General features: G+C 43.9%; 49 protein-coding genes (1 of these 49 running past the window's edge). 4 read left to right on the forward strand and 45 right to left on the reverse strand.

Going from position 1 to position 57,671, the window contains the following annotated elements:
- The 15 genes from ABWY16_RS05830 to ABWY16_RS05900 all read right to left on the reverse strand — a co-directional run.
- The coding region (locus tag ABWY16_RS05830; protein ID WP_502930985.1) for an LbetaH domain-containing protein at window positions 1-274 on the reverse strand (274 nt) is incomplete at its 3' end.
- The gene (locus tag ABWY16_RS05835; protein ID WP_353903708.1) at window positions 274-1,065 is read right to left on the reverse strand and encodes a glycosyltransferase family 2 protein; all 792 of its coding nucleotides are present in this window, start codon (window positions 1,063-1,065) and stop codon (window positions 274-276) included. The genes ABWY16_RS05830 and ABWY16_RS05835, both read right to left, overlap by 1 nt.
- A 3-nt stretch (window positions 1,066-1,068) precedes the next feature.
- Window positions 1,069-2,211, reverse strand: a complete 1,143-nt coding sequence (locus ABWY16_RS05840) for an XrtY-associated glycosyltransferase XYAG1 (protein WP_353903709.1) — start codon at window positions 2,209-2,211, stop codon at window positions 1,069-1,071.
- Window positions 2,212-2,214: 3 nt separating this feature from the next.
- Window positions 2,215-3,384: a glycosyltransferase gene (locus ABWY16_RS05845; RefSeq protein ID WP_353903710.1), complete on the reverse strand. Its 1,170-nt coding sequence runs from the start codon at window positions 3,382-3,384 to the stop codon at window positions 2,215-2,217.
- Window positions 3,381-4,790, reverse strand: a complete 1,410-nt coding sequence (locus tag ABWY16_RS05850) for a hypothetical protein (RefSeq protein ID WP_353903711.1) — start codon at window positions 4,788-4,790, stop codon at window positions 3,381-3,383. Before ABWY16_RS05850 ends, ABWY16_RS05845 begins: the two co-directional genes overlap by 4 nt.
- Window positions 4,739-5,977 carry a glycosyltransferase family 4 protein gene (locus ABWY16_RS05855; protein ID WP_353903712.1) on the reverse strand — a complete coding sequence of 413 codons (1,239 nt, stop codon included), beginning with the start codon at window positions 5,975-5,977 and terminating at the stop codon, window positions 4,739-4,741. The genes ABWY16_RS05850 and ABWY16_RS05855 overlap by 52 nt, the downstream gene beginning before the upstream one ends.
- 22 nt (window positions 5,978-5,999) lie before the next feature.
- Window positions 6,000-6,593 (reverse strand): acyltransferase, encoded by a 594-nt coding sequence (locus tag ABWY16_RS05860; protein ID WP_353903713.1) that lies wholly within the window; start codon window positions 6,591-6,593, stop codon window positions 6,000-6,002.
- A gap of 1 nt (window position 6,594) precedes the next feature.
- A complete protein-coding gene (locus tag ABWY16_RS05865; protein ID WP_353903714.1) occupies window positions 6,595-7,722 on the reverse strand; it encodes a glycosyltransferase family protein in 1,128 nt (375 codons plus the stop codon).
- A gap of 16 nt (window positions 7,723-7,738) precedes the next feature.
- Complete coding sequence (locus ABWY16_RS05870) at window positions 7,739-8,311, reverse strand: acyltransferase (RefSeq protein WP_353903715.1); 573 nt, start codon at window positions 8,309-8,311, stop codon at window positions 7,739-7,741.
- Window positions 8,308-8,844, reverse strand: a complete 537-nt coding sequence (locus ABWY16_RS05875) for an acyltransferase (protein WP_353903716.1) — start codon at window positions 8,842-8,844, stop codon at window positions 8,308-8,310. The genes ABWY16_RS05870 and ABWY16_RS05875 overlap by 4 nt, the downstream gene beginning before the upstream one ends.
- Window positions 8,845-8,847: 3 nt before the next feature.
- Window positions 8,848-9,963 (reverse strand): glycosyltransferase family protein, encoded by a 1,116-nt coding sequence (locus ABWY16_RS05880; RefSeq protein ID WP_353903717.1) that lies wholly within the window; start codon window positions 9,961-9,963, stop codon window positions 8,848-8,850.
- A gap of 5 nt (window positions 9,964-9,968) precedes the next feature.
- Complete coding sequence (locus ABWY16_RS05885) at window positions 9,969-10,706, reverse strand: CatB-related O-acetyltransferase (RefSeq protein ID WP_353903718.1); 738 nt, start codon at window positions 10,704-10,706, stop codon at window positions 9,969-9,971.
- On the reverse strand, window positions 10,699-12,003 hold the full coding sequence (locus tag ABWY16_RS05890; protein WP_353903719.1) for an MATE family efflux transporter: 1,305 nt from the start codon (window positions 12,001-12,003) through the stop codon (window positions 10,699-10,701). Before ABWY16_RS05890 ends, ABWY16_RS05885 begins: the two co-directional genes overlap by 8 nt.
- A gap of 9 nt (window positions 12,004-12,012) precedes the next feature.
- Window positions 12,013-14,340, reverse strand: a complete 2,328-nt coding sequence (locus ABWY16_RS05895) for a GumC family protein (RefSeq protein WP_353903720.1) — start codon at window positions 14,338-14,340, stop codon at window positions 12,013-12,015.
- A 26-nt stretch (window positions 14,341-14,366) separates the two neighbouring features.
- Window positions 14,367-15,179, reverse strand: coding sequence for a polysaccharide biosynthesis/export family protein (locus ABWY16_RS05900; RefSeq protein ID WP_353903721.1), 813 nt, complete (start codon window positions 15,177-15,179; stop codon window positions 14,367-14,369).
- Between the two features lie 1,102 nt (window positions 15,180-16,281).
- Here ABWY16_RS05900 and ABWY16_RS05905 point away from each other — a divergent pair.
- Window positions 16,282-17,349, forward strand: a complete 1,068-nt coding sequence (locus ABWY16_RS05905; RefSeq protein WP_353903722.1) for an acyltransferase family protein — start codon at window positions 16,282-16,284, stop codon at window positions 17,347-17,349.
- A 259-nt stretch (window positions 17,350-17,608) separates the two neighbouring features.
- Here ABWY16_RS05905 and gmd read toward each other — a convergent pair whose 3' ends face one another.
- The 3 genes from gmd to ABWY16_RS05920 all read right to left on the reverse strand — a co-directional run bounded on the left by gmd (window position 17,609) and on the right by ABWY16_RS05920 (window position 21,008).
- On the reverse strand, window positions 17,609-18,745 hold the full coding sequence (gmd, locus tag ABWY16_RS05910) for a GDP-mannose 4,6-dehydratase (RefSeq protein ID WP_353903723.1): 1,137 nt from the start codon (window positions 18,743-18,745) through the stop codon (window positions 17,609-17,611).
- A 47-nt stretch (window positions 18,746-18,792) separates the two neighbouring features.
- Entirely contained in the window at window positions 18,793-19,884 is a 1,092-nt protein-coding gene (locus ABWY16_RS05915) for a mannose-1-phosphate guanylyltransferase (protein WP_353903724.1), read from the reverse strand.
- Between the two features lie 824 nt (window positions 19,885-20,708).
- Complete coding sequence (locus ABWY16_RS05920) at window positions 20,709-21,008, reverse strand: hypothetical protein (RefSeq protein WP_353903725.1); 300 nt, start codon at window positions 21,006-21,008, stop codon at window positions 20,709-20,711.
- A gap of 454 nt (window positions 21,009-21,462) precedes the next feature.
- On the opposite strand from ABWY16_RS05920, the gene ABWY16_RS05925 reads away from it, so the two are divergent.
- The gene (locus ABWY16_RS05925) at window positions 21,463-22,254 is read left to right on the forward strand and encodes a WecB/TagA/CpsF family glycosyltransferase (RefSeq protein ID WP_353903726.1); all 792 of its coding nucleotides are present in this window, start codon (window positions 21,463-21,465) and stop codon (window positions 22,252-22,254) included.
- Window positions 22,251-23,642, forward strand: coding sequence for an exopolysaccharide biosynthesis polyprenyl glycosylphosphotransferase (locus ABWY16_RS05930; protein WP_353903727.1), 1,392 nt, complete (start codon window positions 22,251-22,253; stop codon window positions 23,640-23,642). Before ABWY16_RS05925 ends, ABWY16_RS05930 begins: the two co-directional genes overlap by 4 nt.
- On the opposite strand, the gene ABWY16_RS05935 is transcribed toward ABWY16_RS05930, so the two are convergent.
- The 10 genes from ABWY16_RS05935 to ABWY16_RS05980 all read right to left on the reverse strand — a co-directional run bounded on the left by ABWY16_RS05935 (window position 23,636) and on the right by ABWY16_RS05980 (window position 36,106).
- Window positions 23,636-24,886: a glycosyltransferase family 4 protein gene (locus ABWY16_RS05935; protein ID WP_353903728.1), complete on the reverse strand. Its 1,251-nt coding sequence runs from the start codon at window positions 24,884-24,886 to the stop codon at window positions 23,636-23,638. The two genes, ABWY16_RS05930 and ABWY16_RS05935, sit on opposite strands and share 7 nt — an antisense overlap.
- Entirely contained in the window at window positions 24,887-25,816 is a 930-nt protein-coding gene (locus ABWY16_RS05940) for a glycosyltransferase (protein WP_353903729.1), read from the reverse strand.
- A 17-nt stretch (window positions 25,817-25,833) separates the two neighbouring features.
- The gene (locus ABWY16_RS05945; RefSeq protein WP_353903730.1) at window positions 25,834-26,676 is read right to left on the reverse strand and encodes a glycosyltransferase family 2 protein; all 843 of its coding nucleotides are present in this window, start codon (window positions 26,674-26,676) and stop codon (window positions 25,834-25,836) included.
- Entirely contained in the window at window positions 26,673-27,734 is a 1,062-nt protein-coding gene (locus ABWY16_RS05950; protein WP_353903731.1) for a hypothetical protein, read from the reverse strand. Before ABWY16_RS05950 ends, ABWY16_RS05945 begins: the two co-directional genes overlap by 4 nt.
- A gap of 14 nt (window positions 27,735-27,748) precedes the next feature.
- Window positions 27,749-29,110: an O-antigen ligase family protein gene (locus ABWY16_RS05955; protein ID WP_353903732.1), complete on the reverse strand. Its 1,362-nt coding sequence runs from the start codon at window positions 29,108-29,110 to the stop codon at window positions 27,749-27,751.
- Window positions 29,110-29,871: a glycosyltransferase gene (locus ABWY16_RS05960; RefSeq protein WP_353903733.1), complete on the reverse strand. Its 762-nt coding sequence runs from the start codon at window positions 29,869-29,871 to the stop codon at window positions 29,110-29,112. Before ABWY16_RS05960 ends, ABWY16_RS05955 begins: the two co-directional genes overlap by 1 nt.
- 7 nt (window positions 29,872-29,878) lie before the next feature.
- A complete protein-coding gene (locus ABWY16_RS05965; protein WP_353903734.1) occupies window positions 29,879-31,423 on the reverse strand; it encodes a lipopolysaccharide biosynthesis protein in 1,545 nt (514 codons plus the stop codon).
- On the reverse strand, window positions 31,423-33,759 hold the full coding sequence (locus tag ABWY16_RS05970) for a GumC family protein (RefSeq protein ID WP_353903735.1): 2,337 nt from the start codon (window positions 33,757-33,759) through the stop codon (window positions 31,423-31,425). The genes ABWY16_RS05965 and ABWY16_RS05970 overlap by 1 nt, the downstream gene beginning before the upstream one ends.
- Before the next feature lie 5 nt (window positions 33,760-33,764).
- On the reverse strand, window positions 33,765-34,574 hold the full coding sequence (locus tag ABWY16_RS05975) for a polysaccharide biosynthesis/export family protein (RefSeq protein WP_353903736.1): 810 nt from the start codon (window positions 34,572-34,574) through the stop codon (window positions 33,765-33,767).
- A 389-nt stretch (window positions 34,575-34,963) separates the two neighbouring features.
- Entirely contained in the window at window positions 34,964-36,106 is a 1,143-nt protein-coding gene (locus ABWY16_RS05980) for an acyltransferase family protein (protein WP_353903737.1), read from the reverse strand.
- A gap of 127 nt (window positions 36,107-36,233) precedes the next feature.
- Between ABWY16_RS05980 and ABWY16_RS05985 the strand changes: the two genes are divergently transcribed.
- On the forward strand, window positions 36,234-37,127 hold the full coding sequence (locus tag ABWY16_RS05985; RefSeq protein WP_353903738.1) for a beta-1,6-N-acetylglucosaminyltransferase: 894 nt from the start codon (window positions 36,234-36,236) through the stop codon (window positions 37,125-37,127).
- Between the two features lie 50 nt (window positions 37,128-37,177).
- Here the strand turns inward: ABWY16_RS05985 and ABWY16_RS05990 are convergent, their stop codons facing one another.
- The 17 genes from ABWY16_RS05990 to ABWY16_RS06070 form a co-directional block, all read right to left on the reverse strand.
- Window positions 37,178-38,704 (reverse strand): right-handed parallel beta-helix repeat-containing protein, encoded by a 1,527-nt coding sequence (locus ABWY16_RS05990; RefSeq protein ID WP_353903739.1) that lies wholly within the window; start codon window positions 38,702-38,704, stop codon window positions 37,178-37,180.
- A 295-nt stretch (window positions 38,705-38,999) separates the two neighbouring features.
- The gene (locus tag ABWY16_RS05995; protein ID WP_353903740.1) at window positions 39,000-39,392 is read right to left on the reverse strand and encodes a helix-turn-helix domain-containing protein; all 393 of its coding nucleotides are present in this window, start codon (window positions 39,390-39,392) and stop codon (window positions 39,000-39,002) included.
- A 46-nt stretch (window positions 39,393-39,438) separates the two neighbouring features.
- Window positions 39,439-41,349 (reverse strand): polysaccharide biosynthesis protein, encoded by a 1,911-nt coding sequence (locus ABWY16_RS06000; RefSeq protein WP_353903741.1) that lies wholly within the window; start codon window positions 41,347-41,349, stop codon window positions 39,439-39,441.
- 12 nt (window positions 41,350-41,361) lie between these two features.
- On the reverse strand, window positions 41,362-42,438 hold the full coding sequence (locus ABWY16_RS06005; protein ID WP_353903742.1) for a GNAT family N-acetyltransferase: 1,077 nt from the start codon (window positions 42,436-42,438) through the stop codon (window positions 41,362-41,364).
- A complete protein-coding gene (locus ABWY16_RS06010; RefSeq protein WP_353903743.1) occupies window positions 42,435-43,385 on the reverse strand; it encodes a hypothetical protein in 951 nt (316 codons plus the stop codon). The genes ABWY16_RS06005 and ABWY16_RS06010 overlap by 4 nt, the downstream gene beginning before the upstream one ends.
- Window positions 43,386-43,392: 7 nt before the next feature.
- Entirely contained in the window at window positions 43,393-44,535 is a 1,143-nt protein-coding gene (locus ABWY16_RS06015; protein ID WP_353903744.1) for a glycosyltransferase family 4 protein, read from the reverse strand.
- A gap of 134 nt (window positions 44,536-44,669) precedes the next feature.
- Window positions 44,670-46,040, reverse strand: a complete 1,371-nt coding sequence (locus ABWY16_RS06020) for a pectate lyase family protein (RefSeq protein ID WP_353903745.1) — start codon at window positions 46,038-46,040, stop codon at window positions 44,670-44,672.
- 415 nt (window positions 46,041-46,455) lie between these two features.
- Window positions 46,456-47,574: an NAD-dependent epimerase gene (locus ABWY16_RS06025; RefSeq protein ID WP_353903746.1), complete on the reverse strand. Its 1,119-nt coding sequence runs from the start codon at window positions 47,572-47,574 to the stop codon at window positions 46,456-46,458.
- Window positions 47,575-47,598: 24 nt separating this feature from the next.
- The gene (asnB, locus tag ABWY16_RS06030; RefSeq protein WP_353903747.1) at window positions 47,599-49,440 is read right to left on the reverse strand and encodes an asparagine synthase (glutamine-hydrolyzing); all 1,842 of its coding nucleotides are present in this window, start codon (window positions 49,438-49,440) and stop codon (window positions 47,599-47,601) included.
- Window positions 49,441-49,462: 22 nt separating this feature from the next.
- The gene (locus ABWY16_RS06035) at window positions 49,463-50,527 is read right to left on the reverse strand and encodes a glycosyltransferase (RefSeq protein ID WP_353903748.1); all 1,065 of its coding nucleotides are present in this window, start codon (window positions 50,525-50,527) and stop codon (window positions 49,463-49,465) included.
- A 3-nt stretch (window positions 50,528-50,530) separates the two neighbouring features.
- On the reverse strand, window positions 50,531-51,655 hold the full coding sequence (locus ABWY16_RS06040; protein ID WP_353903749.1) for a glycosyltransferase: 1,125 nt from the start codon (window positions 51,653-51,655) through the stop codon (window positions 50,531-50,533).
- Window positions 51,648-52,865, reverse strand: coding sequence for an O-antigen ligase family protein (locus tag ABWY16_RS06045; RefSeq protein ID WP_353903750.1), 1,218 nt, complete (start codon window positions 52,863-52,865; stop codon window positions 51,648-51,650). Before ABWY16_RS06045 ends, ABWY16_RS06040 begins: the two co-directional genes overlap by 8 nt.
- Window positions 52,862-53,956: a glycosyltransferase gene (locus ABWY16_RS06050; RefSeq protein ID WP_353903751.1), complete on the reverse strand. Its 1,095-nt coding sequence runs from the start codon at window positions 53,954-53,956 to the stop codon at window positions 52,862-52,864. Before ABWY16_RS06050 ends, ABWY16_RS06045 begins: the two co-directional genes overlap by 4 nt.
- On the reverse strand, window positions 53,953-54,546 hold the full coding sequence (locus tag ABWY16_RS06055; protein WP_353903752.1) for a sugar transferase: 594 nt from the start codon (window positions 54,544-54,546) through the stop codon (window positions 53,953-53,955). The genes ABWY16_RS06050 and ABWY16_RS06055 overlap by 4 nt, the downstream gene beginning before the upstream one ends.
- A 12-nt stretch (window positions 54,547-54,558) precedes the next feature.
- Window positions 54,559-55,800 (reverse strand): DegT/DnrJ/EryC1/StrS family aminotransferase, encoded by a 1,242-nt coding sequence (locus tag ABWY16_RS06060; RefSeq protein WP_353903753.1) that lies wholly within the window; start codon window positions 55,798-55,800, stop codon window positions 54,559-54,561.
- Window positions 55,801-55,815: 15 nt separating this feature from the next.
- Window positions 55,816-56,913: a glycosyltransferase gene (locus tag ABWY16_RS06065; RefSeq protein ID WP_353903754.1), complete on the reverse strand. Its 1,098-nt coding sequence runs from the start codon at window positions 56,911-56,913 to the stop codon at window positions 55,816-55,818.
- Window positions 56,914-56,922: 9 nt separating this feature from the next.
- Window positions 56,923-57,671: the 3' portion of a glycosyltransferase family 2 protein gene (locus tag ABWY16_RS06070; RefSeq protein ID WP_353903755.1), read on the reverse strand. The gene runs 115 nt beyond the window's last position; 749 of the gene's 864 nt are visible here — the last part of the coding sequence; its start codon lies beyond the right edge, outside the window — the gene reads right to left on this strand; it ends in the stop codon at window positions 56,923-56,925.

The following is a 57,671-nucleotide window of genomic DNA, read 5'->3' on the forward strand; positions in this document are numbered from 1 at the left end:
CTTCGCCTATCCATACATCATTACCTACCACCAGCTTCCAGGGGAAATGGATATTCACCCTTGGCTTGATGTTTACCCCAGAACCCACCTTCGCTCCAAAGAATCGCAGCAGGGAACACTTTATACTACTTGGCCAGGGAAATGCGGATAAAAAGAAGATCATTTTGGTAAAATACCAGCAGATCTCTTTTATTTTGCCTGCCCCCCTGTCCAACCCAACGGTCGAGTCAAAGTTTCCCAGCTTTACTTTTGAGCGGTTCAGTTCTTCTTTCATTACAGCTCTATATCTTTTTTTAATTTTTCTTCTTCAATCAGGCGCAGCGCGATCACTATTTCTACCATTGTCCGCTGCAGCACATAATGCCATCCCCTCCAGCCATTAAATATCAATCCCTTGATGAATAGTGAATAAAAGAACACCATAAAGGGGGCAAGTATTTTTGTTTTGCGGATCTTACCGCTCAATGGCAGCGGTCCATTGGTATGGTGGGTCAGTTTCTCACATTCCTTTACTGAGTAACCATCCTGATTACTCAACCATCTGCTCAAAGACTTACGGTCGTCATGTAAAATAAAAGAACTATAGTTTCCCTGTTCACCCTTTAGCAATAAACGGTGGGCATGGCCATCATTAAAATAACTTCCGGCTTCCTTTCTGAACAGTACCGGGCGCGGCGTTGTATTATCTTTCAGTAAGGGTTTGCCAAAAACCATAAATTTAAAGCTGGTGGCATACGCTGCTTTGTTACCTGTAGTTACATATTTTTTGGTTTCCGCAATAAAGTCGTCTGTAAGCACATAATCAGCATCAAGACTGAGTACCCATTCACAATCCAGCAATCCCAACCCGTAATTACACTGGCTGGCAAAGGAATCAAAAGGACGCTGCACTACCACCGTATTACTGAAAGAAGCAGCTATATCAAGAGTAGCATCAGTGCTGTAACTATCTACAATCACCACCTTTTCCAGCCAGCTAAGTTTCTCCAGCACCCTTTTTAAATTAGGTTCTTCATTCTTTGTCAGAATTAAAGCCTGCAGTACAGTTGATTTGATGAGTTCCATGCTCTATATATTAGTATCGTTTATAACCTCCTGATAGTGTTCCATGTACTGGGCTATCAGGACCTTCTCAGAAAAGTTTTCTTCAATAATCCTTCTGCCAGAATCTTCAATCCATTTCCTTTTCTCCACATCATTTTTAGCCATGTCAATCTTCGCTGTTACATCTTTAGTACTCAGGGAAGATACCCAGCCAAGCTGGTGGTCAGCAACAAAGGCAGAAAGAGCTACTTCCTGTGACAATAATACCGGGGTGCCCATGTGCAGCGATTCAACTACCACATTCGCAAAATTTTCATTCATTGAAGTCAGCACAAAAAGATCAGCATTCATCAGGATATCAAATTTTGTCTCGCGGTTCACCCATCCCAACCATTCCACCTTGTTTTCAATCTTCAGATCTCTCACCAGTCGTTTCAGTTTTTTTACATAATCTTTATCACCAGAGCCTGCTATTTGCAGCAATACTGGAAAATTCACATCTCTCAGTGCGTGCAGGAGGATCTCAATTCCTTTTTTATGGTGTAAGCGCGACATGAAGATCATGGTGAAAACATCATTTTCCTTTTTAATGACCGGCACATCAGGCAATGTCACATTATTTGCGATCATGAATCCTCTCCAACCCGGGATCACCTTTTTGCATTCTATCACCTCGGCTTCAGCAGTTGCATGGAACCAGGATTTCCTCAGTGCCCATCTTCCCACAAAATCGTGGATCAGCTTCTTTTTCTTTACATGGCCGGAGTTAAAGATGTATGGACTAAGCATTCCCCTGGGCGATACTATAACTTTAGCCCCCCTCACATGACAAATACAAGCAGCCACAATCACCAGGAAACTCCACCAGGATTGAATGTTGACAATATCATATGACTTTACGTTCTTCCATAGGTGTACCCATAATCCGAGTGATATATGCGTATGGTCTTTTGTTTCCCTTTTGAAATAAGTCACATTTACCCCATCCACATCGATTACTTTACCAGGTTCAACTTCCAGTTCTACCTTGCCGTTTGCAGTGGTAGTGTATACATCTACCGTATTCCCTGCTTTAGCCAGGCCCTGGCATAACTTTGAAACTGATTCAATCGGTCCGCCATAAATATATGCCGGTTTATAAGAGGGTACAATGTGCAGTATCTTCATATTCTAATTAGCTTTATCTTTAAATACATCTATGTAGATGCGTTCAATCGCATCAAGAGCGTCTGCGGCTTTAAATTTTTGTATATTCTCTATTCCTTTTGTCACAGCTTCCTGCCTTTCAATGTCAGTCAGGCTTACAGCCTTGTTTACTACGGCCGCAGCATCAGCGGCCCATTGTTTAATTTTCTCTTTCTCAAAGGGCTTCCTTGCAATCAGGAAAGCCGCGTCACCAGCTACTTCCAGCATGGGGTTTTCCCCTGTAGTCACTACCAGTGTCCCCGATGCCATAGCCTCAGCTATCGGCCATCCGAATCCTTCAGCGATAGATGGGAAAATAAATACTGTTGCGCCTGAGTAAGCCTGCCTTACAGTATCATCCTGCACTCCAGTTAAAAAGTGGATTTCATTTTTGTACGGTGAGCGTTCATATCTTTCTTTAAGCGCAGCTGAAGGTGCTTCCCCTATCAGTAATAGTGGGAGCGATAAACCATAACGTTCCCTCCACTGGTCGTAAATTTCTATGATCCCAATCCTGTTTTTGTACCACTGGTTACCTCCTACATGCAGCAGATAACCTGCTTCAAGGTTTATTCCCAATTTTGCTGTCAATGCTGATCTCGACTCTGCCGGGGAGGCCAGCTGATACGAAGGATTTAATCCATTATAGACCATTTCAGAGCGCAGCGGCGGATTGAGAAGAAACTCTGCCAGATCAGTCCTTGTTTTCTCTGATACGGATATAAAGTTCTTTCCCTTTCTGTAACCCCGGCGGATAAATTCCTGGTATTTCTGACCACTTGCAGAGGTCACATTTTCAGGAATTTCTCCCAATGCAGAGCGCTGGGCCAAAAAATCATGGCAATGGATTACATGTGGCTGATCAGCGATCAATGGCACATAAGGGCCAAGTGCGTTATCCGCTACAACATACAAGACTTTTTCCTGCTGTTTTTTCACTCTTTGCTTCACCTGCCGCGGAAAAACAAGATACTGATCCATGTATCCCAGCCACTTTTTAACTTTGGTTACAGGTATATTCGAGAAATATGCCTCAGGGCTCCAAACCTCTACCTTATGCCCGCGGGCTTCCATTCCCTGCGCAAGCATATTGACGAAGCGGGGCATGCTCTGCGAGCCTAAGAAAGACGGATGGGCAAAAAACACTATCTTCATCGTATATATTTATATTTTGTTAAACCTACAGCAGCAGCTGCAACAGTTGTATCATTGGTATCTTCGGTGTTTTTTTCTGATGATTTTGCCTTGCTGAACGAAGCAAACAGTAACCCTCCTATTAGCGTACTGAATCCCAGAGAAGTAGGCTGTGCCCATTGTCCCTGTGGGATAACAAGCAATGCGAAGCTTAGCAACATCCATGGAAGAAGGTCACCCCTGAGCATTTGACGGTAACCAAATATGAAAAGCTTCAGGGACAGTCCGAGCCTGACTAAAATAACCCCTATTCCCATGATTGCGCCCATTTCTCCAATAACCCGGCCCCATTCCTCTTCTGAGATCAGAAATTTTGTTCCACCTGTCAGCAAATTACTTCCCACATTGGTGCCCATTCCGATTCCAAAGCCAAAAAACGGCTGTTCAGTCGAATTGGACAGGGCAGAGCCTAATCCCCCGAAATACCTGTCACCCAATACACCTTTAACTCCGCCTTCAGATTCGTTCGCGCCTGTCAGCCTTTCTGTAAAAGCTTCAGTTGCAGTTTGAAAAAATGTTATTTGGCTGAGTATAGCTAGTGCAACGACAAGGATAAATCCAGTAGTAATAACCTTACCTGTATTCTTCCCGTTGAGCAGCGTAGCAGAAACCGCAAACATAAGCGCTACACCAATACTAAAAAACAGAGTCCTGCTAATGGATAGTGGGATTGCAGCAATAATTGCCAGTGTAGCGACAATCAGTACAGTTCTGTTAATTCCCTGGTTCAACCAGAAGTAGACTACCATACTTGCGGCAAGCGAGAAAAAGGACACCAGACCATTTGTAAATGAAAATGTTCCCGGAGGACGAAAGAAACCCATTGCGCCAGAAAATCCCCCTCCTTCTAAATTTCCCCCAACACCCCTGTTCACGAATGAGCTTTGCGGACTATAAAACTGCATTGCAATGAGCACTGCCATGGGGATGGCAATCCAGACTATTGTCCTTGCTATCTGCAGCACATCATCCCTGTCAAATGCTCTACCTATAGCAAACATCAGCGGGAAATGGATCAGTAGTATCCTGGCACCATAAATTGCAACGGCGATATTTCCATGACCAAACAGCAGGGCCGTAAATATGCCCAATGTGCCAAGAATCACCATAACCTTGAGGTAAATAGAATCGGGCATTTTACCCTGTTCCCATACTTTAAAAATAATCCATAAAGCCAAAGGATCACGGATCAGCAAAATAGGCGTAGCTAATCCTGGAAGTACCCATTTCCTCAATGCGCCTTCAAAAATCAGTAGTAAGAAATAAGCCCAGATGGCTTTCTTGAGCTGACTTTTGCCTTCCTTTGTTTTCATCATTATATAGCTCTCCTTATAGCGGCCGTCAACTGCTGTCCATATTTCTCCCATGGCCGTTGTTTAGCGCGTTCCATGGCTGCTTTACCGGCAGCAATAATTGTTTCCGGCTTTGTAATCAGTTCTTCAATTTGCTTTTGTAATGCCTCTGTAGATCCGGCTTCAATGATCCAACCATCTTTACCATGTGTAATCAGGTCAGGCCCCGCTGTTCGGTCTGTAGTAATTACTGGTGTGCCCTGTGACATCGCTTCTGTAATAACCAATCCAAACCCTTCAAACAGTGATGGAAAAACAAATACATCATGACTTCTCATCAACTCAAGAATTTCATGATGAGAGCGGCTTGGGATCCAGTGATGTTCTTTCAGCGCAACATCCAATGCCGGGCATTCTACACTCATCTTCATGCCTACTACAGTCAATTCAACACTATCACCTATATTTTTTACCGCAGCAAACAGATCGGCAATACCCTTTCTCTGCGAAAGGCCACCTACGAAAAGTAGTTTCAAAGGCCTGTTATGCGCAAGAGAATATTCCCTGTCTTCAACTACAGGAGGAAAGCCGTACGGGATCACTTCTACAGGCGCCAGTTTTCCAGGATAATCGTTTAGTGTTTTTGCAGTAAAACTGCTTGCAACAAATATCCTTTCCGCCAGTCTGAGTTCCTCGTCTTTACGGTCCAGCTTTCTTTGAGAGTCCCTGAACCCCACTAATGTTGATGCATATTCCGGCCAGCGTTCTTTTTCTGCGGTTAGCAGGTTTCTTGCAGACCTCCAGTATCCGATGGGCAAGTCATAAAGACACTCCATGCCAAGTTTCTTTGCTGCAATGAAAGTCTCTACAGCACCGTCTTCGTAACAATATACCGCATCGATCTTATGTTTCCTGTTTTCTGAATTTAAAATCGCGGCAGTAGCTTTATCAAGATCTTCATAGATTTTGTCTACACTGGCAAATCCGGTTTCATGTGCCACTGCGTTTTTAAATCCCAGCTTGGGCAGCACATTCCGTAATACCTCCAGCATCGGCCTGCTACGGATTAGTCCGTAACTCAGAGGGTAAGATCTTCTGATCAGCTCCTTACTTACTCTTTCCGGCAAAAGCTTTAGCAGGTAATGATCCGGGTTTATAGCCAGTGTGGTACTGAAAAAAGCCAAAACACCAGCATCTTGGAAAGAAGACATGACGGCTCTTACATTACGGTTACCTGTTGGATGTGTTACGGCAATTTTCATTTTTTCTCAGCATTTATTTGATCTATCCTATCAACCAGGCGCGGTTAGCGGCAAGGAACTCACAGGGATCATAAGTCAGGTTTTCAGTTCTTTTTTTTGAAATCGGCACAGCGGGTACCCCTACTACGATAGCACTGGGGGCAACATCTCTGCTTACTACAGCTCTTGCACCTACCACAGCACCTCTTCCAATAGTTACTCCTGGCAATATCATTGCGCCCGTACCAATCCAGGCATAATCTTCAATTGTTATTTTTCCCTTTACATGTTTCCATTCCGGGTCCATCACATCATGAGAGGCCGTCAAAATCTCCACACCATCATTGACGCAGACTTTGTTTCCGATAACTACTTCATCATGTAAGGCGATGGTAACTCGCCCTAAAAAGGACTGACTTCCAATTGTCAGGTTACTCTTGCGGCCGTCCACCTTTATTTTCCCCAGTTCAGCTCTGCCATCTATCCTAGCTCCTTTACTCACCAGCAGCTGCCGCTTCAAATTCATTACTATCAGCGAGGGCAGCAACAATATCCTTTTTGCCCAACTTTTGAAGAAAGGCCTGGAGCCAAAAGGAAACTTAGCCCGGTGTGTAAATAAATAGTGTAAACTCGCCATATCAACTGCTTATCAATAAATTATTAACAAATTGTTCTGCAACAATGCTTAACGTGGGCATGTAGCTAAAGTCAGGCTTCTGCTCAAAAAACGCAGCCAAGCCTCCCACTTCATATTCACTAATCCCATAAGGATTATCTGCTGTCTTTATCCCTTCGGCATTCCATTCGCGGGATACACATAATAAGTGAATCCCATGCGCACGCATTGCAGCTACAGATCCACTTTTCTCTACTAATGCTACAGGCGTTGTGAAAAACCCAAAATCATATGTGCTCAGAATTTCTGATACGCGTTCTGCGCTTTGTTCGCCCATCTGTGTGATAGTCAAACCAGCGCTCTGCCATTCCTTCACCCATCGTTCCTGTTCTTTACCATTTCTGCCTACTATCACAAGTTCAATCTCAAGCGCATGGTTATCTGCATATTTCTTGGCTTCCTTCGCCAGCTGGCTAATTGGCCCGCCCACGTGAATACCGCCGAAAACTACAATACTGATCTTATTTTCAATCTTAATCCCTCTGCTGATCTTGGCTTTGATCTGTTCAGGGTCAACTACCTGAATATTAGAGAACAGCGGTAGCAGCTCTGCGCTACTGCCAATTCTTTCCAGCTGTTTTTTATACAGATCAGACTGGGTATGGATCACTTTTGGTTGTATTTTCCTGATCATTGATTTGATCAGCAGCAGCTGCACTTTTCCCCAGACGGTTTCTTTTCTGCTGGCTTCAGCAGACATGCCCACCCAGAGTTCATGAAACATGATCTGCCATTTTCTGCCGTTTCCGGCAGCCTTTAATTTACTGGCGAGACCAAATGTGAGGCCTTTCGGATGAAACGAAAACGCAACAAACTGAAGGCTTATCCATTCGGGATTAAAAGAATCTATGAAAACCCTTAATAAGGCCATCCTGTCTTCCTCTGCCAGATTTGATGGCAGCCTCAGTACAGAAAGCGCTTCCGGCCCCTGCAACCCACTGTTCTGCATTTCAGAAATATGACCGTCATTGATTCCCGCAGCGGCAATATGATGCCCCTGACGAATAAGTTCAGCACTTAAACATCTTACGTAATCTCCAACACCATCTCGTCCCGGCTCTAATGAGCCGCAAAGGAAAATAATCTTCATTTTTGATCTACAGTTATCACTTTCTTTCTCCAATTTTTCTGGCAGGTATCCCTGCCCATATTTCTCTGGGTAGTATTGATTTAGTTACCACCGCGCCGGCAGCCACTATTGCTCCTTCACCTATATCTACCCCTTTTAGCACTACAGCGTTACAACCAATCCAAACATCCTTCCCGATCGTGATCGGTTTGCCGTTTCCTGGCTGCCTGTTCATCGGGATGCCCAGTTCATAGCCATGGTCATGGTCTATAAATCTGCTGCCCGATGCAATCAGGGCATCATCTCCAATGGTAATCCCGTGGTTGATATTAAACTCACAACCTGTTCCCAGGAAGATTTTATCCCCCAAAACAATAGAGGGGCCTTTCTTCCAGATGCCATCGTATTTAAAGTATACCTGGTGTTCCAGCAGGCAGTTGGCGCCAATCAGCACCTGGTGCGGCCAGGTCACGTAAATCTTTGGCAGTACCGTTCCTGCTCCAACCTTCATTCCCTGAAACTGGTACCAGATTTTCCGCAGCAGTCCCATTGCTTTCGCTTTGTAGCGAAACCGCAGGATAAAGGCACTTTGTTGTATCAGGTAACTCATTGGAACTTTCTAAAATATTCAGCACTATAATTTAAATCCTGTCTTCGTTCTTTGATCACCTTTGCAGGCATCCCGGCTACTACTGCGTACGGAGGAACGTCCTTCGTTACAGTTGCACCTGCAGCAACGATTGCCCCTTTACCAATGGTCAGGCCCGGCAGGATCATCGCCCTGGTACCCACAAAAGCATAATCTTCAATCACTACTTCCCTGTTCCGGCCGCCAAAATCAGCGAGGCTCATGTCATGATCCGCAGTGAGGATAATTACCCCCTGAGAGATCCCTACGTTATCACCTATTTTGATTCCGCCCCTTGTATCCAGCCTGCATCCGGCATTTACTACCGAGTGGTTTCCTATAGAAAAGCTGCGTGTACAATCGAATGTACAGTGTAAAAACACCGTGCTGCCATTTCCAATATGAAAGCCCATAACCTTCCTGTAGAACCATCCCCTTAGCCTGTGACTTGGGAAGCGGGAGATAAGTTCATTACAGATATAGATCCTGAAGTCTGATAATAGTGGGTTCGCCATAGCTTATACCTTTTCTTCCGACCAAAAGCGGTCCTTTATTGTTTTTAAATCAAACTGACCGGAGGCCAGTTTCTTTGCATTTGCGGAGAATGTATTTTCTCCTTTTATGATTTCAAGTATTTTTTCTTTCAATTCTGTTTTATCAAGTGATGTGGCAGTAGCTCCTGCATTGTATTCCCTGATCAAATTGCAGGCTGCTGCATCCCCTGGCCCATGATAAAGTATAGTCCCGGCCCCACCCAGGTAACTGATCAGCTTAGTAGATAAGCTGTATAGATAAAAATCAGGCACATTAAACTTGATCGGCAAATAAAGAATATCAGCTGCATCCAGTTCGGCCTTCACCTGTGCGTCTGTCACAAAATCCTGGCGGTAATCTACTTCAAAAGACCTATTGTTCAGAAAGTCGAGCTTCTGAGTACCCCGAAGTACCAACTTGACAGCTGTGCCATCTGCTGAAAGCGATTCCAGTGCATCAGCCAAAGTTGCAAACAGAGGAATATATTCCAGGTGAAGCAGTCCTGCAAAATAAACTGTTAAAGGAGATCCTGCAGTTGTTTTCGGCGCAGAGATTTCATCGGTTGCCACACCATCGGTAATCAGTTCAAAAGGTTTGTCACCAAACAGGCGTTGGTATTCAATGCCCATTTCCCTGGATATCATCAATCGTCTTACCGAGCGGTTCCACAACTTACTGGTATCTTCAAACGTGCTGCAGGTAGAGAAATGGTCATGGAATGAGACCCACAGAGGTGTAGCAGAGAATGCTTCGTCACAAAAAATCGTGCAGTATGGCCCATGGTTAACTGTATGGATCACCTCAAAATCTAATGAAGAAGCTGCTTTACGTACATCCCTGACGATACGCTCCAAAAAAAACACCTCTCTCAGCCAAATGGCAAGGTTTCTTAGGCGCCATCTCATCCATGGACGCTGTAATGGAAATACAGGAACAGCTACTTCCTTGATCAGGCCAGTTCTGTCGGTGCCCGGATGTGTTTTAAGAAACATAGAAGTAACCTGATGCTCACGCCCCTCAAAGAGTCTCCTTAACACCCGGCCTGCGCCGCCGTGCTGATAAACAGAATTATATTGGAAGGATAAAATTTTCGTCATCATCTTATTTAATCTGTTATACCTTTAATGTCATTTAGTCCGGATATCTCCTTTTGAAAGTACTGTCTGTTGGCTTTTAACCATTCAATATCTTTATTCCACCAGGCCAATCCTTTCAATGATTTTATGGTATCGGCATCGTGCCTGTACCTTATCACTTTCGCAGGTATCCCGCCTGCAATTGCATAATCTTCCACATCATGCAACACCACGGCACCTGCAGCAATGATAGCTCCGTCACCTACAGTTACCCCGTCTTTAATAAAGACGTTAGCGCCAATCCACACATCATTTCCAAGCTTTATTTCATCATACTCCTCGTAGATCGCTTTTCCACTTTCATTCAGTTCCGTATAAAAAAAGGGACTGGAGCTGATAAAGTTGTGCGGATGTGATCCCAGCCCACATTTAAACCCTGGGCCTATGGAACAGAATTTTCCGATGCTGATATTATTGACCATTGAAAAGTCTGCTACATAACTGTGTATTCCTATGCTGCAGTTGCCTACAACACAATTTTTTCCAATCTTATTCCCCTTCAGGGAAGAGTTGGTCACTATTGAAAAATCGTATATTTTGCTATGCTCATCTATGGTCGAATTGTGGATACTTACATTCCCATATATTTCAACTCCATGATGTGACACATTGCTGTTTTTAATCACTATCCCGCTACCTCTTAACACACTTGCATGTTTAAGATAAGTAGCCATCTCCCAGAAGATCTTTTTCAGTTTTCTAATCATGGGCTTTCACTGGGGTTTTAGACATTTTGAAGAGTGCATAAACCAGATGCATCAGCAACTGCAGCGTTCCTACAAAAATGTTAAATACAATAACCGATCTCAGCGAGTTAAAGTCAGTTACACTGATACCGATCACAAGAAAAATGATATTTAAACTTATAGATATTACCGGGTTCATTACCCATCCGCGGCTGGAGTACACCTGGAATAACACTCCCGATATCATTGCCAGACAGGTACTTACTATATTCAATACAAGTTCAACCTTAAGCCCCGAATACTTTTTACCCAGCAGCCATAAGATCTGGTCAGAAAACAACCAGGCGCCTGCTGTAATGAACAGCGACAGCAGCATTGAACAAAAGAAGATGATAAACAGGTTTTTGATCAGACTTGCACGCTCTTCCTTAAGTTTGGCAAACCTGGGGATTACCAGTGTAGTGAATATCGAAGAAAACAGATTTATCAGCAAGGATATCCGGCTGATAGCGCCGATTTCAGCAATGGACTGCACAGAACTATAGAGTGAAATCAGCCAGATTGTAATTTGCCCTGACAAACAATAGTATATAATTTCGGGCATGCTCCTTTTCACAATCCTGAACATTCCGTCCTGCACCTTTTGATCATGCGGCTGTCCTGCATCCGCGTACTGGTTGGAAATTTTTCTCAGTTTGAAATTTGCCCATATCCGCGGAATACCATTTGCCAGCAAAATAATGGTTACCCATGGAAGCGTAAACAAAGAAATCACGATAAATCCAAACCTCGAAAGATTGTACATTATTTGATTTTTTTGCAAAGCCACGATATTCTGGTTCAGTTTTAACGGTATTTCCAACAGACTGTCAGTTAATCCGGCCAGGATGGCGGGCAATATAGAAACAGCGATTAAAACTGCTGTGAGCACACTTGCCCCATTGTGCAGGAGCAGGTAAATCACTATAGGTATTCCTATACCTATACTTCCTATTGCCAACCTGTTTCGCAATCTGATAGCAGTCGATATAACAGTTCCCAGTTCCTTCCTGTCATTCCACACCTTACCCCCAAATGCTAAAGTACCAGTTCCGATTCCGCCATCAGACAACAGAACAATAGTAGAAAGCATCGTATTTGCTATTGTATAGTAGGCAAATTGATCTGTAGGCAGCATTCTTATGATCATGATGCCGCTCAGCAATCCAGTAAGTTGTACAACGATTTGTCCGCCGCCTGTAACCGCTACAAGTTTACTCCACTCAAAAACCCTGGTGAACTTTTTATCTGTATATAAGCGCTGGATATTTGCAAACATAAATTAGGATTAACGCTTTGTAAACTTTGAAAAGAACCCTTTCTTTTCCTCTTCCAATCCGTAACCGTAGCCATAGCCGTAGCCATAAGCGCCTTCCTGTTTTACATCATTCAGCAGGATAGCAGTATTGTTCATCTTACGGTTGGTATAAATCTCCTGCGGAATAGACATCTGGTCTCTCATTGTATAACCCTGACGTACTATATATAGGGTAAGGTCTGCGTATTTACCCAGCAACTGCGCATCAGTAACCATTCCTATCGGTGGCGCATCAATGATTACATAATCGAATTTATTTTTCAGTACTGCCATCAGGTCATCCATACGGGAGTTCAAAATGATTTCAGTTGGATTAGGCGGAATGTTTCCGGAACTGATAATGAACAGATTTTCATGTGTTCCTGAACTTTTAATAATACTGTCTGCAGTAAGCTCGGTTGTCACAATATAATTCGTAAAACCGAAATCATTTTTGAGGTTTAGTTTATTTGATAAATTTGGCTTTCTTAAATCCATTTCCATCACTACTACCTTCTTACCTGATATCGCAAGAACTGTTGCGAGATTAAGTGATATAAATGATTTTCCCTCTCCAGACATGCTGGAAGTCAGGAGCACCGTTTTGTCAGTGTCCTTCATAAAGAATCCAAGGTTCGTTCGCAGCGCCCTGAACTGTTCAGAAATTGGCGTCCTTGATCCCTGTTCAACAACAATAGTTTCCAGTGCCACAGGGCTCTTGCCAATTTCACCGATAATAGGTACGTTGGTATTTGACGTGACATCCTCTTTGGAATTGATCTTGTTGTTCAACCTGTCGCCGATAAAAATGATCCCGATCGGAATCAGGATACCCATAAATATACCGTAACCGAGAATATTGGCCCTTACAGGACTCACCGCCCCCATAGTCAGAGGAGGTTCGATTACTGAACAGTTAGAGATATTTGAAGTTTTCGATATAGCTGTTTCTTCCTTTTTGGTAAGCAGATAAACGTATAACTCCTGTTTGATCTGCTGTTGTCTTGCCAGATCAAGATAGGTGCGCTCAACTGCGGGAACCTTTTTTACCTGTCCTGCCAGCTCACCGGAGCGCGACTGAATCTTATTTTTAGATATCTCCAGTGATTTCCTCAATCCCTTTAGGCTCGTCAGCATGTCTGATTTTGCACCTGCAATCTGGTTGTTCAGGTTTTGCATGTAAGGGTTATCTTCAGTTTTGCTGATGCTGCTTCTTTCTTTTTCCAATACGATAAGGTTATACCTTTCCACGAGGGAAGCAAAACCCGGATCTTCAAGCAGTGCACCACTTGGAATAATCCTTTCATTTACACCCGAGCTTGTGAGGTAATTTTCTACCGAATTCAGAATACTCAACTGCGTTTGTATTTTCGATTCCTGCTCAATATTATCACCTGTTGAGGTGACCAGCAAACCGGATTGTGCAGTAATGTCAGCAATCTTATTTCTTTGTTTAAATGACTGGACATTACCTTCAATACTTCCCAGTTCCTGGCTTACATAGATTAACCTGTTATCAATAAATGCGATGGTACTGTCTGCAACTTTGTTTTTATCCAGTATATTTCCATCAATATAACTTTGAATCAGTTTATTCAGTACGTCCTCAGAATACTCAGGAACCTGATCGGTTAAACTTAAAGAGATAATTTCGGCCTGTTTAATTGGAATAGCCACATCCAGTTTTTTGATCAGACCAGCAACAGTTTGTCTGACAGTGTTTACTTTCACTTCATAAACCACATCTTTTTCCGGTTCAGTTAACCCTTTCTCTATCTGTACTCTTCCCAACCCAGGAATGATAAAGGGCTGGAAGTAATTTACCTGTTTATTATAATTGTCATTCGATAAGGTGATTTTGGTCCCATTTAGCCTTACCTCCAGTGTAATTGGCTGTATACTATCCGGAGAGCCCAGGATAGTCAATTTAAATGGCGCAAACTTGTAAAGGTTAACTGATCTTATCTGGCCCTTATGAAAATAGCTGACGTAAGATTTCAGGTCCTTTACTACTTTACTCATCAGGTGAGTTGTTTTCAGGATCTCGGCCTCTCCTTCAAGAGAACTGCTGGCCCCCAGCTGTCCGCCAAGTGCTTTAGCTATTGCATCATCGCCAACAGAAGCTTTATCATCACTTTTGATTAAAATTCTGGAAGTAGTGAAATACAGAGGTGTTGCATATCTTAAATAAGCAAGGGATAACGCTGTACAAACAACCAGGGATAAAACCAACCAATACCAGTTGCGGAGCATCTTAGCTGCAAGCTGTTTAAAGTTGATTTTATTTTTTTCTACAAAGACATCTTCTTGTGGAGGCATATACTATACTTTATTTGATGGACGACTTAAAATCTTAGCAAAATGGTAGTTATCAGGGTTGCCACACTTATAGCAATTGTAATCAACTGAACCCGGGGAGCATTGTTGGCAGCGCTTTTGGCCTTTGAAGGCTGCACATAAATAATATCATTTTGTTTCAAATAATAATATTGGGATGCCATCAGGCTGGATGAATTGAGATCAAGCCTCACCACATCTTTATGATCACCATTTTCTCTCATTAACAGTATGTTTTCCCTTTTACCGTAAATTGTCAGGTCTCCTGCCATAGAAATCGCGTCCAGTACTGTCACTTTTTTATAGGGCACGGTATAGGTAGAAGGACGGGTAACCTCTCCAAGAATCGTGATCTTATAATTGGCAAACCTGACCTGTACGGTTGGGTCTTTATAATATTTTGCAGCACTTTTCCGTACCAGTTCCCTGGCCTGATTAGTTGTCAGTCCGGCAAGCTTCAGTGGCCCGATCATAGGGATTTCAACATTTCCATCCTCATCTACAAGAAATCCTGTGGCAACTGCCCCCTGCTGAGATGATGATTTGTCTTCAGTAGAACTGCTGCTTGAACTTGTTGAAGATGTCGACTGGTTAAGTCCCGGAGGAGCATCAATATCCAAAGTTTGAATATTGATACTGAGTATATCATCAGTCTGTATCAGCGGCTCTTTAAATTTGGCCACCGGAATACTGTTCACTTTAGTGGAATCAAGATCCGAAAAGTAGATAACGTTCTGAGGGGTTCCGCATGAAGAGATCAATACGATAAAGGAAAAGGCCAATAGATAGAATAAGCCACTTTTTTTGTACAAGTTATTCATAAATGAATATCGGATTATAGATTAGGGAAATGGACTGTTGGAGAAAATAAGCTATAAAGAGTCTACCCATTTGCGAGAGCAGAATGTTAGATGAGACACATCTATGAATGTCAGATATTGAGCAGTGAAGCTTTGTTATTATATTTCTTTGTCTTAATAATGAGAACATTAATAATTTGTTAAGTAAATCAAAAAACAGCACATCAGGTCACGATAAACTATAAAAAAATATTTAAGCAAGATAATATTTTTTCTAAAAAACAAAGAAAAGAAACGAATAATTAGCTGTTATCTTTCAATTATCTTTATGTTAAAATCAGGGAGCATATCCCACTCCTGACAAATATTATTCAAAATGCATTGTAATACGCCTAAAGTGGCGTTCTTGCTTATAAAACGCGTTTATTTGTCTAATATTATATCAAATTCGTTACAATATAAGCTTATTAATGAAAAAATTCATACGTAGAGATGCTTTACTTCCAAAAATATTCCAAATACGTGTTAAAAATTAAAAAAATCTCACTTCAGTTCAGGCAACTAAAATTCTAAATAACAGCTCAATTTAATTAAGCATAATAAATAAGAATCTGCACAAATTATCTAATTAAGCTTAAATATTAAATAATACGACAGGCCAATTATTGGTCAATGTATCAATTATAATACCAATTTTATTCCGGCAAGTGCTAAACAATCGTTTTAGCACAACTAAAGATAACTATAAATCACTGTTTTTCAAATGGCTGCTGCAGTGTTAGTGTTATTTTTACAATATGTAATTTTAACCGTCAGACTTCAGCGTTAATACATTGAAAAAAATGAGTAGCAGTCGATGTTCATATTCCTGTACTATTTCCAAAACAATTCCGTTTTTTAAACAGTATCCAAAAAAAACAAGCCAAAACTTAAATTTAAGGGCTAAAATTGAGCTTTGATCGCTAATTCAATGGTATTATTCCTATTCATCAGCGCGAAAGGGTAATCTAAAAATATGTTCAGAATCTCAATAAATCGAATGTAGGCAACATTAATAATTTATCCCTTTAAATATTTATCTTTACCTACAACTATTTTACAATTAGCACTTAACCCAGTTTTTATGCCTGAGATAAATTTAGCCGCAGAACCTCATCCTACAGTTGTCAAAATACCTAACACCAATCTACGTCAGGCCATGCCTGATATTTTAAAAGTGCTTGCAATACTATCTGTTGTTTACATCCATGGCTCCTCACTTATTACCTATTCGGAATCAGGATTCGATCTAAACGCTCCTGTTATGCAGCTTGCAGAACGGGCGCTAAGATTCTGTGTTCCTATATTCATATTTCTTTGGGCTTACTTTATGGAGAAGTCTGTTATCAAACGCGGCAGAGAGAGCGTAATGCCAAAGTTCTACAGCTTATTTGTTCCTTATCTGTTCTGGTCAGTTGTTTATTTCCTGCTTCTGGCAGATTTCAGACACTTAGGTATCGCCGCAATTGTTACCAAACATTTCTCAGGCTATGGATGGTCCGGGCAGTACTATTTCATCATCCTTTTCCAATTGGTACTATTATTTCCATTGATTACCACCGTTAGTCAAAAGCTAATAAAATACGTACCCTGGATATTTATCTGTGGTATACTATTTTATGCCGGTCTTTCTTATTCTGGCTGGTTTCATGTGAGTGCCATCAGTAAAATAAATGACAGGGTATTTATCTACTGGCTGCCCTATGCAATCCTTGGCATTATCTATGCGCACAGAAACATTTTCAGCTTTCAGCTGCCATTATATGCAGGCATCATCTTACTGGCAATAATTCCAGCAGAGATCTACTGGCTGCATCCTCAGCAGGTGTCGCTATACCTCATACCCGGAGTATTCATCTCTACCATGCTACTGGCAGGCACACTCGAGAATAAAATCGACTATGAATCTCTTCCGGCAGCCCTTGCAAAAACTGTTAGCATGATTGCCAGAAACACACTTGGCATCTTCTGCTTAAATCCATTAGTATACATCACACTTCTTCCGGTATTGAATACCATGAATATCCATCTGCAATTCCCGGGCGCTTCGGTTGTCATTCCTGTTTTTTCAACGCTTTTGATAACCTCAATCTGCTTACTTATCATTAACCTGCTTAAAGCATTAAAGCTGGGATTCCTGGTTGCTAATTAGGGCTGCTGAACATAGCTGCCCAAGCAGAAGCGGTTGTCTTTCGTGCTTCGTATATTTAATAGCTTATGAACGAAATTGGTTTTAATTCTTCAGGCTTTCAATTGCCTGGCTGCATCTGCATGGTTACGGGAAATTAGTCAACAAACTTATTGATTTACAGAATTCTTCCAAATCCATTGTTAAATCTGTAATATCAAAATAGCAAATCCCTTGTATACAAAAAATCCTGACCAGCTGTACCGGTCAGGATTTCTATTTCTTATTCGAAGTTGTTGAGGGTCTTGAAACCTCCAAGTCTTAAATATTCGTCTTTTTTCATCAGTTGCAAGTCAGACTTAACCATGTCCTGCACCAATAAAGGCAAGTCGTATTTAGGTTCCCAGCCCAGCTGAGTTTTAGATTTTGTAGGATCTCCCAACAATAAATCTACCTCTGTAGGACGGAAATATGCCGGGTCAACTTTAACTACTGTAGCACCTATTGCAAGGTCAGCTACATTCAGTCCCAGTTCAGCAACAACATTCTGATCAATCGCAGCAACAACACCACTTTCTTCAGCGCCTTCTCCTTTGAATTCTACAGTAATACCAAGTTCCGCAAAACTCATTTTCACAAAGTCTCTAACTGTAGTTGTAATACCAGTAGCAATAACATAGTCTTCTGCTTTATCCTGTTGCAGGATCAACCACATGGCTTCGATATAATCTTTTGCATGTCCCCAGTCGCGTTTTGCCGAAAGGTTACCCAGGTAAAGACATTTTTGCAGACCAAGAGAGATCTTAGCTGCAGCACGTGTGATTTTACGTGTTACAAAAGTCTCTCCCCTTAAAGGACTTTCGTGGTTAAAAAGGATTCCGTTGCAGGCAAACATATTGTATGCCTCTCTGTAGTTTACTGTGATCCAGTAACCGTAAATTTTAGCTACCGCATATGGTGAACGTGGGTAGAATGGGGTAGTTTCACTTTGAGGTACAGCTTGTACCAAACCATATAACTCAGAAGTTGAAGCCTGATAGATACGTGTTTTTTTCTCCAGACCTAAGATTCTCACTGCTTCCAGTAATCTCAGGGTACCGATACCATCCGCATTAGCAGTGTATTCAGGCGTATCAAAACTCACTTTAACGTGGCTCATCGCAGCAAGGTTATAGATTTCGTCCGGCTGTGTTTCCTGGATGATACGGATCAGGTTTGTAGAATCCGTAAGGTCACCAAAATGAAGTTTAAAATTCACTCCGTTTTCATGCTGATCCTGATAAAGGTGATCTATACGGTCTGTGTTGAACATCGAAGATCTTCTTTTTACACCATGTACAAAATATCCTTTTTTTAATAAGAACTCTGCTAAATAGGCTCCATCCTGGCCTGTAACTCCTGTAATTAGGGCAACTTTCATTGATTAATGTTTATGAGTTTATAATTAGATTATTATAATAATATGTTTTAAGCGAAACTCTCTCCGCAATCAATTACGATCGCTTTTGAAACTTCCTTGATTTCCTGTTCGTTTGCTTTAGGATAAATCAGCAGAACTTTACCGTCATCCACTACAATGAAGTTATCCAGTCCTTTAATTACCGCTACCTTATCCTTAGGGATCTGGATCATACAGTTGGTTGTTTCCGAAAAGTTAAGGGTATGGCCGGAAAACGCATTGTTGTGTTCGTCCTTCTCTACCACGTCATACAATGATGCCCAGGTTCCCAGATCAGACCATCCAAAGTCTCCCGGAATTGTATACACATTTTCTGCTTTTTCCATAATTGCATAATCAATGGAAATATTTTCAGATAAAGGATAATTGTCCTGAATAAAGGATCCTTCCTCCGGTGTATTGTACACGTCCTCTCCTTTTTCAAACAGATTGTATATAGACGGAGAATGGATGGCAAGGGCAGACAAAATGGCCTTTGCACTCCAGATAAAAATTCCTGCATTCCAAAGGTAGTCACCGCTGGCTACAAATTCCTGAGCTTTCTCCAGGTTAGGTTTTTCCAGAAAGCGGATCACTTTATGCAAACCTTCCACTTCGGCTTTTTCATAATTGATATAGCCATACCCCGTATCGGGGCGTGTTGGGGTAATTCCCAGTGTTACCAATGCATCCTGTTCCCCTATAAATGAAAGAGCCTGATTAATCTTTTCCAGAAAAACAGGCTCGTTTAAGATCAGATGGTCAGAAGGTGCTACCACTATCCTGGCATCAGGATTTAACTGGCGGATCTTGAAAGAGGCGTAGGCAATACATGGCGCAGTATTGTTGCGGCTCGGCTCAGCTATGATATTGGCTAAAGGAAGATCCGGTAGCTGCGTGGATACCAGGTCCGAATACTGCTCGTTGGAAAGGATATATATATTATCCTTTGAGCAAACATGAAGAAAGCGTTCATAAGTCAATTGTAACAGGGATTTTCCCATCCCCATGATGTCAATAAACTGTTTAGGAAAGCTATTCCTGCTTTTAGGCCAAAATCTGCTGCCTACACCACCCGCCATAATCAGGACATAGGTGTTTTCTAATGAGGTGTCATTCATTCGCTTATATTCTTTTATAATAATTAAAAAGCACAGGTCCCTTTTCAAGGGCTAAATTTTCAATATGTCAGAACAACACCAATCTCGGTCATAGTGTACATAATACACTGCCAATCAAATAACGCACCAATGTAACAATTTCGTATATATTTTCCAAAAAATAAATGTTCTATAGCAGAAACGAATGAAATTAATGCATTACAGCGGTTTTAAGAACATCAATCTGCTTTACACAAAAATGGAGTGCGCTATTTACACAAAGCTATAATTTTTATTGTATAAAAGAAAGCTTTTAGCAATGTTCAAACCTGACCTGATTTCGCGAATATTATCCTGAGTGCATTTTATTACCCTTAAACAATCTATATTTTATAATTACAATCACGAACTGTCTCCATAAGAACATAAGATAAACTAAGTGAAAGTAGACAACTTTTAGCTCTTTTATTAATCACGGTATTGTATATTTGTCTAAAGAAACAAATTAAACCGTAAACAAACAACAGCATGAGCCGCATCTCGATAATGTTACAAAATTAACCCTGATCATGAACCCTTAAATACCATCAAATTGATAAACGCTACTCAAAATTCGATGTCTGACGATTCACAGCCACTGTGGGTCAAAGCTGAAAAGGTATATTTGAGATGTCCTAAATGTAAAGTCGGGCATCTGGACCGCAGGGTCCCCCGGGACTTCTTTGTAAAACATCTGCTTTTCTGGATGGATATAAAGAGGTACAGATGCAATAACTGCTGGGCTAAAGTCTATATTAGAAAAAAGGCGGGAACACAAAAAAAAATCGAACCGACACAATAGCTATCTAATCCGCTTTAATCCATACAGAATTGCCGTGAACTTCAAAATTCATTGAAGTAACCTGATCAAGCTCCAAACCCCACTCCTCAAGCGTCGCAATCACAAGTTCAGCTTCATGAAATGATTTTCCCTGATCCAGCAAATAATGCAGTGCGTTCTCTTTTGTAAAACCAGCGTCCCGTGCTTCGGCCATGGCAAATCCCTGATGTGATGAAGTACCTGAATTCAGCAAACCATTGAATTTAGCAGAGATCAGATCTTTGAAACGGAGGATGTATCCCGAAGTAGTCATGATAATATTCATAGAAGCAGGAATTAGCGAAGATTTATAAAAATTATTTTTTTTTTAAAATAAAACGTACAACTGGTATGACTACAGGTAAAGATACAAAAGTGTAGACTTATTTCCTCGTTATTTTTCACATTCTTTTGGTACACAAATAAGTGATTTTTTTTCAGAAACGCTATCAAATCTATATCAATAATAAGGCCGCTAATCCAAAGTACAAAATTCATGACAATTTCCATGGGTCAAATGACACATGAAATAATTTGAAAGAAATTTGGTTAACAAACCAGACAACCCCAATTTGTAGCGTGTGGGGAATTGAGTACACTAGTTATCCTAAATAACATAAAATACTGTCGTGCCAAACTTTAATTTTAGCTAAAACACTAATTTTCAAGGGTTTTAGGTAGCATCACGGTAAATTATTGGTGTCTTTTTTGCATAACAGTTTTCATCAAACCTACTCATCATGAATAACATCAAACCCACAGGATTCGATTATAACCTGTATACAGGGATCTTGAATGATCTGTCATATACAAAAAAGACTGTGATAAATACTATTAATCAGTATTCCTACTGTATTGCCGAAAATGATCCTACTTTCAAAAAGGCATTACAGGATTCGGAAGTACTGCTTCCGGATGGAGATGGTATTGTGATCGCAGAACGAATCCTGACAGGGAAAAAAATAAAGAAGATATCCGGAGCCCAGCTTCACGACCATTTCCTCAGCATGCTGGCCAAGAAAAAAGGGCGGTGTTTTTATCTTGGATCATCACCTTCAACTTTGGCTAAGATCAAAGCTAATTTGGATAAACAGTATCCGGAAATTCAGGCTGGATTTTACTCACCACCCTTCAAAACTGAATTTACCGAGCAGGACAATCAGGATATGATCAACGCCATCAACGACTTTGCTCCTGAAGTTTTGTTTATAGGACTTACTGCACCAAAGCAGGAGAAATGGTCGCACGACCATAAGGAAGCCATCAATGCTAAAGTAATTTGTGCAATAGGTGCGGTGTTCGACTTCTATGCCGGTACTGTTAAACGACCAAGCACAATGATGATCAATATGAAAATGGAGTGGCTGGGAAGATTAGTGAGCGAGCCAAAAAGAATGTGGCGCAGGTATCTCTACTTTGGGCCAATCTATTTATACCACATCCTTAAACGTAAACTCGATAGCGGTGATCCCATCCCATTACTGGAAGAAAAAAAACTCAGCAACGAATTCAAAGTAAGAAAGGCATCATGAACAGCCGGTATACCAATCTTTACAGGATTTTTTTTCTCCTGTCAGATCTGATAGCACTTAACGTGATTTTTCTGTTTTTACTGTCCCGTCTGGATGCACTTCCGGCGGCCGACATGAAAAACTACACCATACTGTATATGGCCAGCAATGCCGTATGGCTGGTATGGTCATACGTAACGGCAACCTACGTGATCTACAAAAATGTAAAGCTTAAACTGATCACCCGACGGACAGCAGCCTCATTGTTTCTGTTTTGCCTCTCTGCGGTAGCCTTCGCAGTCTTTGTGAATTTTAAGTACGATTGGTTTTTTATCGCCTGTCTCCTGTTTGGATTTGCTACTTTCATTCTGATCAGCCGCCTGCTGCTGATCTCCTATGTCTTATACACCCGCACAAACAGCCGGTTCTACACCAATGTAGTGATCATCGGCTGCAATGAAATATCCAGGTCGCTGATCGGCATGATTTACAATCATGAACGCAATGTCAGGATCCAGGGCTATTTCGATTACAATGCAGCAGATTTCAACCACCAGGATTATCCCTTTCTGGGCGATATCAAAGACTGCCTCGACTTCTCAGTCGCCAATCAGATCTCAGAAATTTACTGTACCCTGTCTCCAGAGAGTTCTGCTGAGCTATACCAGCTGGCCGAAGACGCAGAGAAAAACTTTATCCGTTTTCGCTTTGTACCGGATCTGCGCAAATTTATTGACCGCAAAGTACATGTCGACTTCATAGACCACATGCCTGTGCTTTCGCTCCGGGCCGAGCCCATGGAATACGCTACTGCCCAGGTAAAAAAAAGGGTATTTGATGTGGTCCTCAGCCTGATAATTTCTATCCTGCTGTTATCATGGCTGTTGCCGATCCTGGCGGTAATTATCAAACTTGATTCAAAAGGACCTGTGTTTTTTACCCAGAAACGCAGCGGCAAGAACAACAAAGAATTCTCATGCCTTAAACTACGCAGCCTAAAAGCGCATAACAATGCTGATGGCGCGGTTGTTCAGGTTACAAAAAATGATGACCGTACTACCCGGGTAGGACGTTTCCTGAGGAAATCCAACCTCGATGAGTTACCCCAGTTCCTCAATGTACTTATGGGGGATATGTCCATCGTAGGTTCGAGGCCTCATATGCTCAAACATACAATAGATTTCGCAAACATGGAAAGTGATTACATGGTACGCCATTTGTCTAAACCGGGAGTAACGGGCTGGGCGCAGATCAATGGTCACCGCGGAGAAATTAAACAGCCAGGACAGCTTAAACAGCGTCTGGAGCACGATATCTGGTACATTGAAAACTGGAACGTCTGGCTGGATATCAGAATTATATTATTAACCGTTTATGTTACCATCAGGGGCGATAAAAACGCTTACTGATTGTTCAAAACTACCCTATTACCACCTGCCTGTGGATCATTTCTGCCTGGGATAACTGCCTGATACAGCTCAATCAGCTGTGCAGCATTTGTCTCAGGCGAGTATTGACTTTCGTAAGTCTGCCTGGCATTACTTCCAAACCTATTCTTTTCTTCCATGGTCAGGGCATCAAAATACCCTATTTTTTCCCGCAGGTCGTTATCGTCCCCCGCAGTAAAACGCAAACCGTTGAAGCCGTCAGTCACCATATTTTTAATGTTCCCAAGATCCGAGGCAATAACAGGAACGCCATTGGAGAAGGCTTCAATCACCACCATTCCAAACGTTTCATACCATACCGAAGGAAAAATTAATGCAGTAGCAGCTTTTAGAAGCTGATAAACCTGCTCCTGAGACCGGGCACCGCAGAAGCTGATATTTGCGTGGCGGTTGCTGTAATCTTTCACCAGTTCTTCGAGCGGGCCTGTACCTACTATCTTCAGCGCATGGCCCGAAGCTGCAAAAGCTTTTAACAGCACTGGCAGCCCTTTTTCTTCTGTAAGGCGCCCTACATACAGATAATAGGATTGCTTCTGTAGTGCACCAGCAGAGCTCTCAACAGCTGTTTTTACTTTACCTGCCGTACCAATTGGTCCTCCCGCCAAAGAAAAGCAAAAATTAGGCTTCACTACCATACGGCTGGCAAGCTCCCCTAATTTAGAACCTGCAAAAAGATCTTTGGAATGCTGCCCGAGAAGAATAAAGCGGTCTATCTTCTTCCAGGTGCCGAGTTTTTCATGCAAATATGCAGCAGCGGCAATCCAGAACGTAATAGCTTTAGAGTTTTGGTATACCCCTTTCTTAACCGCCTGCCAGGCCATACCTGGTTTAAGCGAATCCAGAAAGAGTTGGTTATCATAATACAGCGAACCGGAAGGGCACAAGAGGCGGTAATTGTGCAGCGTCATCACAATCGGTACCTTCAGCTTTTTAATTGCATAAACTACTGCTGCAGAGCCACTGAAGTGGAGGTTATGGATATGTACCACATCAGGATGAAATTGCTCAACCTTACGCAAAGCAGTTCGGTAAGAGCCCCAATTGAAGGGAACCTGTACTAATTTCGAAAGTGTTGAGCCGCTGTTGCTGAAACTTAACTGCTCTACCTCCATACCGGCAGCACGCAACAGTTTAATCTCATTTGCAACAACGCTATCCTCCCCGCCTTTCAGTTTATAATAGGTATGAACTACCAGTATCTTCATTTAACCGGCCTTTTTTACCCTGTTTGTTACCCGTATAAATTCGTTGATCAGCTTACGCGTAACCAGGGCTTTCAGACCGTAAGGTTTTTTGATCTGTGCCTGCAGCTCCGGAACAATGTAATCTCCCTTACAATAGCTAAAAGTTCTTTTTACCCCTTTATCGATCGGAGTAATCAGGTAATTAATTCCATAAGTATTGGTGGATTCCTCGTCAAAGCCAATGTTACTTACTTTGGAAAGCACCGGGTAAATTACCTTCAGGCGGTTTTCTGCAACATGCGCCTGCAGCTGCACGTCCCAGGTCGAAATCACTCCCGAAATTTGTTTCTTCAGCATTCTCACCAGGTCATAGCCTTCGGCATTCATTCTTTTTTTGAAGCCCGGAGAAGTGTCCATCATATGCTGCAGCTCATCTTTATCCCAGATGACAGTCTTAAAGCGGTCTGCCCATCCTGCCCATCCATAGGAACAAAAACGTTTGTAAACGATGGTATCATATGGGTAAGACTTGTCTTTTTTGATAGGGAAAACGTATGCCGTAATACAGAAAACAGATTTGTCCTTCCTGTAAAAATCCAGGCCGTCCATCAGGTATTTAATGTAGTTCGGCGCTACTACCAGGTCATCTTCAACTACTATAAATTCATCATAGTTCTCGCTCAGAAAGGTTAACCCGGTCTGAAAGTTCGGGCCGGTACTGTAGTTCCGGTCGCGGTAGTGTTTGATAACATTTCTGAAGCCTGTCAGCGAGTCGATATAGGCACGCACTTCCATGATGCCCTGTTTATCGGCCTCTTTCTTATAGCCGTCACTAAAAAATACAATATCCATCGAAGCACATTCAGGATTTTTCAGCAGTGCCTCTATACAGGTTTTTAATTTCGCAGCCCTGTTATAACAAAACACCCCTATGATAATTGATCTTTCCATGCTTATTCTTTTTTAATTTATCTCTTGAATTTATCCCAAATCACCGGGAACAGTGTTTTCATCCACAACTTAAAAAATGCCTCCGGTGCATGTGTGGGAAAGTGGTGCTTGATGAAGGCCATGTATTCTTTATACGCCAGCCCCTTCGGGCTTTTCAGGTAGCTGATCCTTTCTTTGAGGCTTGCCTTACCTGATTTCCAGTTGTTGCCATGGTCGTCAATACAGCTGCCCAGTACTCCGGGCATCACCACAGCTTTAAAACCAGCCTTTTTAGCTTTCATGGTATAGTCAAAGTCGGCGATGCTGTGTGTATACATGTCTGATAAAATACCTACCCGCTCCACGATTTCGCGTGGAACCATCATGATATTCGCATTGGCAAGGTCGCACTCCACATATTCGGTTTCACTGTAGGCTGTGTAATTCTGTACTTTGTTCTGGTTATACAGCAACCTGCCTCCATAGGAGATCTCGTTGTTATGGTCTATGGTACTGCCTATAGCAAGCGCATTGGGCTCTGTACCATACACATCATAGTATTTCAGCAGTTTTTTGATCGCATCCTTTTCCAGTAAAGTATCATCATTCAGCAGGAGGTAATAATCCGGATCGGCTTTTAAAGCTTCAGTCCAGGAGTTGCGCATTCCACCCGCCCAAAAGAGCTGACCGCTGCCCTTAAAGACATTTACCTGGGGATATTGCTCACGCAATGCTTCCCGGGTACCGTCAGATGAATTGTCATCTGTTAAAAAGACAGAAAGCGCAGTGCCCTCAGGTAAGGCCTGTTCAAACAGGCTCTCCAGACAAGTCAGCGTTTTGTCTTTGCGGTTAAAGGTGGCCAGTAATACAGCTATCGTCATAATGCAGCTTTTGGTATAAATTTGATTTTCTTTGCCCGTTTCCGCAGCGCGCGGTAATAACTCACAACGTAATATTCCAGACGCATAGATACCGGCATATAGGGAATACCAAGTGTAGATTTAACGGTTTTCAGGTACACCTCATCAGATAAGCCAAAACCATAGTCAGGCATCGTATTTACCAGAGTCTGGTAAAGGCGGGCCAGCCCGTAGGTTTTTTCAGATGGCAGGTGCCAGATCGTAACTTCAGGATCTGTTTTTTCCACATTGCGGTAAAACACCGGGTTGGTCCAGATCCGTTTCAGCAAATCTGTCCGCGGACTGGCTTTAAAGCCGTTTTTATAGTAGATATAACTCAGTGTCTGTGCTTCCTCATTAAACTTGGGTAAGCCGGCTTCATACCTTCGCATCAGTTCAGGCCAAAGCTCCAGGAAGTCACTGAAAATAGTATTGATATTTTTTACACTGGCAAGGAAAAATTCGCCCAGGTGATAACCCGGAATTTCGTTCACCGGTTTACCTGATAAATCCTCATAAAGATGTTTCATGTCTACCCTGCTCAGCCCGTGGATCACCAGCTCAGTAGTACAGGCATCTTCAAAGGAGATAAAGCCATTGTTGGCCGTAGCTTCGGTAAAGAGTTCCTCAGCTGGTTTCGTAAAGATACAGTCAGAGTCTACGATGAGATACTTGTCCTCCGGATTTTGGTTATGATTTACAATGTACTCCAGGATAGAAAACTCATAAAACTGGTTCTGGAAAAGGTTAAAGTAGCCTTTTGGGGTTTTATACTTAAAGTCCGTAAAGATCACCTCCACTCCCAGCTCATCGAGCATCACCTGCACACTTTTTCCATCTACCTCAGGTAAAACATTCACGTTGGTAAAAAGCAGGTGTTTCTGTGTTTTGTTGAAACGTTTACTGGTGGCATAAAACAATACCAGGCAGCGCCAGTAAATATTCTGATGTTTTTGTCCGGATGATTTCTCACCGGTCTGCGGATAGATACTTTCTTCTCCTTTTACATCCGCACAAAGCCAGGTACATATATAATTCATAGTCGTTAATTGAGCTATTTAGGGTTTGACAATTCGTAATCTTTTATTCTTCTTTTGTTCACCTGGTAACGCGGGTGCACTTCTTCAAATTCTACTTCTTCAACATCATCTTCCATCTCCCCATCGCCCGGCTCATCTTCGGTTTCTGCTGCCGGTGCACGCTCCAGGTAATACAGGCAAAGACCTACGTGGCCCCAGAATACAAATGGAAGCACGTAACTGAAGGAGAAAATCAGGCCCGCCAGTGAGAAAGCAATCAGGATAATTGATTCCTGGCTCAGGCGTTTACTAAAGGCTTTAAAAGCCAGGTATAACAGGTAAAAATATTTGAGGATCAGGCCCAGAAAGCCATGATAAAATAACATCTCCATATACCCTTCGTGAAAGTGCTGTCCGGATTTCGCCGGCCACCAGTCTACCAGCGGGTTTTTCATTTCAAAACCTTCGAAAGTCCAGCCAAAGAAGGGCCGTTCCAGCACCATCGGGAAATACGTGCGGCGCTGATCGTCGCGGAACTTGCCCGTACCGTCCTCTCTGGTCGGATCCAGGATCTCACTAAATCTTTCTCCCATAAAATCCAGAAAGCCCGGAAAAACCTGTGATACCACAAAGACCGTAAGAGCCAGCAGTACAATAGCCCCCAGTCCTACCCTAACAAGTTTAGACATGCCAAGCAAGTGGTTTCTCATGCTCATCAGCATGTATACCCCAAGAGAGAACAAGGCAGAAGCCCATACCGAGCGGTGCTGATGAACCAGGATCACCACAAAACAGAAGATGAACAACCCAAGGTGTTTCATTTTTCCGAGTTTCAGAAACTGGTTCAGGTACCATAACAAAGGCAGGATCATCATAAAGATAGACCTGGCATGGATAATCCTGCTATCTCCGGAAAAAGGACCGTAATCATCCATTGTTACCTGTTCAAGACTGAAAGAGAAGCCTCTTCCATATACCACCATGAAGGCGATGTACAGAACAATATAAAATTTGGCCAGAAACTCCAGCAGGTCAAGGTCAAGCGTACGGCATACCGCCTTTATATAAATCACATAGCAGACGGGGAACAGTACACTAAACATAGTAAGCTGCTGAAATACAGACCCATAATTGATCATGGAATCAAATACCAGCCTTACCAGCATAAAAGTCATCAGCCCTATATAAATCTGCTCGTTTCTTTTCAGGTTACGGAAATTATACAGCACAAAACCAAAGATGGCCAGGCTCAGCAGTTTCTCGTACATCAGCACGATTACCGATACCGGCATCACCATCCATGAAAAAATATTCTCCATCAGCAGATAGGTGAAGAAGACTACGAGGAGTTCCTTCACATAAAATTGATAGTTGAATATTTTAACAATACGGTTCATCAGATCATTTTTTTAATCCTGCGGTATACCTTAGGAACTATATGCGTTAACTGGAGCGTACTTAGCAAATTGTTGAGCATAATCACCTTCAGGCTGTTGCGGTCGTCTATCCATTTGATAGGTTTCTCGCCCTGCAGGTACATACTCTGGAAGATCTCTTCTTTCTCGGGAATAATTGCACGGTAGATTTCGGCCTTTTTGTCTACAAGTTCCTTATTGATATAACCCAGGTGTTTCAGGCGGAAGTTGGTGCCGCGTTTGAGCCCTTTAATTCCCTTTACGTTTGGCGAATCGATGATCAGGTTCTGGAAATGGCCATCCGGATGTTCACGCCACATAATACGGTCGTGGCCCGACGAATAGTTTAGCCTGTACCATGATCCGGCGAAATGTTCGCGGTCGATGAAATGGAACCTGCGGAAGGCAAACTTGTTCACAAACTTGCTGCTCATCAGTTTATCAAAATGCGCACGGGTAAGTCCGGGTTCAAATATCTCGTCAATATCCAGCCACAGGCACCAGTCGGGCTTGCGCATACGGGCACGCTCATACATCAGGTTCTTGTCCCTGCCCTCATTGTAACCTTCCGTACGGATGATATCCACAACTTTAGGATGAGCTTTGAGCGCTTCATAAGTACCGTCTGTAGATCCGTTATCAAGCACTACAATTTCATCTGCCAGTTTCTCGAAACAGTCCAACCATTCTTTAACGAAGAACATTCCGTCCTTTACACGGAGCATAACTACTAATTTAGCCATAGACCTACTATTGGTTAATAATACTTTGTTTGTTAAAATTTATTTTAAATACCGATGATAACATCGAGGTAACGTCATTTCTCAGGGCATTGTCCAGCAGCAGGATCAGTCCTGCAAAGAAGACTGCAAAACTGCCACCGTTCAGCAGGATTTTAATGATATACATCTTTTCCGGGATCACCATGGTGTACAGGACATTGAAACCCCATCCCCCCAGTGCAGAAACAGGGATGATCATAGCCCATAACATAAGCGAGCGGCTCATCAGCTGCATATTCAGGAAGCCCAGTTTATAAAGCCTCACACTGAAAAAGATAAAATCGATTAGGATATTCAGCGTGATCATCGTAACCATCAGTCCTACCAGCCCGTATGCTTTAGTAACAAAATAATACAGCACCCCTGAAACAATGCCTTTCAGTATATTGATAAAGCTGTTCATTTTGATATCCCCGAGTGCATAACCCATATTGGCCATAAAATAACCCAGCAGGTCAAAAAAGAAATTACCTATCAAAAGATACACTATAGTATTACCGGCATACTTCCCTTCGCCTGTCCAGGCAGTTATCAGACTATGGTAATTGAGGATGAAACACAGTGCGATAAAGATGGCAGCATAGGTGTAATATTTAAACTGCGTATCGATCAGGTTTTTAATGCCCTCAGTATCCCCTTTTCCGTTGGCGTGAGAGATTACCGGCATCAGGGCTACCGAATGCCTGCCGATGAGCGATTGCGTCATCTGGATAGGTCTTTTATTGATCTCAAAAACCGTGATCATTGCCGGGTTTACAAACCTGGCCAGCACAATCATGTCCATACTGGCTGCAAATCCACCGATAATTCGGGATACCGAGGTAAAAGAGAAGATCTTGATAAATTTTTTGAAATGCGTACCATCAAAAATGATGGATAACTTTTCGCGGTTCAGCACTTTTTTGAGTGCGGTAAAATTAAAAACGTTGATGTACAGCGCCCGGGTCAGGTTAGAAGCTGCAATGGAGATTACACCAAAGCCAAGGTACAATAACACTACATTTGTGATCAGAAACAGGAAGTTCGCTGTCAGTGAGCCTATTGCTACCGGAGCTGAATTATGCATACCCTGATTGATTCCCGACAGGCTAAACGAGACCAGGGACATACCGGTGGCAATTATAGATACCAGCAGTGCAACCTGCAAACCATCATATTTTGAAACATCCTTATTGATAATCGTCCCTATTAAAAAATAAAACACAAAACCTGCAATGACAGATATAGCCAGGATGCCGGCAGAGGCCGATAATCCGGAGCCTATGGTCAGTCCGATTTCCCTGTCAGAGTTCTGACCGCGCAGCTGTGCAATCTTTTGTTGCAGCACATCTCCAACACCAGGATCGGCAAGAGTCATCCAGGCAAGTATATTGCCTGTAGCGAGCCACAGGCCCAGGGTAGAAGAGTCAATTCTTTTCAGGTAAAGCGGCAGCAAAATGACAGAATTGATAATGTTTGTGATCACATATCCGTACTGAAAAATGAAGTTCCACTTTAATATTTTTTTGTTCATTATTTACCGTTGTCGATGCTGATACGCTTCTGGTCATAAGACCCGCCATATACTGTTCCCGATCCGTATCCGTATCCATAACTGTTTGTGCCAAATCCCCTTGGCGCAACAGCATTAAAGATAATGGCCGGATTAGGCAGGTTATTCAATTTAATATTTTCATCAATCCGCTGTACAAATGCCTTAGGCGTATAGGCATGGCGCACAACGTATAGGGTAGCATCACAAAACTGCGCCAGCGTATAGGCATCAGATACCGGTCCTACCGGAGGCACATCAAGTACAATATAATCGAAGTGCTCATCAAGATAGTTCAGCAGCTCCTCTGTTTTATCGCTCAGGATCAGTTCCGAAGGATCCATTGGCAATGCGCCTGTCAGTAACAGCGACAGATTATCATTTTGTCCGGATGGGACAATCGCCTGTGCGGCACTTATTGTTCCCTGCAGGTATTCAGTAATACCAACAGTTTGTTTGATGTTGAATTTGCGGTGCAGCGTAGGATTGTTCAGGTCGAAATCCAGCAAAGCCACCTTTTTCCCTGTCATCGCCAAACTGATAGCCAGGTTAGAGGCTACAAAACTTTTGCCCTCACCAGAGATCGCAGAAGTAACCATAACGCGTTTATGCGTAGTGCTTACACCCAGGTATCTCAGCGTGGTACGCAATGCCCTGAACTGCTCAGCAATCAAAGTACGTTCCTGCCCGCCCATTACAATCGCGCGGTTAGCTTTATCTGTAGTGATCTCAGCAATCACAGGTAATCTTGTTAAATTCTCAATATCGCTCTGGAACATTACATTCCTGCGTAATCCTTCTTTGGCAGTAACAAAGCCAAGGCCTAAGATTCCTGCGCCAAATAAAGCAGCCAGGTAAATCATTTTTCTTTTCGGGCTAACCGGAAATTCAGACGCTTCAGCATTGTTCACAATTTTACTTCCTGACCCGTTAGAGATGTAGGATAGTGCAGTTTCTTCTTTTTTCTGCAACAGGAAAGTATAAATATTGCTCTTGATCTGTTGCTGTCTGCTGATATCAACTACTTTCCGTTCTTTTTCGGGCATACTTTGCAGTGCCGATGAATAGTTACTTGTAGTTGAAGACAGGTTTCTGCGGCTGGCTTCCAGGCTTGCACGCTGGTTCTGCAGGTTTTGAACAATCTGTGGTTTGATTTTATCAATCTGGTCTATATACGACACGTACATCGGGTTGTTCTCTCCCGTAGTTTTTTTCAGGCTCTCTGCATTCAGCTGCAGTTCATAGATGTTTTTAACCATCTGGCTCAGTCCGGGATCATTTACCCCCACGGTTGATGGCACCACGCCATTTGCAAGATTGTTTGAACGGACAGATTTCTCTACCTGGTCCAGTACAGAAAGCTGCATATTGATTTCACCAACCTTCTGGTCATTGTTGCTTACATTTTCAAGGTATAATTTTCCTTGTGTACCTACGTCTACAGCACCTTCAACAGCACGGTAGTTCTGCAGGTTGCTCTCAATAGCCAAAAGTTCGCTTTGGACCCCTGTTAAACGTTGTGTAATAAAATCCATCGTATTGGAGGCCAGACGGTTTTGTTCTTCAACAGCCATATTGGTGTATACCTTCAGCACATCATCCAGAATGGCTTCTGCCCTGTCCGGATCCTCGTCAGTCAGTGTTACATTCAAAATGGTAGAAAGCTTATTGGCTTCTACCACCTTCAATCTTGAACTAAGCGTCGCAGCTACCTTTTTCTCAGGGATCAGCGAGAAAAAGAAAGTTCCTGTCCGCTGCAAGGTTTTGTTGTGCGTGTTCATCATGAACATCAGCGTCCCGTATGGGGTTTTCACCCAGCTGTTCAGGGGATAATATTTGCCACCGAAAGTTACGGCAGACTGAGCAAATGTAAATTCAACCGGTTCGGTTGATTTAACCGATTTAGGATCTTTTGCAACAATTTGTACCGGGGAGTTAGTGTAGGCGATTTTTTTTGAAAGCGATGATTTGGTAAATACCGGTGCATACAGCGACAGGTTTTCTACAACCTTATACAGGATAGGGTTTGACATGATCATTTCCCTTTCGTTGTCGATTGTTTTCTTCGGCGTGGTAATCTGCATCGGCGCATCGGTTTTAGCCTCCTCAGCACCTTTCTTTTCATTGATCATGATCCGGGCTGTCGCTTCGTACAACGGAGCAGTCATCTGCAAATAAAGCCATGAACCTGCAATTGCCACCACAAACAGGATAGCAAACAGGGGCCAGTAAGGCAATAATTTAAAGACCATATTCCCACCCTGCTCTGTTGCTGCCGGTGGTGCTTGTGCCTCTGACGTTTTTCTGATCAATTTCATCTCTTTTATCGTGCTATACGGTCAATAATGATCGCACCAAATGACAGTGCGCTTAAAATTATCGGCAGCAGCTGCGACGTTCGGGTAGAACCTGCAACCTTTGCTTTATTGGTTTCAACGTAAACTATATCATTTGACTTCAGGTAATAGTATTCAGACTCGAAGATTTCACTGGAGTTCAGGTTGATCCTTTTGATCTTTTTCACGCCGTCCTCTTCACGGATAATCATTACATTATCTTTTCTGCCATAGATAGTGATATCACCTGCAAGGCCAAGTGCCTCCAGCAGGGAAATTTTTTCACTGGGCACATTCACTACTGATGGTCTCGAAACCTCTCCCAGTACAGAAACTTTAAAGTTCAGCTGGCGGACGATGACAATAGGATCTACCAGCAGTTTTCTGCCAACAAGTTCGTTGGTAATCTTCAGGCGTAGTTCGTTTGTGGTAAGGCCTTCAATTTTCAGGTCTCCCAAAACAGGAAACTGGATCATACCCTGTTCGTTTACCAGGTATCCCGGAGAGCTCAGGTTAATACCGCCTAAACCAGTGCTGCTTACATAAGAATTATTTGGTTTATTAAAAATTTCTGTTGCTGCGGGGTTTAAACTGGTTACTGCAATACTCAGCAGGTCATTGGCCTGTATCACGTTCTTGGATGGAATATTGGCTGATTTCAGGACTGCATCCTGCTGATCTGCGAAGTAAACTGTCTTTTTAGAACTTGCACAGGAGCTAAGTAACATTTCAGAGCAGATGATCACTAAAAGTGTAAGCGCCGTTCCGCGAGCGCTGAGTTTGAATCCTTTGAACATGAGTAGAATTAGTTTATGCAATTTCCTATGCCATAATCAGGCCTTTTTTTTGCCATTTCAAAAATTATGCTAGTCTCCCGGTCTACTCAAAATTGTGATCTCAATTCTTGCATTTTGTAAAAAAACTCCTTCTAAATGCATTGAGCGGTCTTTATTCCGAAGGGTGGTATCCATCAACCTGATCAGCACGGAACAAATCCCCCCATTGTGAGTAAAATTGAGTAAATTATTAAACTGCGGTTCTGAAAAAATAAATCAACTTATTTTAAAATTTCCTTAAAAAGTATAATATCTTTTCAATATCCCGCAAATTTTCAGCACATTATGGTGTGTACTTTACACACTTTCCATGTCTTAAAAATAGTACGATGGCCACAAATCGGGTAATTTTAGTCGCTAACCCCAACTTTCAGGTTGTTGTTTCTCCCACCTGCATAATTCAGGAAACCAATGTTCAGGCGCAGCAAAACTTTAACAATAACGAGTGTCGTTATATATACAAAGATAAATTTAACGATAAACCAGGGAAGGAATACAGCAATGTCAAGGCTGAAGGTATTGATGTTAAATTTCGCAAGGGCTTTCAACAAAAATACCAGCAGGGCCAGCGCAAACATATGGTAAAGATAAATGCCAAATGTTTCCTTACGGGGATTCATCCATTTCGAAACGACAGGTTGATCAAACAGCCGCATCATAGTGATAAATGCCATTACTGAGTAGAGCTGATTACTGATCCGCAGTATACTAAGCGGTTCATTGAAACCATTGCGCCACATGGAAACAGATTCCAGGCTGCTCAGGATATACAGGAGCACACATCCTGCAATTAGATTGCTGACAGGGATTTTGCGGATATAACGCGCAAGGTTAGCACGGGCGATGTAGTAGCCAAGCCAGAGATAAAGGATAAATCCAAAAAGCGCATGTACATGCGACTGGGCATTTACAGAATAGGCAAAATACCAGGTATGCCCCAGCGTAACCAGCAGGAGAAAGATCCCGAAATATTTATTGTCAAGGTATTTCCTGAAGCACATGATCACAACAAGGGAAAGCCAGTAGCTGGGCAAAAACCATAAAGCTGAGTTTAAAAACATATCAACTATGTAGGCACCTAAACTCAGGTCTCCCGGCATGTGCATCACATACGATTTAAACATAAACAGCAGCACAATCCCTGCAAAGGCGAAAATATAAGGCAGGAAGGTAGATATCATCCTCCTTTTGAAATATTCCAGCGGAGGCTCCGTATGGATCTTGCCGGCAAGCAGAAATCCCGAGATCATGAAAAAACAAATGACCCCAAACTTAAAGAAATCCATAAAAAACAGGAATACCGGAACATTATCCAGCATCAGGTAATTGGTGCCGCCGGCAAATCCCGGGGTATGTGCCCAGATGATGCCAACCATACTGATCATCCTGATCCAGTCTACAAAGGCGTAATTCGGTTTTTCCCTGCGTTTCTGCTGGGAATCCGTCCGGGACGCGGTTTCTGCCGACTGAATTGCACTATGAGTTTCCTGCATACCGCTAAAAAGCCAAAAAATAGGCCAGAAAATCGATTGTAAAAGGATTAATACTCAAATAATTAATTAAAAAACTTAAAACTTTATCGATATTTAAACGATTTAGTAGTAACTAGTCTACCGCAAAATGAAAAAAGCATACATCATCCTGGCTCACAAAAACCTCGACCATCTGATCCGCATGGTGGAGCGTTTGGAAGATGGCAACTCCTTCTTTTTTATTCATGTCGACTTAAAAACTGCTCTTCCAAGCAAATATGCCGCGCTTGCCAAACGTAAACATGTTACACTGATCAAGCGGATATCTACCTCATGGGGAGGTTTCAGCCTTGCACAGGCCACCTTAAATGCATTGCAGGATATCAAAGATACCGGCATTGACTTTAAAGCGATCAGCCTGCTGAGCGGACAGGATTACCCTATCAAAAGTAACCCGCAGATAGACCAGTTCCTGAGCAACTCAGAATACAGCGTTTTTCTGGACTATTTTACTTTGCCCAATTATAAACGCTGGGAATCCGGAGGTACCTACCGCTACAGCAAATATTTCTTTGGTATCGACAGATTATCGCTCCTGGTCTCCAAGTTTGTAAACCTGGTGTCCACATACGTTCCTGTTTTGGCGAGAAAATTACCCCCTGATCTCATTCCATACTGCGGATCACAATGGTGGACGATCGATATGTATGCGCTTAACTATATCCTCAACTTTATCAAAGCTCATCCCGACTATGTGAATTTCCACAAATTCACCTTTGCCCCTGACGAGCTTTTCTTTCATATCATCCTTTTGAACGCAACAGATCCAAGGCTCAAAAACAGTATCTGTAAAGATAACCTGCGTTACATTAACTGGGCAAAACTGGACAATGCACATCCGGAAGTTCTCACAGTGAAGGACATGGACGAGCTCTCCAAAACCAACTCGCTCTTTGCAAGGAAATTTGAGGGAGTGCAGGACGAACAAATTCTGGAGCTTATAGACGAGCGCTTGCTGCACATCCACGACGTTCAAAAGTAATCCGCAGCCATTTTTACATGGCCGGGATTACCGGGAGCTGTAATTTTAGCCTATTTCTTTGTAATGATCACCGCAGGTAGCATAGATTCATCTACCGCCGCGCCCCATAAATTCGCATCCCATCCTTCGGGCTTCGCGCTGTTCGGCGATAGCCATGCATTATTCTGGTAATTGGTTTTGTTGTAATATTTCACTTTGTTGGCGGTCACCTTACAGTTAGAGGTTTTCCAGCCGCCAATATCGTTCACATAGATACCCACATTGGTAAACGACTGCTGTTTGCCATAGATTGAGTTGTTTACCATGGTGATATAGCTGCCACCGGAAATGGCCATTCCAAACTGTCCGGGATTAACCAGGATATTATCAGAAGCATAAAGATATGAGCCCCCGTTGTCGCCCAGCATAATACCGCCACCACTTTCACTTGGGCCGCCACCGCGGATCCAGTTACCCTTTACCAGAATCGGACTGGCCGATGTGCCGGCACTTTGATAGAGACTGATGGCATCCTCTGCATAACTTTGCCCGATGATATTCTCGCCCCTGTTATTACTGATGGAACTGCCTGCGCCTTTTACATTGTTAAACTGCACAAACTGGCCCCTTGGAAAAGGGCCCATCATATTCAGAAACTGGTTGTTATTTACTACTATCCCCCCCTGGGTATGATCGGCATATACGCCTGAGCTCACCTTGCTGAAATAATTGTTATCAATGGTGATGTTGTTACAATTATAGAGGTAAACTCCAACGTTGCCGGCATTTGTCAGTTTGTTTCCGGTGATATGAATATTGTAACAATTGGTAAGTTTGATAAGTGGTGCCGATCCCCCGGTAATAAATTTACCGCTGATAGTTATATCATGCTGTCCGTATAAATATATCACGGGTGATGATGTGTAGGCAGGGTCTGTAGCCACTGCCTCAGTATAGGGCGACAAACGCGTCCCCGGGATAGGCGACTCCACACTGCCATTCGGCAAGGTCCATTGCACGGCAAGGTTTCCGCCACCGCCACCCTGCTTGTGCAGTACTTCAATATAGTAGCTCTGGCCCGCCTGTAAAGCTATAGCTTTGGATTTTTGTGAGGCGAATTTCGTCCATTCGCGGCTGTTGTTCCAGCTCAGCGTATAAGCAATCTTAACCTTATTGGCCGGATCCGTATTACCGGAAAGCCAGATCTCCCCTGCGTCATCCGCAGCAATCCAGAAGGTGTAATTTCCGGTTGCAGGTGCAGTGATGTATCCACGGATCCTGTCCCCATAGTTTTCCCCCACATTTACCGGAACTTCCAGCGAGCTGAGCGACGTAGTTGCAGAAGGTGTTTTTGACAGCGTAACCTGGGCTACATCATTGCCGGAAATATTGTTCCAGACCTCTCTTAGTATACTGCCCGTGACTAAACTTTGCGTATTCACCGCTGCGTTTGTACCCGCGGCCATTATAGCCGCGGTATTCTGAACGGGATTAGTGGCAATATCCTTATGACAAGAAATCAGGAGAGGGCTAATTACAGCAGCGGCAAGCAGGGCAGCGTACTGAATTTTTTTGGAGGTTAAGGGAATATTTTTCATTTCACAGGAATTTGAGAGTATCGGGACACATATACGAAAACACATCCAACCTATTGTATTACACTGGATTGTGTGATATTGTTTGTATTTGTAAAAATATAAAAATTAAATCTCAATCCTGCATACTTTTTGCCATACACACTAGCGCCAATACACTTTTCCCTGCCCCGGGCATTCTAAAGCTCAGCAGGTTGCCGGATACAGGGAGGAACAGCAACCGCAACCAGTACCAGGCGCAAAAAAAAGGCCCGAAATCATACAATTTCAGGCCTTATAACTTAGCAATTACATCCAGTCAGGAATATTTATAGTACCGCCGTTCATCAACGGGCGTCTGACTGATACTGTTATTGTATTTCTCCAGTAGCAACCGGTAATCCTCAAGGAGCGTAATATACTTTTTCATCCAGTAGTATTGTTGTCCTCCGGCTTCCGTTGCATTATCCTCTTCAACCGTCTTCTGGCAGGTAGAGCGGTTGGTTAAAAAGTCTTCAGGAAATTCCTGTGAAAAGTCATAATCAATGGCCTGACTAATCGAGTGGATCACAGCAGAAGTCAGGGTTTCCTGTTGAAACCAGTTGTATAACGTCCTTCTGTTTACCTTCATTTTCCTTGACAGTTCGCTGATATTGATGTTCTTCCTCCGAACAGCTAATTCAACTATTTCTCCAGCATTTTGTGAAATCATTTTTTTGACAGTTTTTGTAGATAGTATTAGGGTACAATTATCTGGTTTAGGCCTGTATCTCGCTGACCTCCGTAACAAGCTGATTGTTACTGCGATACTCAGGAATAATTTCCTGCATTTTCTTGATGAGCAAAGCATCATTGTCACCCTCGTTGAGCAGTGACAGTAAGTGGTCTACATGGCTGCAGACATAATGGTAAGGATAAAACATAACATTAGCGATTTTAATTTTCTCGTGATAGGTCGGCAATACAAGTTCCGTATCGTTCAATAATTCTTCGTAAAGTTTTTCCCCTGGCCTCAGGCCGGTAAATAATATTTGGATATCAGAATACGGTAAATATCCTGCCAGTTTGATCATGCTAACCGCCAGATCAAGAATCTTTACGGGCTTGCCCATATCAAAAATAAAAATCTCGCCACCTTTTCCCATCACAGAAGCCTCAAGTACCAGCTGCACAGCCTCATCGATCGTCATAAAGTATCTGTTTATATCCGGATGAGTCACAGTCACAGGGCCGCCGCGTGCAATTTGATTTCTAAAATGTGGAATTACCGACCCATTTGACCCCAATACATTCCCGAACCGGGTAGTAATGAACTTGGTATGTGCTGTGCCGGTTTCCTGCATACTGTGGAGCGACTGAATATAAACTTCTGCAATTCTTTTTGAGGCCCCCATAACGTTGGTAGGGTTGACAGCTTTGTCTGTAGAAATCATCACAAAGTTGTCTACCCCGTAAAGTACCGACAGATCGGCAAGATACCTTGTGCCCAGTATATTTGTACGAATGGCTTCTGCCGGGTTGCTCTCCATCATCGGAACATGTTTTAATGCAGCAGCATGGTACACAACCTCAGGACGCCAACGCTCAAATATTTGCTTTAACCTGTCATAATTGCACATACTGACAATAAAAAACTTACATATACTCCCTTTAAAGTGCTCCCTGATCTCCAGCTGCATATCATGGAGAGGCGTTTCGGCCTGATCACAAAGGATCACCATTGCAGGATCGCAAGCCAGTATCTGCCTTACAATTTCGGAGCCTATCGAGCCGGCAGCACCGCTTACCAGCACACGCTTACCGCTGATGCCCTTGCAAACCCATGTGCGGTCAAGCTTTATGGATTTGCGCTGCAGCAGGTCCTCAATTTTAAATTCCGGCAGTTTGCTGAGGATCAGTTTTCCGTTGAGCCAATGGCTCGAGGCAGGTACTGAAATTACGCGGATACCCTGTTCAATGCAGATTTCTACGGCCCGTTTCCTTCCTTCCATATCCGCACATTGCTCCAGTACAATCATCTTCTGTACGCCAAACTTACTTTTCAGGCCCGGGATCGCGGCAGAACCATAAACCTGTTTCTGCTCTATCATTTTGTTTTTCTTGCTCTGGTGGTCATCAATAAAACCCAGCAGTTTGAAATTGCGCTCCCTCGACGCATCCAGCCCATGTTTAATCAGCAATGAAGAACTGTCTGCTCCATAAATCAGCAGCGCTTCCTTACCAGCCATCTGCAGGTCTTCCAGGTAATGATAGCTGAGCTTAACTGTAATCCGCATTACAACCAGTGCAGTTGCAGAGATAAAAAAATTGATGATCAGAACAGAACTCAGCCAATGGTGGATGATGTTCAGATAGGGCGCCAGGATCAAACCGATGATCAGTTCCGAAAGCAGGCTCACCAGCAGCACCGCGTTAAAAACCCGCCACACATCCACCACACTGCTATACCTCACAATCCCGGTGTGCAGCTTCATCGGAATAAATACAGCAGCAGCAATCAGGTTATAGATACTGAGGCAGATGATGATTTTGCCGGTAAACACCTCCTGAAAATTTACACTTTGCTGGATAAACACCGAGACCAGCACAGCTGTCATTAAAATAAACTGGTCTATGATAAAAACAAGCCATGGCGACCAGATCCGGTCATAAAATGATATTCTTTTCATATCTGATAAATGTTAATGTGTAGTAGATTCCAAACGGTAAAGGGGGAAGAAATCGGCAGCCGATTCAGGATCTATTCCGGAATGACTGATAATCGTTTCATAAAGCGGTTCATTCGCTACGTACCGCCAGGTTTTATAGTCGAGGGTCAGTTTGCTGAATCCGCATTTCCAGTGATAGAGGGAGTCTTCCACAAAACCCAGTCCTCCTCCCAGGTTAAAATAGTGCATGCCGAGTTCGCGGCCCAGCAAAGTCATCTCTTCAGTGAGCACCTTGGCCGGTGAAAGATAACGGTACTCATCACGGGTGGCCAGCAGGAATGCCTGGAGCACTCTCCCCTCCGCAATCACTATCGTAGCGCATATAGGATAACCATTTTCATCGTCCAGGAACAACATATGGGCATCAAAATCTGTTGCCGACAGCAGTCTGGCAACATACGCTGCATCAAATCTATACCTTGCAGAGGCATGCAGACGCTCCATTGCCGAGCCATAGAGCTCAACAAATACTTCAATATCGCCGGCCGTGCCGCCTTCTCTCAGCTTCCAGCCTCTTTTCCTGCCGGCATTCAGCTTGGTCATCAGGTTACGCCGGTATTGCCGCCGCTGGTCTTCTAAACTGAGCCTCAGATCTATCACTACGGTTTTGCCATTGTCCTTTATTCCCCCCAGGGCCCTCAGCAGCGGAAGCTGGTCCATAAAGGGGTTTAATCCGGAAAAGACCGTCACTATTTTTTCTTCCTGCAGAAAGGCCTGAAAGGCGTTTTTGAAACGTTCGGCATAAGCTGGTCCCAGCTCAGTAAAGGGCACATTGGAAAAAGGCCCGGAGTATCCATATACAGAAGTCAGATCATAACAATCAAAGTTGGGGACTTTCCTTTTGATAAAGGTAATGCCCACGAAATGATCGTTTTCCCTGTACACAAACAACAGCGGCTTGCCGTAGTCCCGGTGAAGGTTGTGGTAAGACCAGGTATGGGGAAAATCGTACGTTACTGCCTGTTCCAGCAAAGTTATCCATTGCTCCCTGTCTTCGATTCCCAAAACTCCTGTGGTCCCAATAGTGTTTTGTGCCTCATTTGTAGTCATAGACATGTTTTGATAAGTTGAATAATCCTGTTCATATCTGTATGATTGTAGCGGTGGTCCAGGGGAAGTGCAACCAGATTGGTACTGAGGTAGTGTTCATACATCATTCTGGTTGTCCATTGCAGTACATTAGGCCAGTAAGTGGCTACATAAACTTTGTTGGCAATGAGGGTTTCCCTCACAGCAGAATTTTTGATCACCAGCGGGTAGACCATTGGTCCGTCTATAACCCCGCTTTCAAACACCAGGTCGTTTACCGCAGCAAGGTATTCATGCAGGAAATAGAAATTGGAAGTCCTTCTGAAACTACAGTATTTATAATCCACACCGGCCATCATCCGCTGCGTCAGTGCAGACATTTTGCGCAGGGGGCAGTTTGACAGTGCCTCATCATCCTTTATAAAATCCGGATAGGCTTTCTCAGTTCCCAGATCGATACTCTTGAGGAGATGGCCGCAGCGTCCGTGGGAGTAGTCTTTCTCCATTTTTAACTTTACAATACTGTCCGTGTGGAGATAAGCGCCATCAGGCACGCCAAAGAACTTGCGGCAATTGTAAAATGTATCAATTCCGGCCAGGGGCTTTGCAAAAAAGGCCTGTGAATTGTCAATGATCACATTCGGGTACTTACGGCTCAGCTGTTCAGCAGTAATGCCTTTGACACCGAAGTAATTGATATAAAGCATACATTCCTGCTCCCCTACCACAAAGTCCGGCACCGGTTCAAGGTGCTCGTCAATAGTGTAAAACTCGTAAGGTATCTTCAGCTTTTTGATGGGCTCCATCAGTCCGTCCGGACAGAAATAGGGCAGATGGATGCGCTTGTACCGCCTTACCTTTAAGATATATTCCAGCGCATTCCGTCCGGTATTCAGCCTGATCATATCATGATGAAGTTCACGGCCCCTGCTCAGCTGCAAATCAAGATATCCGCCAATTGCTTTCATAATTATTTCAGGTAAGAATGCTCATCATTTCAGAATTGATCTTCTGCACATCAAACTTGTCGGCAGCATATTTTCTTCCATTTTGCCCGAAACGGATAATTTCTGAAGGATGGCGGATGTAATACATCATCCTGTTGGCCAGCACCTGTGCATCTTTTACCGGGATCAGAAAGCCATTGGCCTTTCTCTTGAGTTTATTTACCGTTTCGCGGCAGCCTACAGAATCACAGGTGATAATCGGCCTTCCCATAGCCATTGCTTCGAGCAGGCAGCGCGGAACACCTTCGCCATAATAAGAAGGCAGCACTACCACCGATGAATCGCTGATGAAGGACCTGACGTCCTCTACAAGACCCAGATATTCAATGACCCCGTCATTTAAAAGCCGGTCATACAATTCTTCATTTATGGTATCCACGTTTTTCTCGTAGGCCCCGATCAGCCTGAACCTGGTATCCGGAAATTTGTTTTTTACGATTTTTGCGGCATCATAATATTCCTGAATTCCTTTGGCTTTAATCAGGCGTGCCATCATCAGAAATGTCAGCTGGCCGCAGTTTGGCTGCGTATAGGGATAATAATTCAGATCGACACCAGAGCCATTCACCACATGCACCTTGTTCCTGGGGCCGATGATTCCGAGTTCCTTTAACTTACTGCAGTCGTCCTTGTTCTGAAAAATCACGTGCAGGTTCTCGTGCGACCGCAGGCTCAGTTTAAGTAAAAACCTGGTGATCCGCTGCAGCGGCGTAAGTTTCGCGGCATATCCCGAGAAATTGTAGCCCAGGCCGGTAAGCATGGGCGTTATTCTCTTCACCCCGCACAGGCGGGCCATAATGGCGCCGTAGATTACAGGTTTGAAGGTATAGGGAAAGAAAACATCCGGGCGCAGTTTTCTCAGCAGGCGGAAAAGATCCAGCAGGTACAGGAGATCAGCATAAATATGTACGGTACTGGGCTCCAATGCGTTTTCGTAGATGCTGACGCCCATTTCCTCCAGCTGCTGCCTGATGGCCGGCTGGCCGATTGCGGGTGTGAAAATGTTTACCTGGTGCTGGGCTGCCAGAGCCTCAATAAGCTTACCCCTGAAATCCAGTAAGGAGCGCGGGGAATCACAGGAGATCAGGATCACCTTCCTATTCTTTTCCATACAATAAAAATTTACAAAGAACAATTTCCGGCACCGCCCGGGTACCGGTTAAATATTTAAGGCCAGTCGTAATTACGACTGGCCTTAATGTTATCAGATCTGTTAATTAAAGGCGCGGGGCCTTATTCCGGGATTTAAAGGTTAAGTATTGCTCCGGCATTTGCTGTCACCATTGCAGGTACGTCCGCTGCAGGAATCAGGACAGATTTGTACTCATAGTCCGGCACCCATGAAGAGGCTGCTGTAGAAACTTTATTGGCACCGCTGCTAACGTAAATATTGGTATTTGCGCCGCTCACGAAACCAGGTTTAGAGTTAAACTCCGAGTAAATCGGAAAGTGCTGTCCTTCGAAGTAGTTGTTATCAGTTCTTACAACTGCATCCATGGTTATACCAATTCCGTAACCCGAACTGTTTTTCAGATAATTGTTAAAGACGTGCATTTTACCAAATCTGGTACAAGGCTGACGTTCAGAAACGTTGTAGAAATAGTTACCATAAATCGTTGTACGCAGGTGACCTATATCTTCCGTTCCGTCGTCTCCAAAACCAATCAGCATGGCTACGTTATTATCATGGAGTTTGTTATACGAAAAGGTCACGTAATCAGCACGTCGGCCCACATCCAGTAAACCATCATAATAATCCCATCCATGGTTACGGTCAGAGGACAGGTCGCAGTGATCAACCCAAACATGGTGTGCATCTTCTTTGACCACGATGTTGGAATACGTAACTACATTTTTAATCGTCATGTTTCTGATGATCACATTGTTGGTACCATAGATCAGTAGACCTACGCCTTCCAGGACTTGTCCTTTTACGCCTAAAATCGTTTTGTTCGATTTCACATTCATGTAACCTGTACCGCTAATGTAGCCTGATACACGGATAATCAGCGGGTCGTTAGAAGATACCGCAGCTTTCAAACCAGCCAGGGTATTCACCTCAACAGTTTTTCCTCCTGCTCCACCGGTAGTAGTACCACCCTGCATTGCGTAACCGATAATTTTGTCAGTCGAAGGCAGAGCCACCGGTGTACTGGTATTGGAATCTGATTTAGTACCTAAGGTATACGTATAGGTACGGCCGTTAGTTCTCGGATCTGTGTTATCAGATGCAGAGAAGTATAAGGCTGTTCCCCAGTGGCTGAAGGCACCTTTTCCCGTAGTCCTGATTGTAGCATGGGCTGCGTGGGCCGGGCCAATTTCTTTGCCGTTTTCATACAGCTTCAGTATTGAAGCTGTGCTTCCTACTGCATCACCTGTCCCCTGAATCCCGAAGGCCTTATAAGCATAGCCTTCATCCTTTTTTGCAGTGCTGAGGTCTACTTTAATTGTGGTAGTGCCAGTTGCGGCCACAACACTTGAAGCATCCGGAGTGGTCAGCGCCACTGTCTCTCTTGTAAAATCCGAGCTCTTTTTACATTTACTAAAAGTTATCATCACCAATAGTAACAGGAAGCTCATCGCCATTCGTTTTGTAAGTTGTTTCTTGAAGTTCATATAGTTTTTTGAAGTGTCCACAATGTTAACGCTTCAAATCGAAACATTGCGTACTTCAAAAAATAGGTCAGTCTACTGATTTTCAGTATGTAAAGGCTATCCAAACAACTTTTGGGAATTGACGGTAAAATGCGATTTAACCGCAATACTATAAGATTATTTGCGAAAAACTTAAACTTTATTTCAGGGAAACACAGCTGAATTGAGAGTTAGCAACAAAAATTCCGGTGACATTTATTTTCTGAACTTTTTTTGTCACAGAAATCTCAGAATCCCATTAAAAAATTAAAGTGGCCTGTGGGGCAGGTATATGTTGCAACAAATGATGTGTCTTATCGTATTAGTTGTGTCATAGTTTTTAAACATTTTTGACGCCGCTAAACAAATAACTGTAAAAGTGAAAAATATTCAATTACTATGCCAGGTAAAATCCGGAATTCAAAGTTGCTGAAACAGGCTGTTTTTTTGGTAAATTTTGGGTACTAATGTTGTAAAATTTCAGATACCAATTGACAAACTGATCAATTCCTTCGGCCACAGAAGTTTTCGGAAGATAATTCATCTGGGCATTTAAAGCCGAAATATCTGCCCAGGTATCTTCCACATCTCCGCTCTGCATAGGCATAAAGTTCTTTAAAGCACTGATTTGCAGCTTTTGTTCGATATGTGTTACAAAATCCATCAGGTCTACCGACTTGCCCCTGCCTATGTTAAATATGCGGTAAGGGGCTGAGGAACTCGCAGGATCAGGATTTTTTGCATCCCAGTTGTCATTGGCCTGCGCGGGGCAATCTACCACGCGGGCAATTCCATCCACAATATCATCGATATAGGTGAAATCCCGCCTCATAAAGCCATTGTTATAGATATCGATCGGTTTGTTTTCCAGAATGGCTTTGGTAAACAGGAACAATGCCATATCAGGCCTGCCCCAGGGACCATATACCGTAAAAAACCGCAGGCCGGTGGTAGGGATCTGAAAAAGATGGCTGTATGCATGTGCCATCAGCTCATTGCTTTTTTTGGAGGCCGCGTACAATGACACCGGATGTTCTGCACTGTTGCTGGTAGAGAAGGGCATTTCCTTGTGTAATCCATATACACTGGATGAGCTTGCATACACCAGGTGGCGGATGGCATGTTCGCGGCAGCATTCAAGCAGGTTGGCAAAACCGGTTACGTTGGCATCAAGATAGGCTTTGGGATTTGTGAGGCTGTACCTTACCCCTGCCTGTGCGGCCATGTTGCAAACTGCATCAAACCTGAAACTTTTAAACACCTTTTTCAACTTGCTGTGGTCCGTAAGGTCCAGCCTGATAAACTGGTAATTGCTGTACCTGCTGCTTTGCACCAGCCTGCCGTATGCCAGTTCGTCCCTTGGAATACCAGACTCCTGCAGCCGGGCATATTTCAGGTTCACATCATAATAGTCGTTCAGACAATCAAGGCCAATCACTTCATCACCTCTTTCCAGCAGGAATTTTGCCAGATGGTAGCCAATAAATCCGGCAGTACCTGTAATTAGTATTCTCATAACGTTGTTTTTATATTTGGTTTACTATTGCGGAAGGTTTCTGTACCAGACATCCAGGCTAAATACAGCAAAAAGTATTTTCGCCCTTCTTTCTGAGGATATAGGAATGCGTTTTTCAAGCAGGTCTATGATAAATTCCCTTTTTACTATTTTGGGATAAAAAGCATCTGCAGCATAGAGATACGTGGATACGATATCCTTCAGCTGGTTATCCATCCAACCTTGCAAGGGGATTTCAAATCCCCTTTTGGGCTGCCGGCTCACCTGCGCTGGCAGGTATCGCCTGGCCAGGCCCCTCAGCAGATCTTTAGTATTGAAATTGCGTACTTTAAAATTATCATGCATACCGGGCACAAACTCCAGCAGCTCCTTGCAGAGAAACGGACTGCGCCCTTCCAGTGAATGGGCCATAGTGGCGATGTCCATTTTTGGAAGGAGCCTGCCGGATAACATGGATTCAAAATCCATGAGCATCACTTTTTTGAGGGATGAAATCGGATACGCATTGATCTCCTTCAGATCGTCCCTGAATCTGCTTAGCCGGGGCTGCTGCACAAACTGGTCCTCAAAGCCCACAAACAGGTCGGCCGATGAGGAGCAGTAAATGCTGCTGAGGTCCTCATAACTCGCAAACTTCAGCAATCTGTACATGTAAGTATAACCGCTCATTTTCTGATGCGCAACCGGCAGACTTGCAGCGAGGAATGAAGCCGTTTTCCGCGTAAGGTTACCCTGGTTAAAGAAGTCAAAATGCCTGAAGGGAACATACCTGCGGTAGCCTGCAAATAATTCATCAGCACCATCACCGTTCAATACAACGGTAATGTGCTTTTTTGCTTCCTTTGCCACGTAGTAACTGGGAATCGCCGAATTGTCTGATGTTGGTTCCCCATGGTTGGACAGGATCTGCTCAATGTCCTGCTCAAGGTGATTGAAATCAATGTCCACTACGGTATGGTCGGTATCATATTTTTCGGCCACGCTTGCTGCTATTGCGCTTTCATCAAAACTTCCCTCTACCCTGACGGTAAAGGTTTTGAGCTTTCCGGTATGGCCAGCAGCCATTGCCGTGACGATTCCACTGTCAATACCTCCACTTAGGAACGATCCTACTGACAGGTCGGAGCTTTCCATCCTGCGCCTCACGGCCTGGTTAAGCATCATATCTACCATCAGCTCCGTATCATGTGCACTCAGCTCATGATTTTTCTGGTAAGCCTCTGCGATGTTAAACCAGCGTACATTCTCGCTGTAATCCCCGCCAGTGTGGATCTTCAGGTAGTGCCCGTTTTCAAGTTCCTCAACTCCGGTATAGGGCGTGTCTTTCCGGTAATGGTGACCAATATAGAGACAGGCAGCAAGTGAACCGAAATCCAGGTCAGGTTTGCAAACCTTATATATCAGGTTTAAAGAGGATGAGAAAACATATGCTTTGTGATTATTATAGACGTACAGCGGTTTTTTCCCTGCCCTGTCCCTTGCAAGATAGACCACTGCATTCTTTTCATCATACAGGCTAAAGGCAAACATCCCCTCCAGTTCCTGCAGCATTTTCATACCCATCAGCTCATAGAGCATCAGGATAGTCAGGGTATCAGAATTAGACTCAGCCTCCAGCCCGTATTTCTTCCTCAATTCAAGATGATTATAGATCTCACCATTAAAAGTGATCACCAGGCCCCGGTACTGCATTGGCTGCTTACCATTCTCGCTTAGGTCCTGGATAGCCAGCCGGGTATGGTAAAGGCTTACGCTTTTTTTTACAAAGCTGCCCTGTTCATCGGGCCCGCGGTGATGCAGATGGGCGTACACCTCTTCTTCAGATACCGCAACAGGATAATTAATCGTACCAAATATTCCACACATAGTTTTAGGGTTGATCCGCTGATTATACTTCTGCCAGCAGGTCTTCCCATTGCTGCATAATCGCTTTTTTGTTAAAATACCTGCTGATAAACTGCCGCCCCCGTTCTCCCATTGCCATCCGCTCTTCAGCCGTCATTTCCATTATGCTGAGCATCTGTTCAGCCAGATCTGCTTCATCACAGGGCCTGCACAGCAAACCACCCTCCGATGATTTGATGAGTTCACGGTTGCCAACGATATCTGTTACCACTACAGGTTTTGCCAGTGCCATGGCCTCCAGGGTTGCGTTGGGCATCCCCTCTGAGAAGGATGACAGCACAAAGGCATCGGCCTCTTCAATGATCTTACCGGGATCTGCTACAAATCCCATGAGTTTTACCTTTGATCCGAGCTTCAGCTGGCACAGCATATCCTCCGGCCAGCGCGCACCTTTCAGTTCCCCCACTATGATTATCCTAAAATCCCTTTGTTTGAGCCTGGCCAATGCTTTAAATAATGTAGGATAATCTTTCTTCCAGCGAAAGTGGCCCACACAAACCCAGGTAAAGGGCCGCTGTGCTGCCCGCCGCTGAACCTTTTCCGGCAAACTGATCTCATTGTGTATTACCCTTCCCCTGCGGAGCTGCGGAAATTTGCGCTCAAAAAGCATCCGCACACCGGTTGAGTTATATACAATTGCATCATCACCGCTTGTCAGCTGAAATGGCAAAAACCATTTGGATGGCAATACCGAGATCCTGATGGTAGAGATCAGCTTAAAACCAAAATAGTGTTTCAGCAACCTTGCAAAGATGATGGCGATAAACATAAATGAAATCACCACTTCAGGTTTAAAATCCCTGAACTCGCGGAACAACTGCCGGTAATTGCTGTAGGGGCTCTTTTTCCAGCTTTTCAGAAAGACGAAGGGCAGTGCCGAATTGCTGATTACCTCACCAAACTCGTTGATGGGCGTGAGCGACACAATCTTCACTTCATGGCCCCTGCTGCGCAGGTACTGTGCAATTTTAAGCAGCTGCTTTTCTGCACCGCCCTTACTCATCGAAGGCGTAAGCATTAAAACTCTTTTCACAGATGATGCATTCATAGTTTATCTGGTATCGTGTTGGCGGTTTTCATGGGAATACATATTGAGGTATTTACCGGCAGAAATGCCGATCTGGTACCTGTTCCGGTAAGTTTGTACAGTTCTTTTGCTCAGCTTACTGAGGTTTTCTCCCCTGATGATCTTCCGTAATGCATTTCTGTAGGCATTCAGGTCATCAGGTTTACTCAGGAAACCGTTAAATCCGTCAGTAATCATGTCCGGTATACCGCCCACAGCAGTACAAACCGGTATACATCCCAGCGACATTGCCTCAATTAAGGATATGGGCATACCTTCCCAGCTGCTGCTCAGACAGAATGCATCAGCTATGCTCAGGTAATCCGCAATATTTTTTCTCAGGCCCAGGAACTCAATCTGGGGATCGCCCCCTGCCAGGCTCAGCAGCTTATGGTACAGGAGCGCGTCTTTGATCTCTCCTATCATCAGCAAACGGCATTTCTTTGCTTCCGTCTGGTTAAGGCTTTTTACCGCCCTGATCAGCAAAGCCTGATTTTTCTCTATCGATATCCTGCCGATATGCACCAGCAGGATTTCGTCGGGAGAGTATTTATATATTTTCTCCAGCGATGCCCTTAAAGGAGTTGGCTGTATGGTGTTCCTTGCGTTTTCTATCATCTGGTCATTCTTCAGGTGATAATAGCGCCGGTAGGAATCACTGCACTCGGCAGAGATGGTTACCGGGGTTACCATATTTAAACTGTAAAAGATCTTTCTGATCAGCTTTAGCGGAAACTCAGGGCATTCCTCTTCGGCAACGTTGTGCAGGGTATGGTAAAATGAAGTTCTCCTGCTGATCAGCCGGTAAAACATCAGGTATTCACTGCTGTTGAGATGGCTGTGCACCACTGTTGGCCGCTGTTTCCTGAGCCATTGGGTAAGCCTAAGCAGCACGGCTAAACTTAAGCCCTTCTTTTTGGAGAACGAAACATACTGTACCCGCTCGCTGACCTGGTCAATCAGGCTGTCATTTACCGCATTTTCACAGAGCGATACCAGAATTACGTCCAGGGGTTTCCTGGCGAGTTCATTGCAGAGGTCCGTTACAAAACGTTCCGCTCCGCCATGATCAAGGCTACCTACAACGTGGATAATTTTAGTATCAGGCATAACTTAAGGTTTGAATGGGTGTCTCTTCCCCTGCAGCTTCCTTCTGGAGATGATAGCAGTGCAGGATGGCAAAAAAAGAAAATAGTGTTGGCCCGTCGGCACTAAACAGCCAGGGGTTATGGGAAAGCGCATTTACAGATACACTGATGAAGGAGAAGATCAGGCAGAGCATCATGGCCTGCCCGGGCTCATGTTTCTTCCTGAAACTCTTCAGCACAATTTTGCCCAGGGGCAGATAGATTGTTGCGAGCAATCCAATCCCAAGGAATGGCCCCAAATAGGTAATAAACATCAGGTATGCATTATGGGAGGTGATCCCGGCAGAGAAGGTATAGTTTCTGTAGATCACATCCCCCCAGTCTTTTCCATAGAAAATCAGACCATAGGGATATTCTGCATAAATCCTGAGGTTTTCTCTGGCCAGGTCAGAGCGGTTGCTTGCTTCATCATTGTGCTCATTTTTATTCAATATATTGTCAGTGCCCATCATCTTGTTGCCGCCGCTAACGTTAAGGAAGACTACGCAGAGGGCAGCCATAAGGCCAGCGAGAAGAATCGCCCTGAAACCATAGTAAAAGACAAGGAACAGCAAAACAGCTAAAACAAAGCCTACAAATGCAGAGCGCTGTAATCCAAGAAATACAAAGAGCAGGCAGAGCATAAACACCGCAGCTTTCAGCAGCAGGCTTTTGTTAAACAGAAAAGTACTGATCAGCACAAAAGGGGCAAAAGCAGCAAGCTGATAGCCATAGCCAAATTCAGTTGGAGAAATCCCCGCGGGACTTTGCATTACAGGAGCGCCCAGAATAATTGCCCTCAGGTTATCCACCTGGGGATAAAAGTGGTTGGCCACCATCACCAGGGAGGAGAGGAAAAGCAGGCCATAAAATATCCATACAGACCAGATGAAGCGCCCGGCATTGTTGTTTACAAAATAGCTGAAATACAGGGCACAGCACACAATGGTAATGACCATGGCGAAAAAGCTATTCATGGTATTGAGGCCAACCACCTGATAAAGAAATATCGCAATGCAGAGCCAGGCTACTTCCCTGCTGTACCTAAACCTGCTGTGCAGTTCCCTGTAGAAAAAGACCAGCGGAACGCAAAACACCAGTGGTGCAGGCAACCTGAAAATATCCGTCAGGAAGATCCCGTAAGCTAATGAAGCCAGGTAAAGCATCATCAGGGCTATTTTTGGTAAATTCATAAGGGTTTGATGGCTTGTTCCAAATGGTTGATAAAACCTTCGTGGTCGCTTGACAGCTGTGCAAAGTGTTGCTGCCCGGTAATTGCTATAGCCTGGTATTCACTATAGTGATCAAGGATATGGTTTAAGCGCTCTTCCAGATCCGCCAGGTCCCAGCGCACCGGGATGTAGGTGTGGTCTTTCACAAAAAAGTTTGGAAAGGTTTCAAGGTGCTCCATCGAAGGTTTTACCAGCAGGCAGCCTGCGATAAAATTTTCGAAATCACGGGAGCAGATTTCACCCCATCCAAAAGGGCTGATGCCAATTTTTGTGGTTTTGAGTTCCTTCAGGTATGCGGGCCTGCCCCGCAGTGGCCCTGCAGACACATTTCTTTCCAGGCGCTGCAGCAGCGTAATGATTTTGTTTCTCTGGGCCGATACCTGCTGCTGGTTATTTACATCACCGTGAAGCGTCCCCCTGAAGGCCAGGTCCAGCGGACGGGGTTTTGAAGTGTCCGTAAAATCCAGAGGGTGTAACTTATAGCCCAGAAAATTGCTCAGCTTAGTCATTTTGTACCCGTAATAGCGGTAATCGTTGAGGCCTACATTCCAGCCCAGCCGTATTCTTGGCAGATCAGTGCTTGCACAGGTTACAAATTCCGGCCTTCCCTCCAGCGCAGGGCCATCCGGTAGTGCCGGCAACCATACCCTGAGATTGGTATTCGGATGATTGCCGGTGTAATAACTCCGGTCCCGCAGCAGCTGTTTCTTTAGAAACAGGTCTATATAGGGCAGCAATCCTAAATCTGCTGATCCCGAAGAATCTGCCGCATCAAACCAGATCAGCTGGCCAACCCCTTTTTTACACTGCTGCAACCAGCCAAGCAGCGCATCCTCGTTCTGCGGATTTCTGGTTGGCAGGTGCTGCCATTCTTTAAAGTAGCGGGAATGGATGATCAGGCATTCAGAATTTTGCAGTTTCGGCTGCAGATGGTCATAACACAGCTCCACTTTGTAGCCGCGTTGCGCCAGCTGTCTCTTCCAGCGGTGAAACAGGTGCGATTCGCCATAATACCGCTTTGGCGGCCAGTCCAGGAAACGGATAATTTTCATTGGATCAAAATATTTTTAATGGTATAACTGATGATTTTGCAATCCGTCCACAGATCGTGATGGTCTACATACTCCAGGTTCTGACTGATTTTGGAAGGCATTACGGTCTGTATATAAAACGCTTCCGGATCTTCGGCGCCGGCCAGCAGCTCATTTTCCCTTATATACCTGATCGATGCCCAGTCGGTAATGCCTGGTTTTACGCTTAACACCCTGCGCTGTCCGTCATTGTACATATCCACGTAATGCGGTACCTCCGGCCTCGGCCCCACAAAGCTCATCTCTCCTTTCAGGATATTGATCAGCTGAGGCAGTTCGTCAACCTTGTATTTGCGGAGCCATCCCCCAACTGCAGTGATTCTGTTGTCCTTTCCCACCGTCAGCAAGCCTTTCTTATCCGCACCGGTACACATCGTCCTGAACTTGATCAGCCAGAAACATTTATGGTTAAGCCCTACCCGCACCTGGGTATAAAATACCGGTCCGGCAGAATCAAGTTTCAGGCAGGCCATTACCAGCAGCCACAGGGGGAGCATACAAATGATTCCTATCAGCGAGAAAAGGATATCAAATAATCTTTTTGCATTCATCAGAATGAAATTTTAGTTGAGCGGATCTGCAACTGGTGCAGTTTTGAGCGTTTTCTGTACCGAAGAGATGACGCCTTCGATGATATATTCAACTTCAGCTGTTCTCAGCTGCGGATATATCGGCAATGAAATTTCACAGGCATACTGTGCGTAGCTGTTTGGGTAATCGCCAATTGCAAATCCCAGACTTTTGAAATAGCTGAGCATAGGCATAGGTATAAAATGTACATTGGCCGTAATGCCCAGGGTAACCAGCTCATCGATAATCATGTCGCGTTCTGTCTCGCCGATACCCTTGATGCGCAATGGGAAAAGGTGATAGGAAGCTTCGCGGCATTCATCTTTCAGCAGCGGTTCAGTAAACCAGTCGTAACCCGCAAAGGCGGCGCAGTATTTCAGTGCAATAATTTTCCGGAGGGGCAGCAGGAAATTTTTATACCTTTTGATTTGTGCCAGCCCCACTGCGGCGCAGAGATCGGGCATATTCATTTTATACCCTTTGCAGAGGATATCGTAGCGCCAGTTTCCTCCCTGCGACTTACTGAAAGCATCCTTATTCTGGCCGTTCAGGGAAAACAGTTTCAGGAACTGGTATATCTGTGTATGATCAAATGGGTAAGGGAGGTTCAAACAAATGCAACCGCCTTCACCTGTGGTGATATTTTTCACTGCATGGAAAGAGAAGATAGCTACATCACTTTGCACTGCGGCAGGCATTCCATCGTACTGCGCGCCTATTGAATGTGCCGCGTCTGCTATCAGCAGGATCCTGCCCAGCTGTTCCTGTTCCGGGCCCCGGGGCACAAACTTTTCCCTTACCTCCGGTGCCGCCATCATCTTTTGTATATCGTGGTAGCGGCAGGGCAGGCCGGCAATGTCAACAGCGATTATAGCTTTTGTCCGCGGGGTTATACTGGCCCTGATTTTCTCAGGATCAATTGTAAAATCATCCAAAATATCTACCATTACCGGGGTGGCACCGCAGTGCAGCACACATAATGCCGTTGCACAATAGGTATAGGCCGGTACGATGACCTCGTCCCCCTCGCCAATGCCAAACCACTTGAGCATCAGCATTGCTCCCGATGTCCAGGAGTTTACGCATACTGCAGCCTTGGAATCCGTCAGTTGCACCATTTCTGTTTCTAAGGCCTTCACTTTGGGACCAGAGGTAATCCAGTTGGATTTCAGGGAATCCATGACCTCATCAATCACCAGCTGATCAATGAACGGGGGTGAAAAAGGAATATTCATAATAGAAATTTTAGGTTAAGTGTTGATTAGTTCTTCCCATTGATCGGAAATGAGGTTCAGCGCATTGGTTTCCTTAATGCGGCTGGCGTTCCGGCCCAGAGCGGCCCTGTATGTATTGTCAAATAAAACATTGAAGATCTCTTTTGTCAGCTGCTTCAGGTCGCCGTCTGGCACCAGCACCCCATTGTGCCCATGTTCAATGATCTCTGCGGGCCCAAATTCACAGTTCATAGCTACACAGGCACAGCCATTGCTCATGGCTTCTACCAGTGCATTCGGGTAACCTTCATTGCGGGAGGGGCAAACAAACAATGTTGCAGCTCGGTAATAGTGCTCCACATCTTTTCTTGCCCCCAGCAGAAATACCCTGTCCTCCAGTTCCAGCTGCCGGACCAGTGCCAGCAGATTGCTGCGCTCTTCGCCCACGCCAATAATCAGGAGGTCTATATTCCGCACCTCTACCTTGCTAAAGGCCTGGATCAGCTGATCAAACCCCTTTTCATAGGACAACCTGCCTATCCCCAGGATAAATTTGCGCTCATGGACCCCTTTCCGTGCGGAAGGCTTAAATTCATACACAGGATTCCTGATGAGGTGATAATTATGGAGCCTCCTAAACTTGTATTCGTGCTTCATAGCTTCTTCTATGCCCCTTGCAGGGATAACGATAGCTTTGGAATTTTTGTAGATATGATAGGACAGCCATTTATGAAATTTGCTCAACTGATGGATAGTAAGCTCAGGCGTTGTACGTTCAGATACGATATAGGGGATACCTACTATCCCGCAGGTAAGACCTGTCCAGAGATTGGCGCTGGTCATGAATGAAATCACGCAGGAGGGCCTGTCCAGGAGCAGCAGCCTGAAAAGCCGGCAACCGGTCATTACGCCATATTCAATCCGGCGCCATAGGTTCTGCGGTTTGTTGCGGTTCACCAAAGTCACAACTTTCACGTCCTCGGCAATGGGGTAACCCCTTAGCGCCTGGTTCATGCAAACTATTGTTACCTGATAATCGCGCCTGCTCAAACTATTGCTTAGCGTAGAAAGCACACGTTCTGCACCGCCCCTTTGCAGGGTATTGATCACAAAATAGATTTTGGAAACTGCCATGGTAATTGGTTAAAAAAGATTGCTCAGGGTAGTGAAAGCGTTGTTGAGTTTTAAGTAGCGCAATTCAAACAACAGGTATTTCTGCAGGTAAATCCTCAGCAGCGATCTTCTTGCAGCAGTTGGATAGTCGAAATTATTCACCATTATATTGAAATCGCTGATCATCCTGGATTTGCGCACTTTGCCGTCTATCATGCTCCAGATGCCACCTTTGTGTATCCTGTAACATGCCATCACATCGGGCATTACATATATTTTCTGCTGGGTTACAGAGAGGATGTATAATTTAAACAGCAAATCTGTGCCGTAGGTCTGTGAATACCAGTCCAGCTTGCCAACCGCATTCACGTAATGGTCGTTTCTCACCATCAGCGAACCGCTTCTGGTTTCTTCGCGTATGCCCAGGAGCAAATCCATATAACTGAATTCCATTTCATGCGGCGCCGCCTTTTCATAAATCTTCTGGCCATCCTCGTTGATTACCGTTGAATGGTGGCAGCAGATCACATAAGCGGGATTGGCCTCCAGGAAATCTACCTGTTTCTGGAGTTTACAGGGGTCGGTCCAGAAATCATCCCCGTCACAGTAGGCAATATATTTGCCCCTTGCACGGGAAAAAGTATCAATCTGATTGGCAATGGCCCCTATATTGGGATTATGGTTCACCACTGTGATGTCCTCAGGATATGATTTTGCATATTTTTCGAGCACGGCCTGGGTACCATCAGAAGAGTTATCCTCCCCAATGATGATTTCAT

Source organism: Pedobacter sp. (assembly GCF_040513095.1).
In the GTDB taxonomy this organism is placed as follows: Bacteria; Bacteroidota; Bacteroidia; order Sphingobacteriales; family Sphingobacteriaceae; genus Pedobacter.

Coding starts and splice junctions, on each gene's coding strand:
- ABWY16_RS05920 (WP_353903725.1), bottom strand. CDS start 21,008: ATGAATATTATCATGACTACTTCGGGATACATCCTCCGTTTCAAAGAT.
- ABWY16_RS05865 (WP_353903714.1), bottom strand. CDS start 7,722: ATGAAGATTATTTTCCTTTGCGGCTCATTAGAGCCGGGACGAGATGGT.
- ABWY16_RS05885 (WP_353903718.1), bottom strand. CDS start 10,706: ATGATTAGAAAACTGAAAAAGATCTTCTGGGAGATGGCTACTTATCTT.
- ABWY16_RS05950 (WP_353903731.1), bottom strand. CDS start 27,734: ATGAATTATATATGTACCTGGCTTTGTGCGGATGTAAAAGGAGAAGAA.
- ABWY16_RS05855 (WP_353903712.1), bottom strand. CDS start 5,977: ATGAAAATTGCCGTAACACATCCAACAGGTAACCGTAATGTAAGAGCC.
- ABWY16_RS05960 (WP_353903733.1), bottom strand. CDS start 29,871: ATGGCTAAATTAGTAGTTATGCTCCGTGTAAAGGACGGAATGTTCTTC.
- gmd (WP_353903723.1), bottom strand. CDS start 18,745: ATGAAAGTTGCCCTAATTACAGGAGTTACAGGCCAGGATGGAGCCTAT.
- ABWY16_RS06045 (WP_353903750.1), bottom strand. CDS start 52,865: ATGAATTTACCAAAAATAGCCCTGATGATGCTTTACCTGGCTTCATTA.
- ABWY16_RS05900 (WP_353903721.1), bottom strand. CDS start 15,179: ATGAATAACTTGTACAAAAAAAGTGGCTTATTCTATCTATTGGCCTTT.
- ABWY16_RS05875 (WP_353903716.1), bottom strand. CDS start 8,844: ATGGCGAACCCACTATTATCAGACTTCAGGATCTATATCTGTAATGAA.
- ABWY16_RS05915 (WP_353903724.1), bottom strand. CDS start 19,884: ATGAATGACACCTCATTAGAAAACACCTATGTCCTGATTATGGCGGGT.
- ABWY16_RS06050 (WP_353903751.1), bottom strand. CDS start 53,956: ATGAAAATTATCCGTTTCCTGGACTGGCCGCCAAAGCGGTATTATGGC.
- ABWY16_RS05965 (WP_353903734.1), bottom strand. CDS start 31,423: ATGAACAAAAAAATATTAAAGTGGAACTTCATTTTTCAGTACGGATAT.
- ABWY16_RS05840 (WP_353903709.1), bottom strand. CDS start 2,211: ATGAAGATACTGCACATTGTACCCTCTTATAAACCGGCATATATTTAT.
- ABWY16_RS05970 (WP_353903735.1), bottom strand. CDS start 33,759: ATGAAATTGATCAGAAAAACGTCAGAGGCACAAGCACCACCGGCAGCA.
- ABWY16_RS05995 (WP_353903740.1), bottom strand. CDS start 39,392: ATGATTTCACAAAATGCTGGAGAAATAGTTGAATTAGCTGTTCGGAGG.
- ABWY16_RS05940 (WP_353903729.1), bottom strand. CDS start 25,816: ATGGAAAGATCAATTATCATAGGGGTGTTTTGTTATAACAGGGCTGCG.
- ABWY16_RS05925 (WP_353903726.1), top strand. CDS start 21,463: ATGAATAACATCAAACCCACAGGATTCGATTATAACCTGTATACAGGG.
- ABWY16_RS06035 (WP_353903748.1), bottom strand. CDS start 50,527: ATGAATGCATCATCTGTGAAAAGAGTTTTAATGCTTACGCCTTCGATG.
- ABWY16_RS05845 (WP_353903710.1), bottom strand. CDS start 3,384: ATGAAGATAGTGTTTTTTGCCCATCCGTCTTTCTTAGGCTCGCAGAGC.
- ABWY16_RS06040 (WP_353903749.1), bottom strand. CDS start 51,655: ATGCCTGATACTAAAATTATCCACGTTGTAGGTAGCCTTGATCATGGC.
- ABWY16_RS06005 (WP_353903742.1), bottom strand. CDS start 42,438: ATGACTACAAATGAGGCACAAAACACTATTGGGACCACAGGAGTTTTG.
- ABWY16_RS05895 (WP_353903720.1), bottom strand. CDS start 14,340: ATGCCTCCACAAGAAGATGTCTTTGTAGAAAAAAATAAAATCAACTTT.
- ABWY16_RS05955 (WP_353903732.1), bottom strand. CDS start 29,110: ATGAACCGTATTGTTAAAATATTCAACTATCAATTTTATGTGAAGGAA.
- ABWY16_RS06015 (WP_353903744.1), bottom strand. CDS start 44,535: ATGGAAAAGAATAGGAAGGTGATCCTGATCTCCTGTGATTCCCCGCGC.
- ABWY16_RS05860 (WP_353903713.1), bottom strand. CDS start 6,593: ATGGCGAGTTTACACTATTTATTTACACACCGGGCTAAGTTTCCTTTT.
- ABWY16_RS06010 (WP_353903743.1), bottom strand. CDS start 43,385: ATGAAAGCAATTGGCGGATATCTTGATTTGCAGCTGAGCAGGGGCCGT.
- ABWY16_RS05990 (WP_353903739.1), bottom strand. CDS start 38,704: ATGAAAAATATTCCCTTAACCTCCAAAAAAATTCAGTACGCTGCCCTG.
- ABWY16_RS05850 (WP_353903711.1), bottom strand. CDS start 4,790: ATGGGAGAAATATGGACAGCAGTTGACGGCCGCTATAAGGAGAGCTAT.
- ABWY16_RS05835 (WP_353903708.1), bottom strand. CDS start 1,065: ATGGAACTCATCAAATCAACTGTACTGCAGGCTTTAATTCTGACAAAG.
- ABWY16_RS06000 (WP_353903741.1), bottom strand. CDS start 41,349: ATGAAAAGAATATCATTTTATGACCGGATCTGGTCGCCATGGCTTGTT.
- ABWY16_RS05905 (WP_353903722.1), top strand. CDS start 16,282: ATGCCTGAGATAAATTTAGCCGCAGAACCTCATCCTACAGTTGTCAAA.
- ABWY16_RS05880 (WP_353903717.1), bottom strand. CDS start 9,963: ATGATGACGAAAATTTTATCCTTCCAATATAATTCTGTTTATCAGCAC.
- ABWY16_RS05870 (WP_353903715.1), bottom strand. CDS start 8,311: ATGAGTTACCTGATACAACAAAGTGCCTTTATCCTGCGGTTTCGCTAC.
- ABWY16_RS05985 (WP_353903738.1), top strand. CDS start 36,234: ATGAAAAAAGCATACATCATCCTGGCTCACAAAAACCTCGACCATCTG.
- ABWY16_RS06025 (WP_353903746.1), bottom strand. CDS start 47,574: ATGAGAATACTAATTACAGGTACTGCCGGATTTATTGGCTACCATCTG.
- ABWY16_RS06060 (WP_353903753.1), bottom strand. CDS start 55,800: ATGAATATTCCTTTTTCACCCCCGTTCATTGATCAGCTGGTGATTGAT.
- ABWY16_RS06055 (WP_353903752.1), bottom strand. CDS start 54,546: ATGAATGCAAAAAGATTATTTGATATCCTTTTCTCGCTGATAGGAATC.
- ABWY16_RS05975 (WP_353903736.1), bottom strand. CDS start 34,574: ATGTTCAAAGGATTCAAACTCAGCGCTCGCGGAACGGCGCTTACACTT.
- ABWY16_RS05890 (WP_353903719.1), bottom strand. CDS start 12,003: ATGTTTGCAAATATCCAGCGCTTATATACAGATAAAAAGTTCACCAGG.
- ABWY16_RS05935 (WP_353903728.1), bottom strand. CDS start 24,886: ATGAAGATACTGGTAGTTCATACCTATTATAAACTGAAAGGCGGGGAG.
- ABWY16_RS05945 (WP_353903730.1), bottom strand. CDS start 26,676: ATGACGATAGCTGTATTACTGGCCACCTTTAACCGCAAAGACAAAACG.
- asnB (WP_353903747.1), bottom strand. CDS start 49,440: ATGTGTGGAATATTTGGTACGATTAATTATCCTGTTGCGGTATCTGAA.
- ABWY16_RS05980 (WP_353903737.1), bottom strand. CDS start 36,106: ATGCAGGAAACTCATAGTGCAATTCAGTCGGCAGAAACCGCGTCCCGG.
- ABWY16_RS06020 (WP_353903745.1), bottom strand. CDS start 46,040: ATGAACTTCAAGAAACAACTTACAAAACGAATGGCGATGAGCTTCCTG.
- ABWY16_RS06065 (WP_353903754.1), bottom strand. CDS start 56,913: ATGGCAGTTTCCAAAATCTATTTTGTGATCAATACCCTGCAAAGGGGC.
- ABWY16_RS05930 (WP_353903727.1), top strand. CDS start 22,251: ATGAACAGCCGGTATACCAATCTTTACAGGATTTTTTTTCTCCTGTCA.